Source organism: Hahella sp. NS-SX17 (assembly GCF_057367735.1).
The window spans coordinates 3,520,921-3,576,953 of sequence record NZ_CM170632.1 but is presented as its reverse complement, the minus strand read 5'-3'; the positions used below and the strand labels follow the sequence as shown (position 1 = coordinate 3,576,953).

The 56,033-nt window shown below is 53.1% G+C and carries 59 protein-coding genes (2 of these 59 only partly in view); 33 read left to right on the top strand and 26 right to left on the bottom strand.

From position 1 onward, the window contains the following. Together AC2IBB_RS15955 and AC2IBB_RS15950 are read right to left on the bottom strand one after the other, a co-directional pair. A protein-coding gene (locus tag AC2IBB_RS15955) for a TonB-dependent receptor (RefSeq protein WP_486333823.1) crosses the window boundary here: on the bottom strand, positions 1-970 show its start. Its footprint begins 1,280 nt before the window's first position; only the first 970 of its 2,250 coding nucleotides appear in the window; the start codon lies at positions 968-970; its stop codon lies beyond the left edge, outside the window. A gap of 201 nt (positions 971-1,171) precedes the next feature. After that, positions 1,172-1,369 carry a DUF551 domain-containing protein gene (locus AC2IBB_RS15950; RefSeq protein ID WP_486333822.1) on the bottom strand — a complete coding sequence of 66 codons (198 nt, stop codon included), beginning with the start codon at positions 1,367-1,369 and terminating at the stop codon, positions 1,172-1,174. 116 nt (positions 1,370-1,485) lie between these two features. Between AC2IBB_RS15950 and AC2IBB_RS15945 the strand changes: the two genes are divergently transcribed. Continuing rightward, positions 1,486-2,277, top strand: a complete 792-nt coding sequence (locus AC2IBB_RS15945; RefSeq protein ID WP_486333821.1) for a substrate-binding periplasmic protein — start codon at positions 1,486-1,488, stop codon at positions 2,275-2,277. Here the strand turns inward: AC2IBB_RS15945 and AC2IBB_RS15940 are convergent. The 3 genes from AC2IBB_RS15940 to AC2IBB_RS15930 form a co-directional block, all read right to left on the bottom strand. Beyond that, entirely contained in the window at positions 2,234-2,980 is a 747-nt protein-coding gene (locus AC2IBB_RS15940; RefSeq protein ID WP_486333820.1) for an Nmad2 family putative nucleotide modification protein, read from the bottom strand. The genes AC2IBB_RS15945 and AC2IBB_RS15940 overlap by 44 nt on opposite strands. A 178-nt stretch (positions 2,981-3,158) precedes the next feature. Then, entirely contained in the window at positions 3,159-3,539 is a 381-nt protein-coding gene (locus tag AC2IBB_RS15935; protein WP_486333819.1) for a hypothetical protein, read from the bottom strand. Positions 3,540-3,618: 79 nt separating this feature from the next. Beyond that, positions 3,619-4,044 carry a hypothetical protein gene (locus AC2IBB_RS15930; RefSeq protein WP_486333818.1) on the bottom strand — a complete coding sequence of 142 codons (426 nt, stop codon included), beginning with the start codon at positions 4,042-4,044 and terminating at the stop codon, positions 3,619-3,621. A gap of 185 nt (positions 4,045-4,229) precedes the next feature. Between AC2IBB_RS15930 and AC2IBB_RS15925 the strand changes: the two genes are divergently transcribed. Then, positions 4,230-4,364: a hypothetical protein gene (locus AC2IBB_RS15925; protein ID WP_486333817.1), complete on the top strand. Its 135-nt coding sequence runs from the start codon at positions 4,230-4,232 to the stop codon at positions 4,362-4,364. A 117-nt stretch (positions 4,365-4,481) separates the two neighbouring features. Here AC2IBB_RS15925 and AC2IBB_RS15920 read toward each other — a convergent pair whose 3' ends face one another. From AC2IBB_RS15920 to AC2IBB_RS15900, 5 genes are all read right to left on the bottom strand, one after another. Next, positions 4,482-5,051 carry a hypothetical protein gene (locus AC2IBB_RS15920; RefSeq protein WP_486333816.1) on the bottom strand — a complete coding sequence of 190 codons (570 nt, stop codon included), beginning with the start codon at positions 5,049-5,051 and terminating at the stop codon, positions 4,482-4,484. A gap of 430 nt (positions 5,052-5,481) precedes the next feature. Next, positions 5,482-6,300: a GIY-YIG nuclease family protein gene (locus tag AC2IBB_RS15915; RefSeq protein ID WP_486333815.1), complete on the bottom strand. Its 819-nt coding sequence runs from the start codon at positions 6,298-6,300 to the stop codon at positions 5,482-5,484. A gap of 244 nt (positions 6,301-6,544) precedes the next feature. Beyond that, on the bottom strand, positions 6,545-6,871 hold the full coding sequence (locus AC2IBB_RS15910) for a hypothetical protein (RefSeq protein WP_486333814.1): 327 nt from the start codon (positions 6,869-6,871) through the stop codon (positions 6,545-6,547). Between the two features lie 226 nt (positions 6,872-7,097). After that, positions 7,098-7,685 (bottom strand): imm11 family protein, encoded by a 588-nt coding sequence (locus AC2IBB_RS15905; protein ID WP_486333813.1) that lies wholly within the window; start codon positions 7,683-7,685, stop codon positions 7,098-7,100. A 93-nt stretch (positions 7,686-7,778) separates the two neighbouring features. After that, positions 7,779-8,288 carry a MarR family winged helix-turn-helix transcriptional regulator gene (locus tag AC2IBB_RS15900; RefSeq protein WP_486333812.1) on the bottom strand — a complete coding sequence of 170 codons (510 nt, stop codon included), beginning with the start codon at positions 8,286-8,288 and terminating at the stop codon, positions 7,779-7,781. Between the two features lie 109 nt (positions 8,289-8,397). Between AC2IBB_RS15900 and AC2IBB_RS15895 the strand changes: the two genes are divergently transcribed. The 3 genes from AC2IBB_RS15895 to AC2IBB_RS15885 all read left to right on the top strand — a co-directional run bounded on the left by AC2IBB_RS15895 (position 8,398) and on the right by AC2IBB_RS15885 (position 11,629). Beyond that, a complete protein-coding gene (locus AC2IBB_RS15895) occupies positions 8,398-9,015 on the top strand; it encodes a nitroreductase family protein (protein ID WP_486333811.1) in 618 nt (205 codons plus the stop codon). Positions 9,016-9,284: 269 nt separating this feature from the next. Further along, positions 9,285-10,682, top strand: coding sequence for a PAS domain S-box protein (locus AC2IBB_RS15890; protein WP_486333810.1), 1,398 nt, complete (start codon positions 9,285-9,287; stop codon positions 10,680-10,682). Then, positions 10,568-11,629, top strand: a complete 1,062-nt coding sequence (locus AC2IBB_RS15885; protein WP_486333966.1) for a response regulator — start codon at positions 10,568-10,570, stop codon at positions 11,627-11,629. Before AC2IBB_RS15890 ends, AC2IBB_RS15885 begins: the two co-directional genes overlap by 115 nt. On the opposite strand, the gene AC2IBB_RS15880 is transcribed toward AC2IBB_RS15885, so the two are convergent. The 3 genes from AC2IBB_RS15880 to AC2IBB_RS15870 form a co-directional block, all read right to left on the bottom strand. Further along, the gene (locus AC2IBB_RS15880; RefSeq protein WP_486333809.1) at positions 11,574-12,323 is read right to left on the bottom strand and encodes an amino acid ABC transporter substrate-binding protein; all 750 of its coding nucleotides are present in this window, start codon (positions 12,321-12,323) and stop codon (positions 11,574-11,576) included. The two genes, AC2IBB_RS15885 and AC2IBB_RS15880, sit on opposite strands and share 56 nt — an antisense overlap. A gap of 52 nt (positions 12,324-12,375) precedes the next feature. Next, on the bottom strand, positions 12,376-12,519 hold the full coding sequence (locus tag AC2IBB_RS15875; RefSeq protein ID WP_486333808.1) for a hypothetical protein: 144 nt from the start codon (positions 12,517-12,519) through the stop codon (positions 12,376-12,378). 277 nt (positions 12,520-12,796) lie between these two features. Next, on the bottom strand, positions 12,797-13,468 hold the full coding sequence (locus tag AC2IBB_RS15870) for an OmpW/AlkL family protein (protein WP_486333807.1): 672 nt from the start codon (positions 13,466-13,468) through the stop codon (positions 12,797-12,799). A gap of 254 nt (positions 13,469-13,722) precedes the next feature. Here AC2IBB_RS15870 and AC2IBB_RS15865 point away from each other — a divergent pair, with 254 nt between their 5' ends. Both AC2IBB_RS15865 and AC2IBB_RS15860 read left to right on the top strand, forming a co-directional pair. Beyond that, positions 13,723-14,964, top strand: coding sequence for a sensor histidine kinase (locus AC2IBB_RS15865; protein WP_486333806.1), 1,242 nt, complete (start codon positions 13,723-13,725; stop codon positions 14,962-14,964). An 11-nt stretch (positions 14,965-14,975) separates the two neighbouring features. Beyond that, positions 14,976-16,802 (top strand): DUF3369 domain-containing protein, encoded by a 1,827-nt coding sequence (locus tag AC2IBB_RS15860; protein ID WP_486333805.1) that lies wholly within the window; start codon positions 14,976-14,978, stop codon positions 16,800-16,802. A gap of 111 nt (positions 16,803-16,913) precedes the next feature. Here AC2IBB_RS15860 and AC2IBB_RS15855 read toward each other — a convergent pair whose 3' ends face one another. The 4 genes from AC2IBB_RS15855 to AC2IBB_RS15840 form a co-directional block, all read right to left on the bottom strand. Then, the gene (locus tag AC2IBB_RS15855; RefSeq protein WP_486333804.1) at positions 16,914-18,365 is read right to left on the bottom strand and encodes an OmpA family protein; all 1,452 of its coding nucleotides are present in this window, start codon (positions 18,363-18,365) and stop codon (positions 16,914-16,916) included. 359 nt (positions 18,366-18,724) lie between these two features. Continuing rightward, complete coding sequence (locus AC2IBB_RS15850) at positions 18,725-19,111, bottom strand: VOC family protein (RefSeq protein WP_486333803.1); 387 nt, start codon at positions 19,109-19,111, stop codon at positions 18,725-18,727. Between the two features lie 36 nt (positions 19,112-19,147). After that, positions 19,148-20,227: a zinc-binding metallopeptidase family protein gene (locus tag AC2IBB_RS15845; RefSeq protein ID WP_486333802.1), complete on the bottom strand. Its 1,080-nt coding sequence runs from the start codon at positions 20,225-20,227 to the stop codon at positions 19,148-19,150. Between the two features lie 156 nt (positions 20,228-20,383). After that, positions 20,384-20,713 carry a transcriptional regulator KorA gene (locus AC2IBB_RS15840; RefSeq protein ID WP_486333801.1) on the bottom strand — a complete coding sequence of 110 codons (330 nt, stop codon included), beginning with the start codon at positions 20,711-20,713 and terminating at the stop codon, positions 20,384-20,386. Between the two features lie 362 nt (positions 20,714-21,075). On the opposite strand from AC2IBB_RS15840, the gene AC2IBB_RS15835 reads away from it, so the two are divergent. From AC2IBB_RS15835 to AC2IBB_RS15795, 9 genes are all read left to right on the top strand, one after another. Beyond that, positions 21,076-21,492 (top strand): hypothetical protein, encoded by a 417-nt coding sequence (locus AC2IBB_RS15835; RefSeq protein ID WP_486333800.1) that lies wholly within the window; start codon positions 21,076-21,078, stop codon positions 21,490-21,492. 251 nt (positions 21,493-21,743) lie between these two features. Beyond that, entirely contained in the window at positions 21,744-23,402 is a 1,659-nt protein-coding gene (locus AC2IBB_RS15830; RefSeq protein WP_486333799.1) for an AMP-binding protein, read from the top strand. After that, the gene (locus AC2IBB_RS15825; protein WP_486333798.1) at positions 23,399-24,481 is read left to right on the top strand and encodes a cytochrome P450; all 1,083 of its coding nucleotides are present in this window, start codon (positions 23,399-23,401) and stop codon (positions 24,479-24,481) included. Before AC2IBB_RS15830 ends, AC2IBB_RS15825 begins: the two co-directional genes overlap by 4 nt. Continuing rightward, the gene (locus AC2IBB_RS15820) at positions 24,471-25,574 is read left to right on the top strand and encodes a hypothetical protein (RefSeq protein ID WP_486333797.1); all 1,104 of its coding nucleotides are present in this window, start codon (positions 24,471-24,473) and stop codon (positions 25,572-25,574) included. Before AC2IBB_RS15825 ends, AC2IBB_RS15820 begins: the two co-directional genes overlap by 11 nt. Beyond that, positions 25,571-25,822, top strand: coding sequence for an acyl carrier protein (locus tag AC2IBB_RS15815; RefSeq protein ID WP_486333796.1), 252 nt, complete (start codon positions 25,571-25,573; stop codon positions 25,820-25,822). Before AC2IBB_RS15820 ends, AC2IBB_RS15815 begins: the two co-directional genes overlap by 4 nt. Beyond that, a complete protein-coding gene (locus AC2IBB_RS15810; protein ID WP_486333795.1) occupies positions 25,819-27,504 on the top strand; it encodes a carbamoyltransferase family protein in 1,686 nt (561 codons plus the stop codon). Before AC2IBB_RS15815 ends, AC2IBB_RS15810 begins: the two co-directional genes overlap by 4 nt. A gap of 11 nt (positions 27,505-27,515) precedes the next feature. Then, positions 27,516-29,078: an MBOAT family O-acyltransferase gene (locus AC2IBB_RS15805; protein ID WP_486333794.1), complete on the top strand. Its 1,563-nt coding sequence runs from the start codon at positions 27,516-27,518 to the stop codon at positions 29,076-29,078. 78 nt (positions 29,079-29,156) lie between these two features. Continuing rightward, positions 29,157-30,011, top strand: a complete 855-nt coding sequence (locus AC2IBB_RS15800) for a hypothetical protein (protein WP_486333793.1) — start codon at positions 29,157-29,159, stop codon at positions 30,009-30,011. A gap of 101 nt (positions 30,012-30,112) precedes the next feature. Next, positions 30,113-30,940 carry a substrate-binding periplasmic protein gene (locus AC2IBB_RS15795; RefSeq protein ID WP_486333792.1) on the top strand — a complete coding sequence of 276 codons (828 nt, stop codon included), beginning with the start codon at positions 30,113-30,115 and terminating at the stop codon, positions 30,938-30,940. Between the two features lie 5 nt (positions 30,941-30,945). Here AC2IBB_RS15795 and AC2IBB_RS15790 read toward each other — a convergent pair whose 3' ends face one another. Next, positions 30,946-31,461, bottom strand: a complete 516-nt coding sequence (locus tag AC2IBB_RS15790; protein ID WP_486333791.1) for a hypothetical protein — start codon at positions 31,459-31,461, stop codon at positions 30,946-30,948. A 242-nt stretch (positions 31,462-31,703) separates the two neighbouring features. Between AC2IBB_RS15790 and AC2IBB_RS15785 the strand changes: the two genes are divergently transcribed. The 4 genes from AC2IBB_RS15785 (at position 31,704) to AC2IBB_RS15770 (ending at position 34,991) form a co-directional block, all read left to right on the top strand. Then, positions 31,704-32,027 carry a topoisomerase DNA-binding C4 zinc finger domain-containing protein gene (locus AC2IBB_RS15785; RefSeq protein ID WP_486333790.1) on the top strand — a complete coding sequence of 108 codons (324 nt, stop codon included), beginning with the start codon at positions 31,704-31,706 and terminating at the stop codon, positions 32,025-32,027. Between the two features lie 279 nt (positions 32,028-32,306). Then, positions 32,307-32,933 carry a hypothetical protein gene (locus AC2IBB_RS15780; RefSeq protein ID WP_486333789.1) on the top strand — a complete coding sequence of 209 codons (627 nt, stop codon included), beginning with the start codon at positions 32,307-32,309 and terminating at the stop codon, positions 32,931-32,933. 261 nt (positions 32,934-33,194) lie between these two features. Next, positions 33,195-33,764 (top strand): hypothetical protein, encoded by a 570-nt coding sequence (locus AC2IBB_RS15775; RefSeq protein ID WP_486333788.1) that lies wholly within the window; start codon positions 33,195-33,197, stop codon positions 33,762-33,764. A gap of 753 nt (positions 33,765-34,517) precedes the next feature. After that, positions 34,518-34,991, top strand: coding sequence for a hypothetical protein (locus tag AC2IBB_RS15770; protein WP_486333787.1), 474 nt, complete (start codon positions 34,518-34,520; stop codon positions 34,989-34,991). Positions 34,992-35,023: 32 nt separating this feature from the next. On the opposite strand, the gene AC2IBB_RS15765 is transcribed toward AC2IBB_RS15770, so the two are convergent. Beyond that, a complete protein-coding gene (locus tag AC2IBB_RS15765; RefSeq protein WP_486333786.1) occupies positions 35,024-36,430 on the bottom strand; it encodes a heavy metal sensor histidine kinase in 1,407 nt (468 codons plus the stop codon). Next, complete coding sequence (locus AC2IBB_RS15760) at positions 36,417-37,103, bottom strand: heavy metal response regulator transcription factor (RefSeq protein WP_486333785.1); 687 nt, start codon at positions 37,101-37,103, stop codon at positions 36,417-36,419. The genes AC2IBB_RS15765 and AC2IBB_RS15760 overlap by 14 nt, the downstream gene beginning before the upstream one ends. A gap of 339 nt (positions 37,104-37,442) precedes the next feature. Between AC2IBB_RS15760 and AC2IBB_RS15755 the strand changes: the two genes are divergently transcribed. Beyond that, the gene (locus AC2IBB_RS15755; RefSeq protein ID WP_486333784.1) at positions 37,443-37,670 is read left to right on the top strand and encodes a hypothetical protein; all 228 of its coding nucleotides are present in this window, start codon (positions 37,443-37,445) and stop codon (positions 37,668-37,670) included. Between the two features lie 136 nt (positions 37,671-37,806). Here AC2IBB_RS15755 and AC2IBB_RS15750 read toward each other — a convergent pair whose 3' ends face one another. The 4 genes from AC2IBB_RS15750 to AC2IBB_RS15735 form a co-directional block, all read right to left on the bottom strand. Further along, positions 37,807-39,441 (bottom strand): hypothetical protein, encoded by a 1,635-nt coding sequence (locus AC2IBB_RS15750; protein ID WP_486333783.1) that lies wholly within the window; start codon positions 39,439-39,441, stop codon positions 37,807-37,809. Next, positions 39,428-40,564, bottom strand: a complete 1,137-nt coding sequence (locus AC2IBB_RS15745; RefSeq protein ID WP_486333782.1) for a caspase family protein — start codon at positions 40,562-40,564, stop codon at positions 39,428-39,430. Before AC2IBB_RS15745 ends, AC2IBB_RS15750 begins: the two co-directional genes overlap by 14 nt. Positions 40,565-40,569: 5 nt before the next feature. Then, positions 40,570-42,111 carry a hypothetical protein gene (locus AC2IBB_RS15740; protein ID WP_486333781.1) on the bottom strand — a complete coding sequence of 514 codons (1,542 nt, stop codon included), beginning with the start codon at positions 42,109-42,111 and terminating at the stop codon, positions 40,570-40,572. Between the two features lie 249 nt (positions 42,112-42,360). Continuing rightward, positions 42,361-43,404 (bottom strand): MBL fold metallo-hydrolase, encoded by a 1,044-nt coding sequence (locus tag AC2IBB_RS15735; RefSeq protein WP_486333780.1) that lies wholly within the window; start codon positions 43,402-43,404, stop codon positions 42,361-42,363. Between the two features lie 109 nt (positions 43,405-43,513). Between AC2IBB_RS15735 and AC2IBB_RS15730 the strand changes: the two genes are divergently transcribed. From AC2IBB_RS15730 to AC2IBB_RS15680, 11 genes are all read left to right on the top strand, one after another. Next, positions 43,514-44,446 (top strand): LysR family transcriptional regulator, encoded by a 933-nt coding sequence (locus AC2IBB_RS15730; RefSeq protein ID WP_486333779.1) that lies wholly within the window; start codon positions 43,514-43,516, stop codon positions 44,444-44,446. 252 nt (positions 44,447-44,698) lie between these two features. Further along, positions 44,699-45,670 (top strand): EamA family transporter, encoded by a 972-nt coding sequence (locus AC2IBB_RS15725; protein ID WP_486333778.1) that lies wholly within the window; start codon positions 44,699-44,701, stop codon positions 45,668-45,670. A gap of 114 nt (positions 45,671-45,784) precedes the next feature. Further along, positions 45,785-47,062 (top strand): radical SAM/SPASM domain-containing protein, encoded by a 1,278-nt coding sequence (locus AC2IBB_RS15720; RefSeq protein ID WP_486333777.1) that lies wholly within the window; start codon positions 45,785-45,787, stop codon positions 47,060-47,062. Positions 47,063-47,075: 13 nt separating this feature from the next. Further along, on the top strand, positions 47,076-48,017 hold the full coding sequence (locus AC2IBB_RS15715) for an agmatinase family protein (RefSeq protein WP_486333776.1): 942 nt from the start codon (positions 47,076-47,078) through the stop codon (positions 48,015-48,017). 204 nt (positions 48,018-48,221) lie between these two features. Next, positions 48,222-48,986: a substrate-binding periplasmic protein gene (locus AC2IBB_RS15710; protein ID WP_486333775.1), complete on the top strand. Its 765-nt coding sequence runs from the start codon at positions 48,222-48,224 to the stop codon at positions 48,984-48,986. A 176-nt stretch (positions 48,987-49,162) separates the two neighbouring features. After that, complete coding sequence (gene hxsD / locus AC2IBB_RS15705) at positions 49,163-49,438, top strand: His-Xaa-Ser system protein HxsD (protein WP_486333774.1); 276 nt, start codon at positions 49,163-49,165, stop codon at positions 49,436-49,438. Continuing rightward, positions 49,435-50,832 (top strand): His-Xaa-Ser system radical SAM maturase HxsB, encoded by a 1,398-nt coding sequence (gene hxsB, locus AC2IBB_RS15700; protein ID WP_486333773.1) that lies wholly within the window; start codon positions 49,435-49,437, stop codon positions 50,830-50,832. Before hxsD ends, hxsB begins: the two co-directional genes overlap by 4 nt. Further along, on the top strand, positions 50,825-51,943 hold the full coding sequence (gene hxsC, locus AC2IBB_RS15695) for a His-Xaa-Ser system radical SAM maturase HxsC (RefSeq protein WP_486333772.1): 1,119 nt from the start codon (positions 50,825-50,827) through the stop codon (positions 51,941-51,943). The genes hxsB and hxsC overlap by 8 nt, the downstream gene beginning before the upstream one ends. Further along, the gene (locus tag AC2IBB_RS15690) at positions 51,880-52,566 is read left to right on the top strand and encodes a peptidoglycan-binding protein (protein ID WP_486333771.1); all 687 of its coding nucleotides are present in this window, start codon (positions 51,880-51,882) and stop codon (positions 52,564-52,566) included. Before hxsC ends, AC2IBB_RS15690 begins: the two co-directional genes overlap by 64 nt. After that, positions 52,563-52,922, top strand: coding sequence for a TIGR03982 family His-Xaa-Ser system protein (locus tag AC2IBB_RS15685; protein ID WP_486333770.1), 360 nt, complete (start codon positions 52,563-52,565; stop codon positions 52,920-52,922). The genes AC2IBB_RS15690 and AC2IBB_RS15685 overlap by 4 nt, the downstream gene beginning before the upstream one ends. A 5-nt stretch (positions 52,923-52,927) precedes the next feature. Next, entirely contained in the window at positions 52,928-54,172 is a 1,245-nt protein-coding gene (locus tag AC2IBB_RS15680) for a His-Xaa-Ser system-associated MauG-like protein (protein WP_486333769.1), read from the top strand. Positions 54,173-54,269: 97 nt separating this feature from the next. Here AC2IBB_RS15680 and AC2IBB_RS15675 read toward each other — a convergent pair whose 3' ends face one another. Both AC2IBB_RS15675 and AC2IBB_RS15670 read right to left on the bottom strand, forming a co-directional pair. Beyond that, positions 54,270-54,677: a GFA family protein gene (locus tag AC2IBB_RS15675; protein ID WP_486333768.1), complete on the bottom strand. Its 408-nt coding sequence runs from the start codon at positions 54,675-54,677 to the stop codon at positions 54,270-54,272. 53 nt (positions 54,678-54,730) lie between these two features. Then, positions 54,731-55,531, bottom strand: coding sequence for a hypothetical protein (locus AC2IBB_RS15670; RefSeq protein ID WP_486333767.1), 801 nt, complete (start codon positions 55,529-55,531; stop codon positions 54,731-54,733). A gap of 465 nt (positions 55,532-55,996) precedes the next feature. On the opposite strand from AC2IBB_RS15670, the gene bfr reads away from it, so the two are divergent. Further along, positions 55,997-56,033, top strand: partial view of a bacterioferritin gene (gene bfr / locus AC2IBB_RS15665; RefSeq protein WP_486333766.1) — the start only. Its footprint extends 428 nt past the window's final position; 37 of the gene's 465 nt are visible here — the first part of the coding sequence; its start codon is at positions 55,997-55,999; the stop codon falls past the right edge of the window.

Sequence of the window (56,033 nt, the reverse complement as noted above, 5' to 3'; positions counted from 1 at the left end):
CGCCCAGGCGCTGGCTGCTGACGTTATAGCTGGCGCCGTCGATATCCACCTCGCCGTTATAAACAGGCTCGCCGTCAGCATTGCGCAGATAGGTTTCCGGGTTAAGGTTGTCTTCGTTGCGGTCGAGATACGCCAGCGTCACTCTGGCCTGCAGGCGTTCATTGATGTCATAGCCCAGCTTGAACTTGGTGACGCTTTCGCCGATATCGCTGCGCCCGGCGGAGTTGTATAAGTATCCGCCCGCTGGATAGTCGTGCGCGCCTTCTACAGGGTCGCCCACTGGCGCGCCGCCACTGCCGGAGACGATGCCGAAGCTTTGTGGATGTCCTTCATTCTGCAACCAGTCCGTCGCCAGGAAATAACTCCAGGGACCCTGTCTGTCGCCAAAGGAGGCGTGGGTTTTGTAGCCGAAATAAGTATCGTCGGTTCCGTAGGCGCTGAAGTCCTGCAGGAATACGCCTGCGCTTACCTGCGCCTCGCGCTGCTCCGGCATGCGACCGTGCATGATCACCGCACCGCCCATGGCGTTGCCGCTGTACTCCGCTGAATAGGGCCCATAGATCACTTCGATCCACTCAATCTCTTCAGGCTGCATCAGGCCCCATCGTGGCGCGAAGTTGAAGCTGGAGCCGAGGAAGTTACTGAGCATAATGCCATCCCCCATTACTACCGCGCGGGCAGTCTGGGTGGTGTGCGTCTCACGGAAGGACAATGTGGCGTTGCGGTCGCCGATATAACGTTTGCGCACGATCAGGTTAGGCTCGTATTTAAGCGCATCGGATACCTCTGGACTATTGATGTTCTCCAGTTTCTCCGCCATCACTTCCGTTTGTAAAGCCGTCGGCTCCTTCACTAAAGCGGGGCGCTCGCCCAACACTTCCACGGGCTGCAGCACTGTGGCCTCTTCCGCCACCACTCCCAATGGCGCCAGAAGGCCCGCTACAGCGCCAATCGCGCGGTTCAGCCGCATATTGTCCCCTTACTATTAATGTTAGAAAAAGGGCATAGTAATGAAGCCTTTACGGGAGATGGATGCGGCAAAATGTCGCAGGGATTTTTGAGCTAGGCCGGTTGGGTGAACAGGATTAAACCAGCACAAAGGCGTCCGTTTTCAAAACTTATGGCGTATGGCGACATCATAAGCTCTGCGAATTCAGGTAGGACGACTCCGTCACCAATAGTCGGGGATGGGCATCCAGCGAGTGATGCGAACGCCTTCGGGCATGTTGAACCATTCACCGTCGTAGGCGTACAAATCGGTGATGCCGCCGTTACCCCTTCCCGGCCACCACCCTTGATAAACAGCGATCACCACCTCCAGGTCCGGCGGCATTTCGTCTTCACATTTTCTCCATAGGGAATCGCTCATGGCGGCCTCTTAGTTTATCGCAATTGAAAAGCGGCTCTTTTAACAAAAACCTGCGGATTAATCGAGCATCCATGGGATCGTAACTATACTGACACTAATGGTCGGGAGGAGAATCAATGCGTTATGGTCTGTGGCTCTGGTTTGCGCTGTTTTCGCAGGGGGTGCTCGCGCAGACCTTGATCATCGGCATGGAGGACGCCAACAACAAGCCCTTTGAATATGTGGCGGAATCCGGGGAGCTGACCGGCTTTCATACGGAGGTCGTCAAGCAGGTGACGGCCAGTCTGGGATGGAAAGTCGAATTCGTGCGTCTGCCCTGGACCCGCGTCATCAAGATGCTGGAAAGCGGTGAAGTGAACGCCGTGACCTACATGGCGAAGTCCATTGAGCGCGAGAAGTTCGCGCTTTATCTGCCCGACAATCTTCTGCACATTTCACAGAGCACTATCTACATCAAAAAATCCCGCGCCAATGAAATTCTCTACGATCCGCCGCTGGAAAATTTCGTCACCCGCTGGCGCGTCGCCGTGCCCACCGGGTATCACATCAATGACGAGGCGATGGCGTTAATCCGCAACAATTACCCGCTGCAACAACGCACCGTCACCATGGCGCAGCTCTTCCTTATGCTGGTCAATGACCGCTACGACGCCATACTGGGCGGCTCCAACGCCATGCTGCGCAGTAAAACCGCCATCGAAAACCTGGAAGACGTCGTACAACCGCTGCAAGGCGCCCTATTCCCCTCCGAACCCATGTTCATCGGATTCAGCCGCCAAAGCGGCTCTAAACTCGCCTACGAATTCGCCAACGCCTACCGACAATTCCGCCAGCAACCGGAATATCGGGAGATCGCCCAACGCTTCAACGTGATTGAGTGGCTGCCCGGGGAGAGGGATTTTGATTAGGGGGTGAGCAACTCTTTTTAGGCGCTTTTTGCACAGGTTTGGGAGCGCAGCTGTTGCATGTTTTTTCATCGGCGTCGAATGTGTGGGGGAGATGAATGAGACCTTTTTTGTGCTTCTTAATAAAGTCAATAAAGTCGCCTGCTTTTTGACCTTCCGTTAGGTTTCCATAGACTGACGAACCTTTGGGGACAGAAGGCCGAAGGTGGTCTGGGATCACCAGCGGCTCGCAACCGAAGTAATAAAACGTCTCCGCAATCAACACATTCTCACCAGAGATATCTTCCTTCTGACACCCCATATGAGGCTTATCCTGCTTTATATCCCAGTGGCTAGGATTCTTTACCTGCCGATAGTGTGTGTAATCTTTTGGGTCGCCTGACGGCAGTAATTCGTAAATATTATCCCCAGCTCGCTGCATCGCGCTCTTAGCCGACATATCTGGAATCTTATTCTGGAAGCGAGAGTCTTTATAATAGTCCCCGATGGATAGCCTCTCCGACACTTCCATCAAATAAACCAGTCGCTCGCAACCTACTGCATCGCGATTTAAAGCAACGGATGAAAAGCCAGCAATCCACGTTCCCTTCTCAACGTTATCGTTCATTCGTATATAGGGTTTGCAGGTCGCCAATGTCAGCGTCCTGCCAAATGGATTGGGCGCAAAACCTGAATCGTGGGTCATTTTGTAGCTATACAAACGCATAAAACCTCCCTCAGCCAGTATTACCACCCTGTTTAAAACTAGGCTAGAAAGAGGAATTGGCAAGGGCTGCAAGCCCGGAAAGTTGTTATGTTTGGTTGGCTTTTGCTACAGGAAGAAACTGACTGCGTATTGGCGTATTTTGGGGTGATGAGAAGGGACGCCAGGCGGTTATCGGAACCTAGTCGCCCCCTCCTCCACCGCCGCCATCAGACCCCATATCGAACATACCGCCATCCTGACGCGAACTAATGGCCAAGTCGAATCCCTGTTCGTTATTATCATCGCGATTGGGGTTACGCGCATTACGGGCGCTGTTCAAGAAGCTTTTGAACGGCCATGGAATCAGTCGGTGCGGTATGGCTTCAGGCGAGTACTGGTTTACCAGATAGAGCGCCATCAAGGAGCCGAAAAGTGGGATCATGAATATGATAAAAAACTGTAGCGCCTTTTGGCCCCGTTCCAGGGTGTCATCGTTTTTCACCGCCACAATGGCTATTACCGCCAGCCACAGACTCGCGGCCACCATCAAACCGATCACTGTCATCAATACTATTGCCATAACTCTCCCTCAGTTCGGTGTACGCCGGATTTTTCGTGCGTCTTCGAATAACGAAATAAATCAGCGATATAGCAACGCTCTAATCACCATATAGGTATTTCTTTCTGAATGCCACCCAGCTTTGCAACGCTTCTTCGCCTGCGCTTTCTTCGTATTGGGATAACTCCGCCTTCAGCGCCAGATTTCCCGTCTCTTCCAGATAGCCCAATGTCGCCTGATAACCGGCGCCGAACAGGTTTTCAATATCAAAACCACACCCCGTGTCCATATTGATATGCTTCGCCTCCCACATCATCTCCACATCGCTGGCATCGCCGACGTGGAAGAGCAAGAAAGCGCAGTGATAGAGGTTTTCAAAGAACTCCAACTCTGCATCGTCCCTGCGATAAACCATTTCCAATGCGAAGATTTCCCTTAGCAGTGGGTGGTGATGCTTCGCTTCTTCTGGAGTAATGTCGTTTAGAATGCGTTCTCGGTATTCGGGGTTGTTTAGGTCGTTTTGCACGCTTTTGTTCACTCTCGTCACTGTGTCGACGAATCATTAGATAGGTATAACCTTATAATTTCAAAGCTATTCCGGCTAAAATAGTGGCGTTTCAGTGATTCTAGACAACTATTTAGAGACGGGAGAAAAAACAAGGCGTCTGGACAAATCCTTACTATCTGAACGACACCCGCGATAGTCCTGCTTTGGAAAAAGATGAAACCGACCTCCTCCCTTTCTTGCACAACCTGGAGCTTGAATTTGTTGAGACGGTGGTGAGTTTTGGGAAGGAGCAAGTCGTTGAGCCGGGTTGGGTGGATTTTGTTTTTGTTAAGGGCTGATGCCATAGTGGAAAATACAGCAAGCAATGGCATATGTGGCATACCGAGGTGGATTATGATGGCGGCAGAGCTGTAGGAGATCGCCTAAAGGTGGTTGTTGTGGTCTGCTGCTAGATACTATTTAACCACCTTAAACGGATTTTTCTTTTTTCTTTTTTTGCCAGGCTTGTTAAACACCTTCCAAGCAAGAACCCCATCAAACCTCCAAACAGGGAGTAAGTTTAAGATTATAATTTTTACATTAACGGTAACCATAAACCAACAGAATGCGAACAATAGCCAATTAGCTTTGTTAAGCCCTACAGCTATTAATATCGATGACACAACAAATAATATGAACTGAAATAAAACTCCTCCCCACGCCAGAAAATATCTTCTTCTATCATTCTCTGAATTAAATCCATTACATGTGCAGGAACCATGTATAATACCAATACGCAACTCCAATACATTCAATCCCAAAAACTTAGCCACGACGGCATGACCTATTTCGTGAAAAATAATCAACGACAGATAAAAAAAGAAAATTGCAATTGTGTACTCAGCATTCTCAAAAAACAAAGAAAGGGGAAGCAACAATACCGCCATCACCAAGCTAGCATGTATTTTTACGTCTACCCCATTAATATTTATTATATTAAAATATTTGAAAAGCAAAAAACGTAAAACATTATCGGATATAATCATAAATTATTCGTACCGCGTTACAATTTGGCAATATCATTAACCTTAGCTGACAAGTTGGGAAATTCATTTTCAGTTGACTTTCATAAATTTTCTCATACTAAAAAGGCACAAAAATTATTTTCGAAGCTGGCAAATCAATACTATATTTTCTATCGCCATATAAATTAGGAACACATTTACACGAATTTTCTTAAGTATTCAAAACTCGCCACTGACAAGAACCAACTTTTTTCTTTCTACTGAATACAAATTATAGCAGTCCCACTCATATTTCCTCAGCCAGCGGCCAGCGTTTCCAGTCTTACTCTCTGGAAGGCCCTTCGACAGGCTCAGGGCGAACGGGTGGAGAAGAAATCCCTATTTCTAGGAAACGTCGTTAAGCCACTCTACTTTTTCGCTCTCAGTTGACTCTAACGCCCTAACCTTCTGACTAATTCGAGTTGTAGCCATGTGTGCGGGACAGCAAGACTTCCTTCCAATGAGTTTCGCGCGTAATAACTTCATTTTTATTGGCGTGCACATCCGCCACTTCAAGAATTGAAAAACGGAAGGCTTCAGCACTTTTGGCGCCAAGGTTGTTCAATAGCGCTCGGAGTTCTACGTTGTTGCCATGCCCCGAAGACGAGTACTGCGACCAGCGGCTCCATATGCCGCCTTCTCCATATGCACTACCAACATAGAGTTTCCCCGACATCGTGTCTGATATCACATAAACCCCTGAGACTGAGGAGAGCGCGCCTTTCCAAGATGGGATGTTCTGACGAATAACACAATCTAATTCCCGCTTAGACAAATTCACTGATTTAAAACCTGGAAACTCCGATAAGGTGAGTCGCTCTGATTTGAGTTCCGATACCAAGAGATCTTCACTCCACCGTTCAGCCAACAAATATGTCGCCCGAAAATTTCGGCTAAATTTAATCACCAAGCGGCCGGAGAGCTCAGCACAGTCTCGCACTTGCGCTAATTCATAATAGAAACAGTTGTTTTCTTTCTTGAACTCAACCCCTGTTTGTTCGTATAGACCGCTAAAAAGCCAGTTGTCCGTGCCATGAATGTTAATAAGAGAGACTACAAACCGGCGCTCAAAATTACGTTTCGTTTGCCATCGCTGCCAATCCTCAAAATCTCCCGCAAGAAAGACATCAAGGGGATGCTCTACTCCATTCCACACGGCCATGTGTAACTTGCAATCGGCTGGCGACAATGTGGGACTAAGCAATTGTAATAAATCAAATAGTTTGAACATGCTTCCGCCCCTCGTCAGCGCTACATCGCCATAAACTTCGATAACATGTTTAGTTGTATGCAAAAAGATAGCACAGCCTCCAAAGTCTGCTTCATGCAGCGACAGTGCGGCTCAAGCGCTTCTTGCTCATACGCCCTGGAAAGCCCTTCGACAGGCTCAGGGCGAACGGGGGTGGAGATGGTTTATTGGGGTGGTTCTTTTTGGCGGTGTTGGGTTGGTCGTCTAGCTGAGTAGGCTTCGGTGGCTATGCGGTGATGATGAACATTGTTATTGCAATCAAATATACGAGGGCCACGCCTTTGAATGAAGTTTTTCTGAATAGGTATGTCAGGCATAGTGCGGTGAGTATTGGAAAAAACCAGTACACCAGCAGAATGTATTCAATGAAATACAAGGCGATGGTTTCCGCATAGGGTTCCAGGAAGCTAAGGCGATCAAACGCCCTTGACGCACTTCTGGCCAGAATGAAGAAGCCGTAACCCAGGAGGAGTAGTCGGATGATTGCAACTGCGACGTTGCCTGCGGCTTGGTCCCATTGTTTGAGTTTGGCGATGGCTTGTTTTATTTCCAATGTTTGGTCCTGCTTCGCTTAGCTTTAGCGCACTGGGTTTTACCTTGGCGCTCTGGGAGGCCCTTCGACAGGCTCAGGGCGAACGGGGGACATAGTATAGCGGGTGTTGTGTTGTGCGAACGGGGGACGTGGTATAGCGGGTGTTGGTGTTGGTGTTGGTGTTGTGAGTGATCATGTGGTGTGGTCTGTGGCAGCAGTGAAGGACACTGGTTTTGATGGTCGCAAATCACTTTTCCCCCGCAAAGCCGTCCCAGTTTTCAGGGGTTATTATTTTCATTCCGGTAAATCCACTGGACGCCAGTGCGGCGGCTAGAGGGTCTTCCAGGACAATCACTCGTTCGTAGTAGTAAAGCCTGTAAATGGCGCCGTAGGTCTCTGAGTTTAGTACCAGGGTGTCGACGTCGTTGATGAACACGACTTCTCCGTCTTCCATTTCGATCTCAAGTTCGCTTTTTTCGAAGTCGATGCAGTTGGCCATTCCTATGATATTGCAGGCGAAGTAATCGTGGTTGGGTTCTGCGCCGGCTTTTTTCAGTACTGTGGCGGGGTAGTAATCGATATTGTCCACGCCCAGGTTGTCCAGAAAGTCTTTCAATGTTTTTGACATAATCGGGCATCCGGCGTCGGAGACGGCGAAGTCCGTGAGTTTTCCCTTGTGTCGCCTTTCACAGATAAATTCCAGGCGAGAAAGATCATGATTATTGGGGTTGATGGGTTTTCCCGTCTCCCAGATCATCCCATAACAGGTGCAATTATCCGTGCCGGTGATGGCTGGAGAGCGTTCAAGGTCAGGGAATAGTAGTTTTTTAGTCATATGGGTCTTTGCTAGCCTTTCAGATAGTCATTCTGTGAGCTCAGGTTTTCCTTTCTTATACAGTTCTCATACAGTCGAACGGCAAGCGCTCCACTACCCTTCCCCCTCCAATAATCTTAGTAGCCTCGCCATGCATTCATCCAGTTGTTGGCGTTCTTCCGGGTTCAGGGGTTGCAGGATGTTGTGTTCGTTTTGTACGTGGGCGTCGACGGCGCGGTCGATGAGTTCGAGGCCTTTGGGAGTGAGTTGGACGAGTTTGCTGCGGGCGTCTTCTTTGTTGGCGGTGCGTTCGATGAGGCCGCTGGCTTCCAGGCGTTGCAGGCGGTGGGTCATGGCGCCGGAGGTGATCATGAGGGTTGAGAACAGGGCTGTGGGGGCCAGGCAGTAGGGTTTGCCGGAGCGTCGCAGGGTGGCGAGGACGTCGAATTCCCAGCCGGTCATGTCGAATTGACTGAAGGTGGCGTCCAGTCTGCGTTGCATGAGGGCGGCGCAGCGTTTCAGGCGGCCGATGGCGCCCATGGGGGTGACGTCCAGGTCGGGGCGTTCTGCGTTCCATTGTTCCAGAATTTTATCTACGGCGTCGGGCGGGCGTTTTTCAGTCATCAGAGGCTCCCTTTATTTTATCTTGATATCAAGATTTATCTGTGCAAAACTGATTTTATCTTGAATTGAAGATAAATGCATTGCCTAGCCGTAAATCAAGGAACCTGATATGTACGAGACCGTAAAAGACCTTATCGAAAACCGCGTATCCACTGGCCGTTATGACACAGAGAAATCCCTGTCTGAAGAGCAGATCACCGAGTTGGTGAGACTGGCCACCCGCGCGCCCTCCGCTTACAACTTTCAGAACTGGAAGTTCATCGCGGTGCGTTCGCCCGAAGCGAAGGTCCGTTTGCAGGCGGTTTCTTATGGACAAAAACAAGTGGTGGACGCGCCGGTGACCTTTATCATCTGCGGCACACTGGCTGCGCATGAAGGTCTCGCTGACGCGTTACAGCCATCCGTCGCCGCAGGCTTCCTGCCCCAGGCTTTGAGTGACGGCTGGGTTGCGCAGGCCAGTTCTTCTCATGACAACAACCCCATGCTGCAACGGGACGAAGCCTTCCGCTCCGCGTCTCTCGCCGCCATGACACTGATGTTCGCCGCGCAAGGCCTGGGGTTGTCCACCGGCGCCATGAGTGGTTTCGACCCGCAGGCGCTGGCGCAGGAGTTTGGGCTGTCGGAGCGGGAAGTGCCGGTCATGCTGGTGACGGCGGGCTACCCCGCTGAAGGCAACTGGCCGCAAAAAGTGCGTCGCCCTGTGGAAGAAGTGATGGCGATGGTTTAACCGGAGATGGCGGGGATGCTGTTCCGCTGGCTCTTCTTCTCCGCGATTACCGCCCTCTGAGTTTGTAATCGCCCGGCCCCCGCCTATATTTATTAGCATAGCAATGATATCGGCATGGTAATAATCACATGCATGAAGGCGGCAGCGCGCCGCGGAAGACAGGGCCTGACCTGTGCAGGCCCTGTTGTTGCAGCAATATAGAAGGAAGCTATTTGTCTGCCTGACCAATGTAAAAACGGACGGCTTGGCGTTCATTTAAGGGAGCCAAAGTGAGCAGGACATCCCACCAAAAGTCTGGGGGGAACGGCTTCAAGTCGAAACTCGACAGCCGGGTGCAAGCCATCGTAGAAGCGGTGGCGGATGGCATCATCACCATCGACAGCCACGGCGTTATTGAGACCTTCAACCCCGCCGCAGAGCGTATTTTCGGCTACCTCGAAGAGGAAGTGGTCGGCTGCAACGTGCATATGCTGATGCCCTCTCCTTTCCGCGAACATCACGACGATTATCTCGCCAACTACCTGCAAACCGGCAATGCGCAAGTCATCGGCGTGGGCCGTGAGGTGCTGGGTCTACGCAAGGACGGCAGCCTGTTCCCCCTTGACCTGGCGGTGACGGAAATGCAGGTGGAAGGACGCCGCATGTTCACCGGCGTGGTGCGCGACATCAGTGAGCGCAAAGCCTCCGAACTCGCCCTGCAGGACCGGGAAGCCCGCGTCCGCGCCATTGTGGACACCGTCGTCGACGGTATTATCACGATTGACGGCGCCGGTCTGATCGAGACCTTCAACCCCGCCGCGGAGCGTATTTTCGGCTACGCCGCCAGCGACGTGATCGGCGTCAATGTGAACATCCTGATGCCAGAGCCTTACCACAGCGAACACGACGGTTATATCGCCAAGTTCGTGCACACCGGAGAGGCCAAGGTAATCGGCATTGGCCGCGAAGTAACCGGTCGCCGCAGCGACGGCTCCACCTTTCCTATGGATCTTGCAGTCAGCGAGATGACGGTGGATGGACGCCGCATGTTCACCGGCGTCGTACGCGACATCAGTGAACGGAAAAAGCTGGAGCGGCAAAAAGATGAGTTCATCGCCACCATCAGCCATGAATTGCGCACCCCCCTGACTGCTATCGGCGGGGCTTTGGGCCTGGTGCTCGGCAAACACAGCGGCGAGTTGCCGGACGTTGTGAGCAAAATGCTGAAAGTGGCCTACCGCAACTGCGACCGGCTGACTCTGTTGATCAACGATATTCTGGAAATCGAAAAACTGGAATCCGGCTCGCTTAAATTTGAGCTGGAGGACCTCGACCTGTCGATGCTGGTGCAACGCAGTCTGGAAGATAACAAAGAGTTCGCCGGCAAATATCAGGTGGAGCTTCGCTTTTCCAACCCTCCGCCCAGCGCCTGTGTGTATGTCGATGAACGACGCATCCACCAGGTCATGTCCAACCTGATTTCCAATGCGGTGAAATACTCACCGCGGGGCGGGCATGTGGATGTGGCCGTCTCCTCAGACTGCGCGTTCATGTCAAGGATCACGGCAAAGGCATACCTGAAGAGTTCCGCACCCGCATCTTTGAGCGCTTCTCGCAAGCGGACAGCTCAGATACCCGCGAACAAGGAGGGACCGGGCTCGGGCTCAGCATCGCCAAAGCCATCGTAGAACACCACGGCGGCGAAATCGGCTTCTTGTCCAAAGCCAATAAGGGCACAGAGTTCTACTTTGATCTCCCGGTTCGAAAGTCGCCAAAGCAACACAAGGCGTCGCTCCACCCTTGCGCATTGATTTGCGAAAAAGAAAAAGACTTGGCTGACCTGTTAGCAAAGACTGTGCGTTCTGAAGGGCTATGCTGCGATATCGCATCTGACGCAACAGGCGCCTTACTGTCCCTGGCGGAAAAACAGTATTGCCTGTTGGTGGTCGACAGCAGGATGGCTGACGACGGCGGTTTCACTTTTTTAAGAACCCTGCGCCGTGTTCCCAACGCCGCCCAGCTGCCGCTGGTGGCGATTGCGGAGGAAAATTACAACCCGGAAGCGGATTCCAGACTGGAAGAGGACGGGCACATCCCTCTGGCCTGGTTGAGCCGCTCCCATCCGAAGCTAAGCCAGTTTCGAACCATTATTCATCAGGTGTTGTTGAAGCAAAATCGGCCCTGCATCCTGCATGTGGAGGATAACGCGGATCTGGTGCAAGTCGCCCGTTCCGTACTGGAAGAAATCGCGGACATTCATCAGGCCGGCTCGTTGGAGCAAGCCCGGCGCATGCTGCAGGAGAAGCAGTACGATCTGGCGATTCTGGACCTGGAGTTGCCGGACGGCTCCGGCTCCAGCCTGCTGAATGAGATCAATCCGGAAGAAACGCCCGTGATTATTTTTTCCTCCTACCCCCCTTCGCCACAGGTGTCCGACAAAGTCCAGGCCACGCTGATCAAAGCTGTGGCGGATAACGCCAAGCTCCGAATGACCGTGCGCAACCTGTTGAACATGCAGAATCAGGCCAGCGAGTCCGCCGCGGAAAACGAGGCGCCCTCTGACTCAGGCGCTAACCGGCTTACTGGTTCAGCCCGTAACGCTGCAGCAGGTGACGCCAATCCGGGTGATCGTTGAGCTTTTCCCACTGAGATTCCATATAGTCCCTCACCCCCTTTAAATTCCGGGTCACCAGCATCTTGCGCTGATATTCCTGATGGGGTTGCCTGGAGACGTAAAGTTGAGCGCCCACCTGCTCATTCGCCATCAGGTAAAACAGTTCCTCGCGGGGAATCATGGTGACCTCAATTCGGCGCAACAGCAGCTTCCCAAAGTTGCTGGAGAAAGATGAGGCGTCCTCCCGCTGAATACGCCCGTCCGCCACCAGCTCATCGATGCCGACATAACGATGGCCCAACACGCCGCCGAAACTTTTACCGATCAGGGACTCTGGCCCTGTGTACTCAACTGGACGCAGTTTGAGAGAGACAATGTCGTTACGCCCCATGACTACGCCGCGAGTCCAGTCATAGCGCGTCTCGTCGCCATCGCCGAACCAGGACGGATTCACCCAGGCCACCACCGCCTTATCGCCGCGCTCCAGATAACTGTCAATGCGCTTCCTTGGCAGGCTTTGGGGTTCAAAGCGCCACTTGCCGCCGCTATTTCTGGTGAGTTCAGCGCACAGGATGCTGGTCAGATCATAGCCATCGCTATGCAGGCCATAGGGCGGCGAAGTGTAGTAGGTCCATACCTGCACGACGGTTTCTGCGCGGCTCGGCGCATGCATCAACAAGCTAATCAACAACGTCAGTCCGATTATTCTCCACATTGCATGTTCATCCTTGGAGTCCGCTTCTGATCAACGTCACTTTTTTGCAGTCTTATGGCTTCAAGCCGTATTTATTCAACAAAGTCCGCCATTCCGCATCCTCATGCAGCGCCGGCAGTTGCGCGTTGATGAAATCCCGCACCGTCGCCAGAATCTGGCGCTCATAAAGAAATGCGCATGCCAGCCCCCAGATCAATTGCGCCCGATCGACATATGTGAGGTTTGGGCTGTAAGTATAGATCAGTGCTGAGAGGACGAACGGCGACGCCCCGCCGACATGGAGCCAGGATGTCGCGTCTGGACCTTACAGATCCCGTGGAGAAAACAAAAAAGACGCATGCGCAAGACAGGGTCGCATGCGGGAATGAAGCGTGGTGAAACAGGCCTGCTTTAGTCCCTGAAGGCAGTCCGGAAAACGCATTGGCGGTTGGCTCCGCACACTTGGCTGCGGAGCTGTTTACAAGACGCTGGAGTTAGAATTTGTAGCCAACGCCCACCATGTACACCAGCGGATCGATGTCCACGTCGGTTTTGATCTGCGCGCCGGAATCCAGATCGATGGTGGCGGTGGTGTCGATGTCGATTTTCCAGACCGCCGCATTGATCACCAGGTTATCCGTCAATTGATAATCAACGCCCAACTGGAACGCCGCGCCAAAGGAATTGTCCAGCTTGATCTCGCCGTCGCCCATGGCGCCTTTGAAATCCGATGTCAGCTCTTCGTCAAAGAACAAGGTGTAGTTCACGCCTACGCCCACATAAGGCTGGAAGGCGGAGCCGGCTTCCATTGGATAGTACTGTACGCTCACAGTCGGAGGTAAATGGCTGACCTCCGCCGTTTTCAGGTCGTCTCCCAGACCATGGGCGGTCACATCATGGGAAAACGGCGTCGCCGCCAGCACTTCCAGGCCGATATGCTCGCGCAGCATATAGGTGAAGGTCAGGCCCAGCTGTGTATCGCTGTCCACTGACACACTTGTGCCGTCCACGGAAGTCCCATTCACGCGCAAGGTTGAGCTGTCATCCTGGGGGTCCACCATCGCGGCGCCGACGCGCAGCACCATCTCTCCCGGCTGATGCGCCATCGCGGAGCCCGCGCAGGTCAGCAGTCCCAGAGCCAACATAGATTTACTTAGCTTATGCATAACTTACCCCTACTCTTCACATTCAACTGCAAAATTAAGAATCGATGACGGGGCGGGAGTCTATGCCTTTGCTGGCGAATAATTATGATTTGGATCAAGTGATTAGGGGTGACAGGACGCCGCCCGGGTCAGCCTTGACCCAGATCAACCGAAATACCCTTTCTGCAACGCCAAGCAGATACTCCGTTATCTTGCGATAGCGCGGGAGCGTGCTATAGGTTGTTTAACAGGTTAAGGGAAGAAAGGATGCGGACATGGAATCCATCATCGACTTTTTCACCGGCAAAGGGTACATGCCGCATGGGCACTGCTACCTGTGGAAACCCGGCATACTCTGGCTGAACATCAGCTCCGACGCGTTGATCGCGCTGGCGTACATGACCATTCCAGTGACGTTGCTCTACTTCATCCGTAAACGTCAGGATGTGCCCTTCAATTGGATGTTCCTGTCTTTCGGCATTTTTATTCTGGCCTGCGGAGCCACCCACGCCATGAATATCTGGGTCACCTGGATGCCCGCGTACTGGTTGATCGGCATTGTCAAAGCCGTGACGGCGATCGCTTCCGTGATCACCGCCGTCCTGCTGGTGAAACTGATTCCCGCCGCCCTCGCCATACCCAGCCAGGCCCAGCTTTCCCGGATCAACCAGGAGCTACAGCGCTCCAATGAAGAGCTTATGACGGCCAATCGCAGGCTTGAGGAGACGCAGCATCAACTGATGCAAAGGGAAAAGATGGCGGCCCTCGGCCGTCTGGTCGCAGGGGTCGCCCATGAAATCAACACGCCCATCGGCGTTATCGTCACCGCCTCCACCCTGCTCGCTGAAGAAACCGACCGTTTGCAAAAAGCCTACGCCGACGAGGCATTATCGGAAGAGGAACTGAATGATTACATTGACGCCGCCCGCAACTCCTCACAACTGATCGCCTCCAATGCGGATCGCGCCGCCAATCTGATTCAGTCTTTCAAGCAAGTCGCCGTCGACCAGTCCGCCGGCGAAGAACGGCGCTTCAATCTTTCTCAATACCTGCATGAAATTGTCACCAGCCTGTCGCCAGCGCTGAAGAAGGCCTCCTCCAGCGTCAGCATCAATGGCCCCAGAGAACTGGAGATTTACAGCCATCCTGGCGCGTTGTCCCAGATTTTGACTAACCTTATATTGAACTCGCTCACTCATGGTTTCGCCGGAGGCGCGGGCGTCGTGGATATTCGTTTTGACGTGGTGGACGATCAGGTTGAGCTATTGGTCTGCGACAACGGCGTGGGGATTCCCGAGTCCATGCGAGACAAGGTCTTTGAACCGTTTTTCACCAGCAAACGTAATGAAGGAGGTAGCGGCCTGGGTCTGCATATTCTTCACAATCTGGTGACCAACGTGTTGAACGGCAAAGTAAGAATAGCCGATACCGACGCCGGAAGCGGCGTCGCCTTCGCCATTGAATTCCCCAGGGATGGCGGCGGCAAGCGTCGAGACGAAGGTGACTTTACAGCCTGACAAAATACTGAATGACAAAATTAAAACTGCGCTCCAATCACTCTGACGACGCCGGCGGCTCCCACCCTGAACCACCGCCCTGTTGGCCCATCCTGATCGTCGACGACGATGAAGACTTACACTCCATCACTCGTCTGGCGCTGCGCAACGTCACGTTTCACAACCGCAGACTGCATCTGGTCAGCGCCTACAGTGCTGAAGAGGCCCGTCAGGTTTTACAGGAAAGCGAAGACGTCGCCGTCATCCTGCTGGATGTCGTCATGGAAAGCGACGACGCCGGCCTTGAGTTGACCCGCTACATCCGGGAAGAACTGGGCGACCGCAATGTCCGCATCATTCTGCGCACTGGGCAACCCGGCCAGGCGCCGGAACGGGAAGTCATTCTCCAATACGATATCAATGATTATAAAAACAAGACCGAGCTTGACGCGCAGAAGCTGTACACCTCAGTGATCAGCGCCTTGCGCTCCTACGAGAGCCTTCGCGCCCTGGAAACGCACCATCACGGCCTGCGTCAGATTATCGAAGCGCCGGATTACCTGCGCCCGGGAACTTCACTGCCAGATTTCGCGGAAGACGTCCTGTCGCAGCTACTGCGCATCACCCGCTTCGAAGGCGCTGGCGTCATGCTGACTCTGGCGCCGCAGGAAGCCGGATCGGGACAGGCATTCGCCGTCTTGTGCGACTCACAGGGGAACGACTCGAACGCGGTCGAGTCTCAGGCGACGGTGGACGCCTCCGCCCAGGAGACGATAATGAAAGCCTTCCATAGCCGCGAGAGTCAGTTCACCGACAGCGAAACGGCGCTTTATATCGGCCGCTACGACGAACCTGGACTGACCGCCTATCTGGACGGCCACACCCCCGACGGTCTGCCTCGCAACCTGCTGGAGGTATTTTGCGCCAAGGCCGCCGTCAGCCTGCACAATATGCGGCTGCACAATCAATTGGCGGAAGCCAACGCCACGCTGGAAGAAAAAGTGTCCGCCCGCACGCAGGAGCTGGAGCGCACCCATCTGCAGCTGATGCAAAGTGAAAAGCTGGCGTCCATCGGACAGCTGGCGGCGGGCGTCGCCCATGAGATCAATAATCCCATAGGCTTCGTCAGCTCCAATCTGGGCTCGCTGGAAAACTATGTCAACGATCTAATGAGCATCATCCGGGCGGCGGAAACCGTGCAAAGGAATAGCACGGAAGCGACGCAGTGGAGTGATTTCAATACGGTGATCGACGACCTTGAGCTGGACTACCTGCGCCAGGACATCCCCGACGTCATCGCTGAAACCCGCAATGGCCTTGAACGGGTGCGCAAGATCGTACAGGACCTGCGCGACTTCACCCGCGCCGGTGAAGGCGAAGAGTGGCGTATGTCCCCCATCGAAGACCAATTGGAGAGCGCACTGGCCATCGCCTGGAATGAAATCAAATACAAAGCGGAAGTCATCAAGGAATACGGCCGCGTGGGTGAAATCGAGTGCCTGCCCGGCCAGTTGAATCAGGTTCTGCTGAATCTGCTGGTCAACGCCGCCCAGGCCATTGAGGAGTCAGGCAGGATATGGCTGCGCACCGGCTTCTGGGAGCAAGGCGTGTGGGTGGAAGTGCAGGACAACGGCGCAGGCATTCCAGAAGAAACCCGCAAACGGATATTCGATCCTTTCTTCACCACCAAGCCGGTCGGCAAAGGCACTGGGCTGGGGCTGGCTATCTCTCACAGCATCATTGAACGCCATGGCGGCCGCATCGAAGTAGAGAGCATTAAAGGCCAGGGCGCCCGCTTTCGGCTCTGGCTGTTGAGCAAGCGTCCTCCCGGGGAGGCGGACGCTACGCAAAGGGGTTAATAATCCGGCAAACACATAGCTTGTTTGTCTGTAACCACAGGGCCTGCACAGGCCAGGCCCTGTCTCCCGCGAGGCGCGCCAGCTCAGGGTGCGCATCGCTCCCTGGAGGGATCAATAGACCTGTTCTACGCCGCCTTCATTGACGATCAATACTTCCACCCGGCGGTTATCGGCGCGTCCTTCCGTCGTGTCATTGGTGGAAACCGGACGTTGCTCGCCGTACCCCATCGCAGTGACCTTATTGGATGGAATGCGTCCAATCTCTTTCAGCATTTTGGCGACTTCCTCCGCCCGCTGCTGCGACAGCCCCTGATTCAGCTCTGTGGAGCCGCGGTTATCGGTATGGCCGGATACAACAACACGGGCGTTGGGGAACTCTTTCACCGCTTCGATGATTTTATTCACCAGAGCGAAGTTTTCTCCCTGAATTTCACTTTTGCCGGAGGGGAAGTTAAAGCCATGCGCGCGAATCAACACATTGTCTTTCTGTCTGTACACGTCCGCTTCCCTGTCCGTAAACAGAGACTGCACCACGGCGAATTTGGCGGTGATAGCCTGCTTGCGCTTGTCTTCCCGCTCCTGTTGCGCCATCAGCTCACTTTTTTCCGACGCCGCCCGCATCTCCCGGGTCTTGGCGTTTTCCAGCGCCAGTAACGCGGAGTCGCGGTCCGTCATCAGGCCTTGAATGTCTGCATTGACCTGACGCACGACTTCTTTGTTGGGCTGATCGAAAGGCAGCTGTTGATTGATGGGCCTGGCGGCGTTCGCCATTTGCTGCTGGTACCACAGTACTTTATCTTCTTCGTCGTAATCGGACTCATCGAAGTACTTGACCGTATCTGCGATATACTCCGCCCGCATGACGTTCCAGAGCGATTTTTGCGCGTGTTTTTGCGCCCGCTCAGTATCGGTCCTGTCGGCGTCCAGCGTTTTCAGCGCCAGTTGGTACTCTTCCTGGGCCAGTTCCATGGTTTTCGGCGCCAAGTCATCGATATCGCGGCTTCTGGCGGACTCCAGCGCGTCCCGGGCCCGGTCCACGATGTTGCCCTTGAGCGCGTCCAGCTCCGCCTTCGAGTACAGGCGCGCGACTTCCGCGCGTCCGGCCTTGGCGTCTTCGACATTGCCTTTTTCAATCATGCCGGTGAGCTTGACGAGACCGTCTTCCGCTTTCATGAAGGTCTCGGGGATAACTCTGTCCGCATTGGCTGACAGTGCTTTTTGCCGGGCGTTGAGAACATCTTCGAGATTATAGGCGGCGACATCCGCATTGGTGCGGGCTTCGCTGATGGAGGCCAGTCCCTGTCTGGCGATGCCGGTGGCTTTGGCGTTATCGGCCTGGGCCCACTGCAGCGCGTCCTGATACGATTTCCTGGCCTGGCTGTAGCGCTGCGGCGACAATACGTTGAGATTCTGTGTTTTGCCCTGCTCAACCTGATTCCTTAATTCTTCCAGAGCGGGATATTGCTGGTAGGCGGCCTGCTCGGTGAGAGCGGTCTGCGAAGCGCAGCCAGTGAGCGTTACGGCGGTTATTACTGCTATGAGATAGGCGTCTACTCCTTTCATTCTGAAGTCTCCTTACGATGGTTGGATACTTACATCGTGTTGACTGATTCTTTTTACACCGTCAAACCAGTTATACGGTAAGTAGATACAACATAGATTTATTTTTGTTCGATTCTCCTGAACATCCTTGGAGGGTCACAGCACAGAGTAGTCAAGAATGTCAGGAACCGCCATTAATTGCGGCTCCGACGACTTAGTGAGTTGTACTTAGGGTGAAGCTGCGTCGTATTGCGCATCGCGCCATCCCCTGATAATCAAAGGCGTTTACCAGCCCTGAATGCGAGGCCGGATTTCCAGCAGATGGTTGGCGTCGTCCAGCACGTGATATTGCAGGAACTGGCCCAACGTGCTGGTCGCGCCTATTCTAGATCGCCATGAGCGCTGGCCAGCACCACTACGTAGCCGTCCGGATCGCGTAACCAGATTTCCCGCTGCTGGGCGCGTGGATTCACTTTAGGGCCATCCAGTATTTCCGCTTGCAGTTCCCTCGCCCGCGCCACGGCGTCATCAAACTCATCCACCTGAAACCATAACAGCACGCCATAACCATGGGGCGCGGCGTCCGGGTCGCCCAGATTGGGGTGATCATGGGCATGCCAGGCGTGCAGTTGCATGAACATGTCACCCTGTTTCACAAGCTGCTCATATTCCGCGCCGCCATGCCCGCTCTGGCAGTGAAGCAGCGTCTGATACCAGCGGCTGCTGGCGGCGACATCGCGGACGGCGATAAGCGTTTGTGATTTCATTTTGCACTCCTGACGCATCCATCAAATAGATATGGTTCAATCCTGTGTACGCGCTTCACGCACGGTCTGGTGCACAAATTCCAGCTTTTCCATCACCTTGGGACCCAGCACAAACGGGTAGGCGTGGGCATGCCCCATGCTCCGATTCAGACTGTTCAGAGCGAAGGTCAATGGCAGCCAGTGGTCGATCAGGGTAGAAAAAGCGGTTTGATTGTACGGATCATAATCATGACTCACGTCCATGTTGGCGTCGCTGCCGGCGCGGGGGTGAATCATCAGACCGAACTGATAGGCCGTCTCCAGCGTGTCGATCATGTGCAGATAATGCGCCCAGGTCTCCGCCCAGTCCTCCCAGGGATGACTGCTCGCGTAGGCGCTGACAAAAAGCGCAGTCCAGCCTTCTGGCGGACCGGATTGATAATGGCGTTCAAGAGAGTCGCTGTAGTTTTGGCTCTCATCGCCAAACAGACTGCGGAACGCCGGCAGACGCTCGCTACCCTGTATCAGTCTGTCCCAGTAATAATGTCCCGACTCATGGCGAAAGTGTCCCAGAATCGTGCGATAAGGCTCTCCCATTTGCTCCTTCATGCTAACCCTCACCGCCGGATCAGCCTCTGCAATGTTCAGAGTGATGACGCCTTGAGCGTGGCCGGTCAGCACTCTGCCGCGTTCGTTGAAACTGGGATCGGGGTCCGCCAGAAAATCAAACGCCAACCCTGCGTCGTCCTGGCTGCGGGGAACCAACGGCAGCCTCAGACGCAGCAAGGTAAACGCCAGACGGCGCTTTTCCGTTTCCAGCGCGCGCCATAAAGGAATATTTTCTGGAACGCTCAGGTCAGGAATGGTTCTGTTGAGTTGGCAGGCGATACACAAATCAGCGCCGTCTTCCGCACTCAGCATCCAGTTGCAAACAGCATGATTGGCGTAGTTAGAGCACATTTTGTATCGGCCGGCGGAATGATCCACCCGACGCCAGAGGGAGCCCTCTCCCTCCCGGACAAACGCCGTAAGCACCATTTCCCCCGGCGCAAACCCAAGCGTTGCGCCACAACGCGTGCAGACGACATTCTCAAAATAGATAAGATTTCCGCATGCCGGACAAGTGAATAGTTTCATAAATGACGAGGTTCCCTGCGACCTTTCATAAGTGAGTCAGCGAAAATTCCATAAACGCGCTGACAGCAGGCGCGCTTGCTCAGTATATCTATACCTCGCATGCCTGCGTATCCTGTCTTGTATGCCTGCGCAGTCGTTATGGCGTTGAGACGCAGCTCAGGGCGTCGCCGCCTCCAGTGTCTCATCCTCAGCAAAGCCCTCGGAATCAGCGGGCGAACGGTCCAATTCCTCCATCGCCCTCACCTGCGCCACGTTTTCAGGACTCACCAACACCTCTACACGCACCAGCCCCAACGCCTCCAGGCGCTTGGCGTAGTTGGCCAGCACATTTTTTTCGATCTGGCCAATGCGGGTATTCGATAGCCCCGTGCGCCGCACGATCAACTTCCTGCGGACGCCTTTGACCAACAAGTCGTGCGCGATAATACGATTGGAATCGGCCAGTTCCATGCCGGAGATGGCGATCAGGAATTGTTCTTCTGTCATTGGATCGATTACCACCTGAATCTAAGAAAAGAGTTTCGTCCCTATGGTTTGATGAGGCTTCACACCACCGCTTGCGTCGCAACGTCAGCAAACCTTATTAATTCAGGCGGACAAATAGCGTCCATCTATTGTCCGCCTTCTATGGGTCTGCAACGACAGGGCCGGACAGGCCCTGTCTCCCGCGGCTGGTCGCATCCATGCGCCTGATTATGAACACGCCAAAATCATTGCCAAGTTCATAGTATTCAGCATAACAGAGATATAAATGGGGATTATTGTTGTAGTTTAAAGTATTAAGATAAATCAATTGCGTTACCAGGTAACATATTGGAAAATGAGCAAAATTCAAGCGGACCTTCACAATGCGAAAGAAGTACGACATTCAAGCGCTGGATTACGAATACGCCCGACGCTGGATCGACAACAAGTTCCGAGACGCCGCTTTTCCCGGCGGGGACGCCGCCGCCTCCCCGGAGCGCCGCAAGCGCGCAGCCAAAGAACTGACCCAGGCCGCCAGCCGCAGTTCTCTTAACGCATGGTGTGAAAAGTGGATGACATCCCGAGAGTGGAACGCCATGAAAAACGCCATCCGCGCCGCCCGCCTGCGCCGGGAAAAGCGCAGAGGAACCGCCGTCCCCACCCGCGGCGTCGACCTCAGCGTCATGGCGCACCAGATCGTCAGCGCCCTCGCCAAAGCAGAAGGCGTGACCATCAGCGAGTTGCTGGAAATGAAGTTAAAAAAAGACTACGCGAAGTTAAAGAAGACCCTGAGAAGTTGAAGACGTCTCTCTAGCACCAAGACAAGCGCCCCTGCTCAGCAGGTCGTTTCAGATACCCGCCTCTGCATCTCGCCCGTCCGCCAAAACGATCCGAGCTAATTTGACACCTGGTGGCGTACGCCTATGGGCTGCTTCAATTGCTTTTTTTATACGGACCAAGTGGAAGAATCCCAAAAGGGGCGCTACGATTTATTTGCAGAAGTCATAAGAAGGCAGTCAAGTATAACAACAAACTTTTTCAAGGGACCTTCATGGACGATCAAACGCTTCATAGCAATCAAGAAAAATCCGTAGCGACTTTACTCGTCGAGGCGCTTAAGAGCAGCCCGCAAGAGTACATTCTGACCTATCTGAACAAAGGCGGAGAGCTTGGGGACACCCGCTATTCTCCCCGTCGGTTGCTCACCGAGAGCACCCAATATGCAGACCATCTGCGCGTTGCCATGAATGGCGCGCACACCGCATTGCTCTCCATGGAGCCCGGTTGTCATTTTGTCGTGGCGCTGCTGGGGTGCATATTCTCCGGCATAACGGCGATTCCCGTACCGGCGCCCCGTTCCACGAAAGAAATGGCCAGATTGCAGGCGATCCTGAGTGACAGCCATACGCGCCACATTATCTGCGACGCCAATACGCTGGCGTATTTTCAACAAGAAACGTCAGACGATGCACAGCTTCAATTAATCCATATTCCAGTTGATGCAAGCGAGGTCGAAAAACAGCCAGACACGCCCATACAGGAGCCAGCGATCTCGCCGTTTACCTCTCCCCATACGCCCGTCATCATCCAGTACACCTCCGGCTCGACCAAAGCGCCGAGAGGCGTCAAAGTCTCTGAGAAAAACATTCTCGCGAACCAGCGCATTTCTGCGGAAAAATGGCGCTTCGCCGCAGAAAAGAACATGTTGTCCTGGCTTCCTCACTACCATGATATGGGACTGTTCGGGAGCATCATTTATCCGCTTATGTCGGGTATGCAATGCATCCTGATGAGCCCTGTCGACTTCATCAAACAGCCATTGCGCTGGCTGGCCGCGATCAGCAAGTACCGCGCCGCAATCAGTGGCGGACCCGCCTTCGCTTACCAGTTGTGCCTGGACATCGCGCCCGATGACTTCCTCAACGGGCTGGATCTTTCGTGCTGGCAGGCGGCTTACTGCGGCGCAGACTATGTGCCGCATCAGCTACTTGAGAATGTCAGGAAGCGATTCAGCGTAGCCGGTTTACACCCTCGCTCCGTCCTTGCCTGTTACGGGCTCGCCGAAAGCACGTTGTACGTTGGCGGTGAAAAAGTCTGGGAAGACTTACCGGAGATATTCGCCCAGCGCAGCAATGCGCTCACTACGTGCGAGGGCTGCTATCTCGGTCGCGCATTTGATCACATAAGAATACTCTCGAGCGAAGGCGGGAAGGAGAATGCGCCCGGAGAAACCGGCAAGATTTATATCAGCAGCGATAGCGTCACGGAAGGCTATGTCAACGCTGAATTGCCCGCATTCGAGGAAAACGGAAGATCTTGGCTGGATACGGGGGACATTGGTTTCATCAAGGATAACTACCTGTTTATCACCGGTCGTGAAAAAGACATGGTGGTGGTTCACGGAAAAAACGTATTCACCAACGATTTGGCCATGAACGCAACGAGCATCATCAACACATTGAACCCCAATGCCTGTGTGCTCTACAAACGGGAGCCGGATCACAGGTTGACGATGTTGATAGAAACCAAGAACAAAACCGCTGAATTCGATCAAGAGAAAGTCGCCCTGATCAAGCAGCAGGTGTTTGATGAGTTTGGCGTCAGCCTCCTGGATGTCTCCATTCTCCCTCGAGGCTCAATGCCACGGACGTCAAGCGGCAAAGTACAGGCCGACCTGGTTCGACGCAGTTACTCGGAACAGGCGGTATGAGGAATGCGGCAGTCCAAAGTCAGGAATTGGCCCTCAAGCTCTTAAGCCATAAAAAACTGGCTGCGTTTTCCATCCAGGATTATGTGGAAAAACTGAACAAAGAGAGCGGAGAGGACTTTTCCTACCTTCTCAGGGTCGTACGCGCCATGCTGTCCTTCATAGATGGCGCGTCGCACCTTGCTTTGAAGAAGGTGGCGCTCGCATCTTTGCAGCAAGGACTGACCATCATGGATAAGCCCTGCCTGCTCGCCGCCACGAGAGAGCGGCTACAGCAGCTGAAACTCAAGTCGCAGGTGGACCTGATCAACGACCTGTGCGACCCCCTATTCATTGAGATGACGGGGGCCCTGTTTGGGCTTGATATCCCTGACCGAGCCGAGTTCCTTGCTCTGATTGATAAAACCGCCGCCATTACAGAACCTTTATTGCCGATAAGGCGTCTGAAAGAAGTACAAAGCGCTTTCCTTGGATTACGCGACATGATTGGCGGGCAATGGCGCACCCTCAAGCCCGGAATACTGTTCGCCATGCAGCAACACGGCGACGCGCTGGACCAGGAAGAACTGCTAATTTTAATGTCGACGCTGGTGATTGCGTCGCGGACCACCACAGAGACGCTGGCTGGCGTTATGCTCGAAAACAGCAGAGAAAACTCTTTCCGCCATGATCTGATGGGCGATCCTCAATGGGTTGAAGATCACATAGAGGGGATGATCAGACTATGCGCCTCCACGGAATACCTGACCCGCGTCGCCAAAGAGCCAGTCCAGTTCAGCGGCCTTTCCGTCGCAATGGCGGACCAGGTTTTCATTCATGTTCCCTCCGCGAACCGCGATCCCAGCTATTACCCCGATAATCAATTTTCTGGATTGGAGCGCAGCAGGCATTGTCGTCACATCGCCTTTGGCGGCGGCAGCCATCGCTGTCCTGGAGCGAATCTCGCCAAAGTGACGCTCAGCGCCGTTATTCCGATTATTTATTCCACGCTGGCGCGAATCGACATTGATCCAGAGGCAGTGCGGTACAAAAACTCCACTTTCGCCAAACGACCAGCGAGTATTCCCGCTTATGTTTGCTGATGAAGAGACGTTAGTTCGCAGAAGTAAGTTTGAAAACAAAAACGGCATCGTCATTCTTGACGGTTACCACGATGCTGCGAAAGTTTTATCAGACAAAGCTTTCCACGTTCCGGATCTGCCAGGCTTCCTGCGCAAGCTGGAAGCACACTCTACAGTGAACCTGCGTTATCTGAAGCTGTATGTCGACAACTCGCCTTTCTTTTTGGAAGGAGAAAAGCACAAGCTGTTAAGAGAAATCTGCCTTCGCCACCTGAGCGGCCAGGCGTTGAAAGAGCTGGATGAAATTATTTGCTTACAGACCGGCGTCATTTTAGAGAGCTTGCCAGATACCGCTTTCGACGCTGTCCAGCATATAGGCAAACCGGTTTTCACCCTGATTATCAAACCAATTCTGGGTCTGCGCCCCGCCGAGAGCGACAAGTTCGATCGTCTGGCCATGGTTCTACAACGTCTGATCGAGCCAATGTTGTCCCTGAATAACCTGTCGAAAATCAATAGTGAGTTGGAATGGCTGACCCGACAGATTCAGCAGCAACTTGAAGATGGCTCACCGCCGAACGGCATGTTGGCGAACCTCATGGCGGATAGTGAAACCTCGTTATCTCATGAAGAGAAAATCGCTCTTGTCATTACCCTGTACGCCGCAGTCGCGCCATTAGCGCAAACGCTGTGCAACATGATCGAAGTTCTGTACCGGAACGGAGCGCCCTCTCCCTCCGGGTACGCGCAGCTGCTGGAGCGCCTGCCTTACTTTCTTCATCAAGGCGCCGCCCCCCGTTTCATACACCGCGTTGCGGCGCAGCCGCGGAGAATCGGCGCAGTCGACATCCGCCCAGGCGATACGGTCATGATCGATATCGCAAGAGCCGCTCTGACAGAAATTGAGCCGCCGGACCAACGTTTGCGGCACTACAGTTTCGGACATGGCGCGCACTTCTGTATTGGCGCGCCATTATCCAAACGCATCATCGGCGAGTTCATTCCAAGGTTTTTACGTCAATTTCCCTATTTGCGAGTCGTCGAGAAGCAGTATGACGAGAACAATCATATCGCCAGATCACTAACGTCATTAATTGTGAGCCCAGATAAATGAAACTGGAAAAAAAATATATCGCAAGCTTCATCCTTGATCGCGTATCTGAACTGACCAAAACGTCCCGGGAACAACTTGCTGGCGAGACGCCATTGGCTTCCGTTGGCGTTGACTCCCTATACGCGGTATTGATCTGCGGACGCCTGGAAGACCATTTCGGGATTGAGATTGAACCGATTCTTATGTTCGAGTACCGCACCGCCAATGAAGTGGCGGACGCATTGCTAAAGATGGCTCAGCCTGTATGAGTCGCTACTACATCGGTCTGTCCACGTCAGGTCATGACCCTTCCTTTAGCGTCGTCGACCGGGACGGACAGGTCATCTTCGCGGAGGCGACTGAGCGGTTCCTGCAGGACAAAAGAGCCTGGGGCGTCATGCCGGATCATATCAGCCATATTGAAAGCGTCCTGAAGCCCTTGCTCGCCCGGGATGACAAAGCGGAGTTTGTCGTCGCTACTAGCTGGAAAGCAGCTAAAGAAGACTTGCCTGTGCAAATATCCGACGCCCTGCTGCCGGCCTCACTGGGCGAGTGGATTCGCCATCAGCAAGGCTATGTTCAAGCCAGAGCCGGCAATCACTGTAGAATGGCGCTGGGAGGGCGAGTGCTCGGCGACATCGGTCACTATGATCATCACAAGTGTCACGCCGCCAACGCATTATACTCATCGCCATTCACAGATGGGCTATGCCTGGTGCTGGATGGCGAGGGTGAAGTGGGCGCCGCCAGCTTATTTGAGCTAAACGACGGCGTACTGAAAAGAGCGTGGCGCTCATGGGGCCCCGGCAGTCTGGGCGCTCTCTACGGCTGGTTGACGGAGTTATGCGGTTTCAGCACACGCCATGGCGAAGAATGGAAAGTGATGGGGCTGGCGGCCTACGGGGAAGCGGACGAGCGCCTTGTCGCCGACATCAAGTCCATCATTCAGATCGAGTCAGGCCGGCTGCAATTATCTGAGGCAGACCAGATCAAGCGGGTCGTCTCATCCCTGCAGCGCCTGGCCAGAAAACCTGAAGACACCATTCTAAGTCAGGCTCGACTCGCCATGTCCGCGCAGCAGGCTTATACAGAGCTTGTCGACCAGGTTCTTGATGACATCAAATTACAGTTTCCCAACGCCGCCAACCTGTTACTGTCAGGCGGCTGTGCGCTCAATTCGCTCTATAATGGGCGCATCCGGCGGCGGCACGGGTTCGAGCAAGTTCATGCGCCGCCCGCTCCGGCGGATGACGGCAATTCGTTGGGGGCCGCGATTCTCGCCTGGGCTGAGGACAATAACGCGCGCCGCTTACCCAGTGGGCGCGCCTCGCCTTACCTTGGTTCAACCATCGCCTCATCGGACATCGAAGCAATTTCGCGTTACTCCGGGCTGACCGTCACGACGCTCCCTGATGACCATGCGAAGCTGATCGCCAATGAGCTCGCTGCAGGAAAAGTCATCGGCGTAGCGCGGGGGAGAGCGGAGTTCGGTCCTCGCGCATTAGGAAATCGGTCGATTCTGGCTGATCCCAGAAGCGCTGAAATGAAAGACAGGATTAACGCCATCATCAAGGGTAGAGAGTCCTTTCGTCCGTTCGCGCCAGCTATCCCCGAAGAGCTCATTCAGGACTGGTTCGACGATGCGCACCCGTCCCCTTACATGTCATTCGCGCTGCACTGGAAGAAGGAAAAGCGCGCTATCGCGCCCGCCGTCGTACACAATGATGGAAGCGGGCGCCTGCAAAGCGTCTCTTCCACCCTGTCCCCCTGGTTTCATCGCTTGTTGCACGCCTTTGCAGAAATAACCGGAACGCCTGTGCTCTTAAACACCAGTTTCAATGTGATGGGCAAGCCGATTATCCATTCGGCCCACGACGCTATCGCCGTGCTCATGTCCACAGGCTTGGACGCGGTTCTCCTGGACGCTCATTACATCCAGAAAAAGGGGTAGATCCGGCAGAGATGAAAATCTCCTACCTTACTTTTTACCTCCTGGTGTTTCCGGCGATCCTCTGCCTCTTCTCCTTGTGCAGAAAAATTGCCCCCGCCTACGCCCGTTTGAGCGTCGCTGTTGCGTCAATGCTGTTTCTCGCCATCGCGGACTGGGTATCGTTTGTCATCCTGCTCACCGTTGTTCTGCTCAACTTCAATCTGATTCGAGGTATGGAGGCCAACCCTGAAAGGAAAAGGCGTTATAAGCTGGCCGGGGTAATGCTGAGTCTTACGCCCCTCTTCTTTTATAAAGTATTTGGCGGAACCGTAAACTTTGGCGGAGAGCTCGCCGAATCTCTTCTGCTCCCCCTGGGTCTGGCGTTCTATTCGCTGCAGCAAATTACTGCGATCGTGGATTCCGCCAGCGGGCAGGTGAAGCCGGTTCAGGTTGGCGATTACCTGTTCTTCTCCTTTTTCTTCGCCACCCTCGCCTCCGGCCCTATCATCACTTATAAGGACATGATGGGGCAGCTGCAGCCAGGGAACTCCCCCCCTGTCTCTCCGTACCACAAAGACCTGGGAGTAAGCCTGTTCATACTTGGTCTGGCCAAGAAAACACTGGTCGCTGACCCTATTGAAAGCATGTCTGGCGCATTGTTGCAGATCAGTCGCATCAATCCGGAAACCTATTTCTCCATATCAGAGCTTTTATACATTTTCTGGGGCGGGATGCTGAGCTTCTACTATGTATTCTCTGCGTACTCTGATATGGCCATCGGCATCGCCCTGCTTTTCGGCGTTCGTCTCCCTGTCAATTTTAACTCGCCTCTCAAAGCCAAAACACCGCAACAGTATGTTATGTCCTGGCACATGAGCTTCATGGCGTTTGTCAGACAGTATGTTTTTCAACCGGTTTTTCTTCGACTAAAAAACACCCGCATCAAAAACCTTAATACACGCTATCTTTTTGCCTGGGCAGGGGCGGTCTTTTGCTCTTTTGGCGTGGTTGGAGTTTGGCACGCTCCAGATATCGTCACTGTGGCGATCAGTCTGGGCGTCGCACTTACTATTGTGTGCGTTGAGTCGTCAACGTTCTTGTTTAAAAAGCGAAAGGCGCCGTCATCCTACTCTCCAAACGTGCTCTCAAGAGTAGTTCTACTCACTTTTATTTGTCTTTGCGCAATCAAGTTCACCCATCCTGATTTTGAAATAGTTCGATCCATAACCAATACGTTTACCCATAATCCGACCCTTTTCGTATCAGACAGACTTGCTTTTCTCTCAGGCTACTTTCACGGTGAGTGGATCGAGTACTACAGCTTTTTCCCAACGCTCACAACGGTTAATCGATATGAAATCACGCAACCGACGTTATCGCCGGACCTAAGCACGCTGCATATCCTGATCGTCACCGTGATGACCTTCTATTTCCCTAACTCCATGCAAATATTCGGTTTGCTGGAAAACAATAGTGCGAACGACGGCAAAGCGCGCTGGAATAATCGCATGCGCGCCGCCATTGCTACAGGAGTCTTGTTGTGCCTGTCTCTCTCCTTCGCCAATAACGGCTCCAGCTTCAGCTATGGCGGGTAACCAGTGACCCGCTACATGAAATGCATCCTCTGTGTCGCCGTCCTCTTTTACGCTGTAGTCATACCGGTGAATATTTTTATGGACCCGCTGGGTCTGGGATGGGTGACGACGGTCGCGGACGAGCCTGCCATCTATGACGAAATCAATACGCGGCTGATTTTCGAAGACATACAAACCGCGCTGGCCAAAACCTCAGCCACCAAAGTGCTGATAGGATCTTCCCGAGTAATGAGAGGCTTTGACACCTGCTCACTTAACACCGTACTCAACATAGGCGTCAGCAGCATTACCTCCGCACAGACTGAATACCTAATCGATTATGCGGTAAGTCTGAATAAGTTTGACGCTGTTCTGGTCGAGGCTCTTCCTTACACTCCGCCCGAACAATTACTGACCACGCAAAAGGATCTGATCGCTAAATTGATCAGCCTGAGAACGTTTTTCATTTCTTTTCAGGCGCTGCGGGATAAGTTCAGATCAAGCCCTCCGGCCAAGTTTGATTGCGGCCAGCCAGGCTCGATTGACACTTTCTTTACCGAAGTGAGCATGTTTGACAAAAGGGTGTATCGTCAATATCGCAATATCTCGCAGTATGCTTACAGCATCGCTTTGACAATCAAACGGATACAAAAGAAAGCAAGCGCAAAAACCAACGTTATTCTTTTTATCCCTCCCGTCCACCCTGACCTTCTGAGCCCCAAGGATGTAGACCAACTCATGACGGATATAGAGCGCACGTTAGGGGAGCAAAACCGCCTGGTGTCCTACTCGGAGGTATATGACCGGGAATTCTTGAATAAGCCCAAGCTATGGCAGGACGCCAACCACTTCAGCCCCGAATTGGGCGCCAGCTATCTTCAATATCTTGTCCAAGTCAGCAAATTGGTGGAAAAGCATCCTATGCGCAATCATGACGCTATAAAAATTAACTAGACTAATTCTTACGTAAACAATCCAGAGCCTCATACATAGGCCCTGTCGTTGCAGATAAATAGAGAAGCTGTTTGTCTGCCTGATTAAAAGTAAGCGCCAACATGAACACTCTGATTTTGCAGCCTGCCTCGAAGCAACGCGTTCCGTTAAGACTGCGCGCACTATGCTCGCTTATTTTGGCGCTCTCCCTAGGCTGCATTTGCGCCACCGCCCAGGCTGGGGAAACGATTTCCATCGCCACCGGCGAATACATTCCCTGGACGTCTCAGGAGGACCCTCATGGCGGCTTTGTCAGTCATATCATTACAGAAGCGTTTAAGCGCCAGGGCGTCGACGTCACCTTCGAATATTTCCTTTGGGCACGCAGTTATGAGCAGGCGCGGCAGGGCCGGCATCACGCCGCGTCCTATTGGACATGCAGTGAAAAGCGGGAAAAAGACTTCTACTGTAGCGATCCTCTGGCGGAGGAAGACATTGTTTTCTTTCATCTAAAGTCCACGCCACTGGACAAATGGGACTCTCTCGACGATCTGCGGCCGTACAGTATCGGCGCCACGATTGGTTATACCTATACCAAAGAATTCTGGATGGCGGCGGAGTCGGGCATGTTGCGAGTCAGCACCGTCCCGGAGGATGAACAGAACTTCAATATGTTGGCGCTGAACCGCATTGACCTGTGTCTGATGGGTCCGGTCGCTGGCATGACGCTGCTACGACAGAAGTTCCCGAAAGCGATCAGAGAATCCATAACGTACAACCCCAAACCTCTCGCGACGTCACGTATGAGCTTGCTGTTCCCGAAGATCCACAAAGACTCCGTACGTCTGATGCAGATATTTAACGAAGGACTCAAGCAGGTCCGCGCAGAGGGACTCTATGACCGTTACATGTCGGACCTGCTGGCTGGAAAATATGATCCGAAAAACTAAGCGGATCAGCCCTGTCTGTAGCGGATATCCCTGTAAAATTCATGGGAGTCAGCATCGATCTCATCCCCCGCCGCAAACAGCGTTTCCTGTTCTCGGTCCGTCAGCGGGATATCTACATAAGCGCCTGATGAGGGCTGATATCGAGTCGTACAAATCATCCACTCCTGGCTCTGGTTTTTCAGAAATCCCCGCCCGGGATGGACGCCGCACAGCCAGCGCTGGCAATCACTACAGGCGTTAAAATACTCGCTGTTGTCATTCAAGGCGAAAAACACCATGTTTTCCAGCGCCTCGCCATAGGCCATCGCCAGATAAGCCGCGCGGTTTTCCGCACACCCGCCAGTTCCCCAGTCTGTCGTATTCAATTCCGCCATGTTGTAGCCGACATAGCAGCGGCCAGTAGCCGTGGATACGGCGTAACACATTGTGAAACCGCTTTTATTGGTGTTCGCCTCCCGCAGACGACGCTTATACATACGCTGGGCGATCGCTTCGATGATTTGCTTGTGGGTTTTGGCCATGGGACACACTCCTTGCAGTGAGAAAGGTTGCTCCTTCGGCGTCAACGAAACAGCATGAGCCGATTATCATTATAGGCGTGAATGAATAAGCGAAGCCTTCAAGAAAAGATCATATTTTGTACATCTCATTATCCATACCGTAATAACTACGGCTCCCCTGGCCGACGCCGCCCAGCCCCGCGTCGATGGGCTATACTTCCCCAAAACAAAAACAATCCGGAAAGATAAAAGCAGGAAGCAACATGGACACTTCATTAGCGCTTGAGCTGGTGCTCGAATTCTGGTTTTTAGCCCCGTTGGCGGCCCTTATCGCCCTAGTGCAAACCTCTTGGTTCAACAGCGCCATGCAACGCATAACCCAGCAAGAGGAAACGCAGACCTCCACGCCACTTCCCGTCATGCGCATCGCCGACGCCAACGAACACAAGCCCGCAAACAGAATCAGAATCTGCCCCCAATGCGGCGCACAGATGGTCAGCCGCCGAATCAAAAAAGGCCCCAGCGCCGGCCGCGAGTTCTTCAGCTGCAGCGCTTATCCGAAATGCACTGCCGTGCGGGCGGCCTAGAAAAAGCTCAGTCACAGGCAAAATGAGCGCCTCTGAAGCGCTCCACGGGCTGTTCAACCTGTTGCAACTAAGGTCTACGCCTTGCTTCGACCGGGGCATATTCATCAGGTGCTTCCCGGAGTCGCCGTCGCCTCAGCAATATTACATTTGAGGTCAAAAAATCCTTGAGGGGAAAATTATATTTCTACCGCTTACCAGGTCAGAAGTACTCAGCGAATACTAATAATTATATTAAGCATCAAAAAACAATATCAGCTTAACCCATTGAGGAAGATTAAAATGGCCAGATTCATCAAAAGCACCAGTCAGTTAACTCCCAGCGTTATATGGAACACACTAAGCCCATGGGAGGATTGTCCATGGATCATACTTGGCAATCTTTATGTCTCAGCAAGCTTTACAGGAGATTGCTCCTGGGAAAGCATCGCGCATTATTTACATAAGAAAGGTCAGAATAACTTCAGTGTATTAACAGGCAGACATGGCGATCAATTGGGCCAATTGGTGGTAAATAACAGGTTTGTTAATAGAAACCCTTTAAGTCAGAATGACAGTTCAATTAACCCTCAAGGCGATAAGGATACACGAGACAGGCTTAAAGTAAGCAACCCTAATATTAACATTAAGGTTATAGATGTTGGCAATGGTCATCATAATACCGTTAATCTGTTAACCACCGAAATTAAGAAACAGTTATCAGAAAACCGCATTGTTATTCTGGCGTGGTGTTACTCCATTTACGCACAAAAAGAAGGCTGGAGCGCCTCGGTTAAAAGCGGTCCTTTCAAACCATTCCACGGGGCGGACCGAGTCCCCATAAATTTCACGGCAAAAGACTGGGCGTGGGTTAACACATACGGAAAGTCCGCCGCGTCGCTAGCGGCAGAGAACGTTGCAAGGGCGTAACCGAGCCAGTTCTCTCCAGCCCTACTTTCTCGTGTAGGGCTGGACGCAGCCTTTCCAGAACGAGAGCGACATGCCAGAGCGTCAATACAGATCATGTCCATCCTCCGCTGCGCTGATTGGTAAAATTCCGCCTTTATCACTTCCGACTCAGCGTCTATACCTGCTCAGTGAAAATAGTTTATTTTATTGGGATGCATTTATTTGTCTATTGCTGGCTAGACGCTTGAATGCGCCTCCGCAATAACAAGTCTAAGGAGTAAATTGAAGGATGATTGGATTTCACATAATTATGCCCCACCTTACCAGGCAAATAGAAACCGCAACCTGTCTGCTCGAATTAAAGGGGAGCGTATATTGACTGACAGTTCCCATGAGCTGCTCCTCAGCCCAAACCCACTATGGCATTACTATTGGGTATTTTGGATGTTGGTGCTATTTTCCGTGTTGCTCATTCAGCTGCCACTGGCCTACGTCGCTTTGGTCAGGCCTTTCGACAAGAAGTTTGAAATGAAAAACATCATTCTTGAGAGAGGCATTTTCTATGGCAGCTTTGTTGTCCGCCTGACCAATTACGTTCACGGGATTGTATTTGAGCCTTATCGCGGCAAGCTTTCCAACCCGATCGCCAAGAGGCTCATTGATGGCAAGTTTGAATATCAGGACAGGCTGTACGAAAAGAGAATTAATATGCGATCCTCCGCCAATTCCCTTCAAATAGCTCTGAGCTATATTCTGATCGCCAGCACCATCGTGATGATCGTCGGCGTGATTCCCCTGATCATTCATAATTTCATACTCTACCCGGAGTTTGCGGCCGCGCGGGGTGGATAAAGCTCCACAACCCTCAAGACTTCCTTCGATACTCTGTGTTTAACAGGTCTCGCATGAGTAAGTAACATGGCAATGATATTTTAATATCCAGACGCGTGAATGCGGCGGCAGGCTTCGGGAGACAGAGCCTGACCTGTGCAGGCCCTGTCGTTGCAGACAAATAGACGGGAACTATTTGTCTACCTGACTTATATAAATCCGCGCTGGTTGTGAGACGCCAAAAGCTGCCGCACATTTTGACAGGAGCACACATATTGGCTAACGCCCCGACTGAGCTGCTCATCAGCCCAAACCCACTATGGCATTACTATTGGGTATTTTGGGGGCTGATTTTATTTTCAGTATTGTTAATCCGCCTATTTCACGCTCGTCAGGCCCTTCGATAAGAAGTTTGAGATTAAGTATTACACGCTGGAAAAAGGAATTTTCTATGTCAGCTTTTTACTGCGGCTTTTCAATTATGTCGCGGGGATATTGGTGCAGCCCTATAAAGATCGGCCTCTGAAAGGACTCGCACAGCGATTTGTCAATGGACGTCTCAGCTATCAGGAACGTGTCTACAAAAAGACGGTTAACTTTCGCGCCCATGCCTCCGGGTTTCAAATCGCGCTGTGCTATATCATGCTGGTCAGCACCGTCATATTGTTTGTAGGAACAATCCCCTTGCTCATACATGACTTTATTCTCTACCCTGAGTTTGCCTCAGCCCGAAACAATTAACCGCTTAGCCATTTTGAGTCGCGAAAGTCGCCCATGCCCCCTCCTTCAATGCTCTTTTTAAGCCCTAACGTCTATTGGCATTACGGGCTGCTTATCTGGGCGCTGGTCATGTTCTCAATTCTGCTTATTCAGTTGCCTGTGGCTTATTTCTCCATCGTCAGGCCTTTCGATAAGAAGTTTGAGATTCAGGAGTTCACGCTGGAGAAAGGCATCTTCTATGTCAGTTTCCTGATTCGACTATTCAACTATGTGTCGGGCATTTTGCTGCAGCCTTACAAAGGCAGGCCTCTTAAAGGGCTTGCCAAAAGGTTTGTGGATGGGCGGTTCAATTACCAGAAAAGCGTTTACAGAAAGACCATTAACTTTCGCGCTCACGCTTCAAGGTTTCAAATCTGTCTCTGTTATATCCTGGTTGTCAGCACCGTCATTATGTTTGGCGGGCTGATTCCGTTGCTTATCCATAACTTTATTCTCTACCCGGAGTTTGCGGCCGCGCGAGGTGGATAAGGCTTCTCTTATCCACCTCCACCCAGTCCCGCCTATTTGCCCGGCATTTTTATCACAAATTGCGTGTGGTTTTGCTCTGAGTTGGCGGCGATGCAGCCGCCGTGGGCTTCTACGATGGATTTGACGATGGCCAGTCCCAGGCCCGCGCCTTCGTCGGTGCGGCAACGGGAGTCGTCGACGCGGTAAAAGCGGTCGAACACCCGGGACAGGTGTTCCGGTGGGATACCAGGGCCGGGGTTGGCGACGCTGACCACGGCGAAGCCTGGGGCGTCGCAAAGGGATACGGATACGGTTCCGCCTTCGGGAGTGTGACGTATGGCGTTGGACAGCAGGTTGCTGACGGCGCGACGCAGCATCATGCGGTCTCCCCGCACTTTGCGGCAGCGTCCTTTGAGGGTCAGTGAGACGCCCTGAGCTTCCGCCCAGGCTTCGAAATAGTCAAACAGATCCTGCACTTCCTGGCGTAAGCTGACTTTTTCCGGCGACAGACGGCCCAGGCCGCTCTCGGTTCGCGCCAACAACAGCATGTCGTCGATCATTTTGGAAATGCGTTCGAACTCCTCCAGACCGGAATAAAGCACCTCTCGATACTCCTCCACGCCCCGCCCTTTGCTCAAGGCCACCTGAGTTTGCGTCATCAGGTTGGTGACGGGGGTGCGCAATTCATGGGCGATATCCGCCGCGAAATTGGACAGACGCTGATAGGAGGTTTCCACACGTTGCATCATGTCATTGAAAGAGGCCGCCAGCTCTACCAGCTCGATCGGCGCGGCATCCAGCTCCAAACGCACGTGCAACCGATCCGAAGACACCCCGCGAATGCGATTACTGACCCTTCTCAGCGGCGCAAGCCCCCTGCCCACGCCTATCCACACGCCACAAATGCCCACCAGCGCCGCCAGCAACGTGGAGGCCCATAAAGTATGGCGATAGCTTTTCATGAATTTTCGATGGGCGCTGATCTCAAGCGCCAGCGTCACCAGATAGTAGGATGACGGCGCGGCTTCCGGCGCGCTCAGCTTCAGCCGAACGCCCCGATAAAGATTCTGGCCGTCACGCCACATGCGCAAATTATCCGCCGTAATGACAGTGAGCACTTCCAGGTCGCCGGGAGAGCCCCTGCCCCGGAACTCAGGAGAGGCGTAGATGACATCATTGGTAGGTCTGCTCAGCTTACAGATAACGCCCAGACGACCCGGTAGAGCGCGATCCAGCTTGCGTTGCAGCACGCCCAGATCTTCCTCCGGCCAGTGCTGAAACAGAATGTCCTCCACCACCGCCGCCGCTTCCTTGAGCACGGCGCTGTCCTGCTCCATGAAATGCCGGTCGATGGTGCGCTCAATCAGCCAGCCGAACACCAGAAAGACGGCAAGAATGGCAATGCCCACCAGCGCCGTAATGCGAACTGCGAGGGGCAATGGCCGTTTAGTGGAGCTCATTGCGCACATCCAGCCGATAGCCCATGCCCCGTACGGTCTGGATCAGTTTAGTATCATGGCCGTCATCCACTTTCATGCGCAGGCGTCGCACCGCCACATCAATGACGTTGGTGTCGCTGTCGAAGTTCATATCCCACACCTGAGAAGCGATCAGCGACCGCGGCAACACTTCCCCCTGGCGCCGCACGAACAGCTCCAGCAGGGTGAATTCTTTCGTGGTCAGCTGAATATCCGCATCGCCGCGACGGGCGCTGCGGCGGGAAATATCCAGGGTCAGATCACCCACGCTCAGTTTATTTCCGCTTAAAGGCGCCAGGCCTCGTCGCAGTATATTGCGCACGCGCGCCAGCAGTTCAGAGAAGGCGAACGGCTTCACCAGATAATCATCGGCGCCGGACTCAAGCCCCTGCACCCGGTCCGACACGCTGTCGCGAGCGGTCAGAAACAGCACCGGGGTGGCGTTGCCCGCTTCCCGCAAGGAGGCGAGCAGACGCCAGCCGTCCAGATCCGGCAACATGATATCCATCACGATCAGATCAAACTGCTCCGTCATAGCCAGATGTCGGCCATCCAGACCATTGGCGGCGGTATCGACGACAAAGCCGGCTTCCGTCAGACCTTTCCGCAGATATTCCCTGGTTTTCGCTTCATCTTCCACGACCAGCAGTTTCATGTTGCGCCTCCGGGCTGCATGGGGTTGTCGCATAAGGACATGTGAGGGGAATCGAGCCGCGCGTGCGGGCGCGGCGGCGCAAAGATAACCCGTAGCGCCGTGCGTAAAGATGACGCCCGCATTACGACCCTGTAATCCATGCGTCATGCCTCAGTCAGCGCTGACGCGACATAGTGTCGCCATCCTTTTCGAAATACCGGCGCAGCCGGCCTGTTGCGAGGGAGTCGCCAGCAGCGGAAACCAAAAGGATTCGGATTAAGCCGGGCCAAACCCGTAGCGAAAAATACTGTCCGTAAAGGTTTAACGAGAGATACACCCTGTAACTGGAGAAATGAAACGATGAAAACCAAAGCAATGATTTTAGCGACGTTGATGGCGACCAGCTACGCCATGACTACAAACGCCAGCGAACAAGGCGGCGGCTATCTGTGGGAGAAGAAAGCGGAGCAGAAAGAGCAATCCGCCGCCAAATCCGGCAACTCCACCGCCAGCCAGATGGGCCACACGGCGGTACAGCACAAGCGCTGGTTATTTGACGACGCGCCCAGCAACGACACGCAGTCTTAATACCTTTTTCAACACCCTTAGCATTACGAACGATCAGACATCACACAACGGTTTCACCTGAGATGTCCACTCAGTCGGGGGCTTCCCGCCCCCTTTTTTTCCGCGCAGACAGCTGTCTGTCTTAAACCCTATACCATTAGCCACCTGACGGCGCTGCAACGGTCGCCAGCTTTTCGGTCAAGTCCTGCAACGCCTCCGCCGCCACCACAAGCGGTACATGCAGCCCTGACATCATCAGCCTGAATTCCTCCAGCGTGAAGTCGTCTCCTTCCTCAAGTTGCTCTTTGATCAGCTGCAACATAGGCAACAGAGAGATTTGCAGACTGCTCAGATTGAGTCCCTCCAGCCCTTCGCGAACCGCGCTTTTATGCGCTCGCATGATTGCTTTCCACGGGTTATTACACGCAAGTTCTTTAATCGCCGCCAGCACATCCTCTTCTGATTTGGCGGTCGTTTCCGGCGACGCCCAAGGCGGACTCGCCAAGGTGGGGAAATTATAGTTTTTAGTAAAAATATTTAGACTTTCCAATGCTTTGGAAGAGATATTTAAAGTCAGCTCCAATATTCGGGGCGACAGCACGGAGCCTCCGGAGCGCGACACAATACGGCCTCCCACCTCCTCTTCCAGCCGCCAGGCCAGCCAAGGCCCCTGTCCGACCTGCCTGGCGGCGACTTCTCGCAGGATGGGATGAGCCGCAAACACTTGCGGCTGCTCCAGTAAGACACGCCAGCTGGCGCTGAGCATGGGGGGAAAGCTTACCCCTGATGAAGAGGGGTATGGCGACGCCCCTCTCAGAGCCTCCAGCGCAATGATCAACGCCTGAATATCCGGATTATCCACCCCGATCATGCCGGCGGTGTTGTGTATCACCGTCTCCAGCAAATCCTGATTGGGGCGCTGACTTAAAAGCAGCAAGTGAGCGGCGAACAAACCAAAAAGCGGATTAAAGAACTTATCCTGCAATAACGCATTCATTTCATCCCGGGTAATCGCCTGCCTTCCTTGCAGCAACGCGTAGCGAGCAATCTCGGTGAGCCTTAGATAACGTCGCAGTTCGTAATGCGGCAAACCCATTCCCGACGGGGTCATCAACATGGCCCTTTCGCTGAAGTCCTGATAACCAAAAGGGTCCTCGTCAGAAAGGTGAAAATAGACCTGACTGCGCCAGCCCGTCACAACATAAAAAGGAGTCAAAACCGTTTCGCCGTTCTCATCCTGATACCCCAGCAGATAGTACCCGTCCTTCAGCTTAAGATTGACCGCGATCAGCCCCAGGTCCGGCAGATAGATTTCATGGCGTCGAAAGTCAGGGAGCTGGTTTCCCATAGCGTCCCGCAGCTGCAATCGATCCATACCCGAAGGCAGGCGGTCGGCATTGCGGACGCCGTCTGGAGACGCATCCTGACGCAAACACAGCAGTAGCCCGGCATCCAGTCCCAGCCCCACATCCTCCGGTTCACTTTCGACCAGATCAAACAGCGCCGCCTGTTGCCGTTTGCTGCAATCGCCGCTCTCCTGCACAGGCGCAGGATTCGCGAAGTCGACAGCGTTCAGGGGCACCGTCAGCGCACTCGCCTCCGGCTCCACCAGAAACACCGATTCCGTGCGGCCTCCGCCAGCCAGCGCCCGCGCCTTATACAAACCAGGCGCCAGGTCCACCTGTAATGCGCCAAAACCACTGGCGATCAACTGAAAGGCGCTGTCCACCACTTCTATCTCGCCCTGGCCATCGGCGATATTGACGGTAACGGATGCTTTAAAGTTCGACATCGTCACCTCCGGTTTCAAATTTCTGCTGAATCGATGCGCCGCCGGTCGCCATCAGCAATGACACCGGCAGCGGCAACTCAAACTCTCCGTCGACGACAGTGATCGCCACATCCTCTCCGCCACTGTCTCCATTCTGAAAACTTCGTTTCACAATTACCTGATTCCCGGCAAGGGTGAGTTCAGCGAGCACCTCAAATTGACTGTTGACGATTCTGACTTTCTCGCCCTCGCTCCAGGTTTTTACTTTGAAGCGCTGCGACTTCAATTTACCGGCCATACGCTGGAAGTAGATTTCGCCATTGGACGGAATCACCACCTCCGGCGGGTCCGCCGGACGCCCTTCGCACAGGATGCGCCATTGGCTTTCCAGATAGTTTTTCACCGCCTGGGAAGGCACCACTGTCTTCCCCCACTCCGCATGCTCCAGCGCATCCAGGAATGCGTGGGTCAGTAGTCCGTGCACTTCGCCATTACGGGCGACGATGGCCCGCTCCTGCGCCTTACCGCCTCGCGGCGCGCCATAGAGTTCAAACAATTTTGGCTCGACGCTGGCGCCGACATTGACAGGCTGTGGCAAAGGCGGCGGCATGGGCCGTTGCAGCAATTTGGCGTCGCGGCAGCAGTCCATGATCAGTACGATCTCGGAGAACAGCCCCTGATCTTTGGTCCATTGGGCGAAATAGGTGCCATAGATATTCCAGTTTTCTATCGGGCTACTATTGCCGACGAATAACGCGGCGTGGGCTTCACGGCGGTATTTCTGACAAAAACCGTGCCCGGAGAAATACAGATAGAGACGGCTGTCGCGATAGAGGTAGCCACTGCGATCCGGCTTACTGACCAGCCTCAGGAATTTCTTGAAAAAATCCTGGAACAGCGGCGGCAGCGCAGTGTCGTCATCGTCGTCGGCATTGGCGTTCTCTGACAGGTCCGATGGGGTTATTCCGGTTTCGTCGGAGACGATATCAATCACATGCGCTGCGGGCACGCCGCCGCCAGTGGGCGAGGTCAGCCAGCTGCGCATCAGTTCAACATCACGAACCGGACCCTGCAGGTCAGGCAGGCGCTCAGGGTCAGCGTAACGACTGATGCCGACCAGGATAGCGTAATCGTCGTTGGCCATAGTGTTCAGAATCCATGTTGAAGAATATGCGCCACGCTCGCCATAGTGCTGTCGTCGGCGTCATCAAAGTCTCCATGCTTACGGCCGTCGCTATTCCGGCCCTCCCCTGCGGCGCTGGGCGACCACACCAGGCTGTTGGGGTATTTGGCGTAGAACTCGCGACAGGCCTGGATGTTGGGGAACCTATCCGCGTTGTAGACGTCGCTTTCGCTCAGATAACGCTGCATGCCGACCAGCGGCTCGTCCGGTTCGTTTTCCAGCATGCCGGAGACGAAGTACAGCAATGAGCTGCGATACAGAATGGGAACCAGAATATCCCCCACCTCCCGCTCGTCGCACATGGCGAACTGACGGAAATGGCTGATCCTGCCGCCATGCTCCGCAACCGTCGCCGCCATCAGCGCATGGGTGGCGGCCGGCGCTTCGAACAGGACGTCAAACTGTTGATTGGGCAGCAGACGGGCCGCGCTTCTCAGCAGGTGACAGATATAAATCGCGCCGGTGCTGTGCCCGACCAAGGTGATTCTGGGCGGCGTCTGCGCGCCCTCCAGTTCTTCCTTCAGGGCTGATAGAAAGGCATGACCGCCATATTCATTGCCTTCGGTAAAGGCGTCGGCGGTGTCTTTCTTCATTCTGTCCCACCAGACCGAGCGGCCGATTTTGTCGATATACAGTTCACGCAACGCCTCCTCCACCAGGGTGACGTAGGGACCGTGCGCCCGACCGGCGCGAAAACGCCGAATAACGCGCAAAACTATTGCGGCGACCACTTTGGCGACTTTCCACCAGGCGATAGCGCCAAACCCTTTGGTGGTGTCGGTGGGCTTAGGCTCAAACAGCCGATCCGCCGCTTCCTTGCTGATCTTCGAATTGGAGGCGGCCTTCGTCCCTTCGCTTCTGGTGGCCGGCTGCAGACTGTTGCGAGGGTGAAGCCCGTTGTAGACTTCCGTCACCGCCTCTTTAAAGATGGGGTCTCCCTCAATGCTGTCGGTGATATCCGCAAGCAGCTCATCGACATCCAGCCCTGCGCTGCGGGTCGTAGCGGCGATAGCGGCGCCGGAGAGGTTCTCAGAGATATGCAATGCCTCCGGGGGCGTCTCTCTGCGCCCGGCGAACCAGTCGTCGAACTCCTGCTGCAATTTAACTTCGTTGAGCCCTGCGCCACCCGCGCCTTTTACGCCTACCCCCGAGGGAAGCTTCTTCAGCACCCACTCAGAGGCCTTTTTCAGGAACTCCTTGAAGATTTTTTCGTTGGCGATTTCCTTCAGGTTATTCATGGGCGCTTCGAAAAAGCCGGACTCCCAGACGAAGAAGACTGGATAAGCGCCGGCTTTATCGGCGTATAAGGGATACAACCGCTGCTCCGCGGTTTCCCGGGCGCTTTTTTCGCTGACCAGCCCACCGTGAAAGTGGATGACGATTCCCGCCGCCGGGTTCTGTTGCAGCGTCTGCCGTACGATATGACGCACGTCCGCCGCCGAGGTACTGGAGGCGGGCTGCAAGCGCCCGTCCGCCAGGTGGATGATATGGTTTTTAGCATCGAACATGCGCACCTCCTTCCAGCTGCCCCTGCCATGACATGTTCTCTGAAGCCGCCTAACGGCGAAGGTTCATCCCACATCGGCGGCTGAAATTCCCTTCGCGTCCATCGCTACAGCCCGTAAATACGTCAGGCGCCCAGGAAAGGCGTTAGTTTCAGTATAGTTGAAGAAGTCATTCTGTGAGGAGCAAAGAGACAAGACGCGCAAGACAGGACCTGAATGGCTCAGGCCCTGTCGTTCAACTACTGACAGGAATTACTTCACCTGCGCGCTATAGTTCACTGGAATCCACTCAAACGCGCCGCCGTCCCGTTGCACATGACCAACGCCAGGGAAAGGAATGTGCGCGGCGCCAACCAGATATCCGCCATCCACCGCATCGTTGAAAGCGGCGAGTCGCTGGCGGGCGGCCTTTGGCGAGTTGACGTCGAAATCGATCGTGATTTCCGGTCTGGCGAACTGGATGTCGCGGATATGCAGCAGATCCCCCAGAAAGCGGATGCGCTGGCCTTGGCTTTCCACCTCATACACCGTGTGCCCTGGCGTATGGCCATGGGCGGCGACGGTTCTCACGCCGGGGAACAGCTCGCCATCACTGTTGAACGTTTTGACTTTATTGGCCGTCAGATAGGGTCTGACGGATTGTTCCGCCCAATCGAAGCCGCGTTTCAGCGTCTCATTCACCTTGGCCTTGTTGTCCGGGTTCAGCCAGAAATCGACGTCGTGTTGATTCACATAAACCGTTGCGTTAGGAAACACCATTTTGCCGCTGCGAGTCAGACCGGAGGAATGATCGCCGTGAATATGGGTCAGCAGCACTGCGTCGATCTGCTCAGGTTGATATCCCGCCGCCTTCAGGTTTTCCACCAAGTGACCGCCTTTGTCGCCAAAGATATCCCCTGCGCCGGTATCCACGATGGCGACATGCTCGCCCGTGTCGACGATGAAGGTGTTAATGGAGGTTTCCACCTGCGGCCCCAGATAATGGCGCGCCAGCAACCGCGTCACTTCCTCCTGCGTGGTGTTGTTCATCAGTTTGGTAAAGTCGACCATCACCGAACCATCGGAAACCGCGGTGATCTTGAAGTCGCCCAGCTTAAAGCCGTAATGACCGGGATTACTTTGCGCCGCAACGACATTTTTACTGGATGCGCTATCAGCGGCGGACTCTGACTCTGCGTGCGCGAATGGCGCGGTCATAGATCCTGCTGCAGCCAATAAAGCGGCGCTGAGAAACAGGGTGCGCGCCAGGGGTGTTTTTTGGGCTGTCTGTAACGGGCGGGAAGATGAGATTTGCATAGTATTTCCTTTAGATATTTCTACTCTGGCTCGACGCTGCGGTCATTGCCTTTGGTTGGACGCAATGATTCAATAGACCGCATCATCATTCAAATCGATCATTTTGATAATGAACATCACCGAAAGAGATTTTAGGGGCGTTGACCTTAATCTATTGGTCACCTTGCTGGTTTTATTGCGCGAGCGCAGCGTCACCCGCGCGGCTGAAAAACTGCACCTGGGACAGCCTGCGGTCAGCGGAGCGCTGTCGCGACTGCGAGAGCTGTTCGACGATCCGATTCTGGTGCGCACCGCGCAGGGCATGTCCCCGACGGTGAAAGCGCTGCAGTTGGAGGCGGAGTTGCTGCCGGCGCTGGGGAAAATTCATTCCGCCCTGTTCGAGCCCTCAACCTTCGATCCCGCTATCAGCGAGGGCGTCTTCACCGTAGGCATGTCAGACTGGGTGGAAGTCTGGCTGGGACCGCGTCTGATCGCCAAGCTGCATCAGCTGGCGCCCTCGATCCGACTCGCCATCAAATCCGTTGATCCGTTTCAGGGCCCCGCCATGCTGGAGCAGAATGGCATGGACTTGGGGGTTTCCTGTTTTATCGACGGCGGGCCTGCCTGGATGCTGCGCAAACGCCTGTGCTCCATGGGCTTTCTCTGCGTTTACGACCCCGCTCAGATCTCCATCACAGAGCATCTGACGCTGGAGCAATATGTCAGCCACCCTCATTTGATGGTAACTTACAAAGGCGCGCTTGAAAGCAATGTGGACGTCGCGCTGGCGGAAATGGGAATGCGGCGCACCGTTCAGTTTGCGCTACCCCGTTTCTCCACCCTGCCCTCGATCCTTAAACGGATACCCGCTCTCGCCACCGTGCCTAAGGTGGTCGCCAGTTGCATGTGCGCCGCCTCGGGACTGCGCGCCACAGCGCCGCCGCTGGCGTTGAAGGAAACCAGCGTGGATTTGGTATGGCGCGCCACCCGCGATAAAGACCCGGCTCTGCGCTGGCTGATGACGGTGATAGAGGAGTGTCTGCAGGAGGCCATGGCGCTCTGAAAAAACTCTAACTAAGATCCTAAGCGTTTGTTTTAAGGGCGAGTTTGCCTGTTGCCAGCGAGCAGAAAACAGGCGTAGTATGAATTTGTCCCCCCATGTCATTCGCCTTGTCCCGCCACGAAATCATCGCCTGACAAGGTCGCTGCAACGTTGTCGATAGGCGTCGGCGCGTGCGCGTTATGCATGGCGGGATGGCTCCAGGAGCCCGTATATCGCTGCCAGAAACATGGATTGCAACGGAAGGAACTCGATATGTGGCGAAACCACCCTTTTGCTTTCGGCATTACCGCGATCACCATCGCGGCGATTCTGTTCGGCGTCGCCGGCGCTCTCGCCAAAGTGTTGTTCCATGCGGATATTTCGCCGCTGGATTTAACCGCGGTGCGCTCTCTGGTCGCCTGCGCCGTTTTCTCTCTGGCCATACTAATCACTCAGCCAGGCGCTTTCCGCATCACCAAGTCGGCGCTTCCTTTGCTCATCGCCACCGGCCTCGCTTTCACCGCAGTGAACATCACTTTCTACTACGCCATCAGTATGATCAGCGTGGCGGCGGCCATCACCCTTGAGTACACCGCGCCGTTTTTTGTGCTTCTGATCAGCGTCGCCTTCGCCTCACGCCGGGTTGACGCCCGCGATGCGGGCATCGTTGCCTTGAGCGTGGCTGGCTGCTTCCTGCTCACCGGCGGCGAGGCGGAATTGTTCTCGGTTAATGCGGGGGTGTTGGTGGGGCTGGCCTGCGGCCTGGCCTTCGCCATCTTCAATATGCTCGGCAACGCCTGTAAGCGGCGCGGCGTCGGCGCCACCACCGTCACCCTTTACGCATTTCTGGTCAGCTCCGTGTTATGGCTGGCGACGTTACCGGCGTTAACCGTTCACGAAATTAACTACTCCGGGGACGTCGTCCTCTACATCGCATTTATTGCGGTTATCGCCACCATCATTCCGTATTGGCTGTTGATGTACGGATTACGCCACGTAGACGCCCTGCCCGCCACGATCATCGGCATGTTCGATCCGCTGGTGGCGGGACTGGCCGCTTATGTGTTGGTGGGCGAGCGCCTGACAGCGGTCAATATGATCGGCATTGGCGTCATCATCATCGCCGTCTGTCTGATTACGATAAAAGAGAAAAACGCCCAGTCTTCGTCGCAGAAAAATACAACGAAAAAGACGCAGAACGAATCTTCAGGGGCTTTGCAAGAGCCCACTCAGAACGCTTACTAAACCCAGACGCGCCGTCGGTTAAGGGCTGACGGCGGAAAAACGAGAAGAAAAAAGAGAAGGATGCGCCTCATGGAATAGCTGTCACGCTAAATGGATCAAAAAAGGAATTTAGTTATGGATAATAATCACGCAACGCTGCTGAACGTACATCTGATCGACGCCGCCGAAGAGCGGAGCGATAACCTTCCGAGTCTGCGTCTCTCCCCCGACGTGGACCGCAAATCCCTCCCCCATATTCAGGCCGCGCAGAGTCGGTTGGAGAATTTGTGGGCGGTGGGTACGGATTACTGCGAAGAAACCATTCGCCGGGCGCGGGCGGAAAACCGTCTGTTGCACCTGGATATTGATATGACCGGCGAATGCAAATTGAAGTGTTTCTATTGTGACCGCACGCCTGATCGCTACAGCGATGTGCCTGACCGGACGGAGTTAAGCACCCAGGAACGCAAGGACATCATTCTGCAGGCGCGCCGTCTCGGCGCCACAACGGTAGAGTTTCCCGGCGCCGGCGAACCCATGATCGACCCCGGCTTCTGGGAGATCGTCGAATACATTCATAGTCTGGGCATGACCACCGTGCTGTTCTCCAGCGGCTATCACCTGGACGCCGCCGGAGCGGATCGTCTGTATGAGCTGGGCGCATCCGTTTTCCTCAAGTACAACAATATCGACACGGCTGTGCAGGACCGTATGGTGGGCGTGCGCGGTTATGGCGACAAAGCCCGCAGCGCCATGGGGTTGCTGCTGGAGCGGGGCTTTAACAAGTCGATACCCACCCGCCTCGCTATTGATGTGGTGACGACGCCCAAGTTTCATGATCTGGACGATGTGGCGGATCTGTTTCGCTGGTGCCGGGATAATAACGTGCACAGTTACATCATGACGCTGATCCCGGAAGGGATGGCGGATCACAAGTCGTTGTTGCTGGAGAAAGAGCGCGCCAATGACCTGATTGAGATGATGCGCAAGATCGATGAAGAGGAATACGGACTGGTCTACTCCCCCAGTCGTCCCATGGGGGGCGGTTATCGCTGCCGACAGGTGAACTGCGGCCTGTTTGTGAATCTGTTTGGCGAAGTGTACGACTGCAACGGCTTGTCCCGTCTGGTCGGCCATCTGCGGCAGGACACCCTGGAGAACGTATGGAACTCCGCCTACGCGGAAAAAATCCGCACGCCGGATCAGAACGGTTTCTGTCTGGTGCGGGAACGTCAATGGCAGGGCCGAGATCTGTCCGCCATGAATCGCAAAGTTGAAGAATACGAGCGCTGGCGCGCCAAGCATGGCGACGACGCCGTCGTAGAAAGAGCCAAACAAGCCGTCGGCATTGACCATGTGGAGTTGACCCGCAAGGGCGCCATGGTGAAAACGCCTACGACGCAACCGGTGTGATGAGGAAGCCGCCATGTATGAGAAAGTGGTGAACGATAAGTCGCTGAAGTGGGTGTCTGAAGCCTGGGTGAAGGACGTGGAGGACGCCGCCGGCGGAGGCTCAGGTTCGGATTTGATTACCTTTATGGAGATTCCTTTCGATTTCGCGGTGAGCCATCGACCAGGAACCCGGTTTGGGCCCGCCGCTATTCTGGAGGCGCTGAACGGTTTCAGCCTTTATTGCACGGACAAACGCGCGGACCTCTCTTCCCTGCGTTTCCGCCGTGGCGCGCCGATTCCCGTCACCAATGATATTCACCAGACCTATTCCCGCATCGAAGAAGCCGTCACTGCGCTGCCGCCCTCTACCATGCCGGTATTTCTGGGCGGCGATCACTCCGTCACTGATCCGATTATGCGAGGTCTGCTTAAACGCTCCGGGGGACAACGTTTCGGCCTGATTGTGTTTGACGCCCATTTCGACTCCCGCCCGCCGGTGAAAGGCCAGGAGCATTCTGGGCATTGGATGTATACGGTGCAGGAGGTTTACAGCCACGCCAACAGCGTGCAACTGGGGGTCAATGCGCCGATTTATTCAAGGGAATACATGGAGCGGGCGGAACAGGCCGGCGTCATGGTGCGCACCCCTTATGAGATCCGCCGGGACGGCTGGCGCCACACCCTGGAGGAGGCCATCGCCCACGCCTCTCGCGACACTGACGGCGTTTACCTGTCCGTGGACATCGACTGCCTCGACCGCGCCTTCGCCCAGGGCACCAGCGTTCCCAACGGCTGCGGCCTGTTGGCGTATGAAGTGGCCGACGCGCTGTATGAAATCGCCCGAAAAACAAAAACCATCGGGCTGGATATCGTAGAAGTCAGCCCGCCTCTGGACAACGCCTCCAACACCGCGGAAGTCGCCGCCCACTTCGTCATGAACTACCTCGCCGGCTTGACCGAAAGACGACGCGACTAACCAATTTAACCCTTCGTCCCCGACCAGGCCCTTCCGCACTCGCCTGCCGGGGGCGTTTTTTTGCGCCCGCGCCTTCTGCCCATGTCTATTTCCGCGAGGGCCCGGCTCCCTCCGAACATGCTCAGGCAGCCGCTGCTATACTCCATCTAAACCTTGTTTACCGACTTCGCCAGCGCTTGTCAGAAAGTGCAACGTGAGTAGCCAATGCCGATGATGGGACCTCTCTCACGCCTGAGCGGATTTTGCGCCTGGGCATTCCTGCTGGCTGCTGGCCTGTGGCGGCCAGCGTTCGCAGACACTCAAACCATTCGCATCTGCACACCGGTCTGGGAGGGCTACACCAACCCGGATGGCACGGGACTGTATCATGAATTATGGAAGCTCATTTACGAGGACAACGGCGTCTCGGTGGAAGTGAGCTACATGCCGCCAAAGCGGTGTCAGGCCAACGTGCAAACCGCGAAACTCAACTTCGACGCCTTTCCCGGTGCCTACAAAGGCATGCGGGATATTTACCTTCCCCGCTGGCACATCTATGTGGGCAGCCTTTCCGTCGCTCACCTCAAGGGCAAAATAAACCAGTGGGTCGGCCAGGAACAATTGAGAGGCCAACGGGTCTCCTGGGAACCCAACTCCGGCTTCGACAATAGCGGCATCCTGACCGTACCCGTCAAAGTCCATGAATTCGTCGACATAGACGCAGCCCTGAAAATGCTCGACCTAAGACGCATCGACTACATCCTCGACTACGAAGTACGCCTCGTCGACGCCGTCATCGACACCCGCCTCGCCCACCGCGTCATCATCCAGAAAGACGTCATCCCGGGCGCAAAATTCTATCTCGGATTCAGATACGACGACGAAGGACGAAAGTTCGCGGAGATATGGGACAGGGAGATGGACCGCCTGATGGAAAGCGGGGAGTTAAAGGAGTTGTTTGGCAGGTTTAATGATCCTACGTTTGAGTAAATAATTCTCTTTCATACCACTTCGAAGCAGCGCGATTTGTGCTCTAAGATGTTGCTACATGCGTTCAAATTGCTGAGTAAACGCTCTCCCTCAACCTCATGACAGCCGTGTACTTATCAAAAAGAAGGCCGGCTCTGTTCTATACTTGTTAAAAAGTATGCAGGAGCTCTCTCAATATGGATGTCACATCACTTGATAAGTCCAGCTATTCCGAATGGGTTATTAGAAACTCTCTGTATTGGTTGACTGCCGTGTCAACTTGGAAGCTCGAAGAAACCGCTACACACTGGGAAATAACCCTAGGCAAACCTGGCAGTGAGACCGAACAGGAATTAAGCCGCCTTCTTAACGACTACGTGCTGCGCGAGCGTCTGATGGCGCAAACAGACACCATCCGTCAATCGATCGCCACCTCTGTACTCTGTGATATTCAGAGACGGCTTGTAAAGTGAAACTCCTACCCTTCAACTTTGATCGATTGGAAAGCGGCGATTATTTTCTCAGCAATATGGCTGGCTTTCACAGTTTCCTGGCCCCAAAGGAACTACATGAGCTAATTGATTTTTCGAACTCATCACCTTCATCTACCAATAAGCACCTACAAAGCAGCTTGTTTATCGCCCCCGAGGAAAGTGCGGACGCATCAGTTGCTGCAATGGCGTCAGCCCTCGCCCGAAAGCTTCAACTTGAACTTCAGTTCAAACCAACCTTTATGATCGTCCCCACACTACGATGTGATCACACATGTCGCTATTGCCAAGTAAGCCGTGCTCCAAAAAATGGAGTCAACTACGACTTAGCTATTAATGCCATTCCGAATATCATAGGGGCTATTAAAAAACTCTCCAGCCCCCCATATAAATTAGAGATTCAAGGTGGTGAGCCTTTAATTAGGTTTGACCTTATCAACAGACTCTATAGTGAAGCTGAAGAGCAACTCGGCGAAGACACCTTTGAGTTTGTTATTGCAACCAGTCTTTCCCTGCTTGATGAGGTCATCTTATCTTGGGCGAAGTATCGAAACGTTTATTTTTCTACCTCATTGGACGGCGACGCTATCATCCACAATGCGAACCGCATTCTGCACAGTGATAACTCCTTTCAACGTGTAAAGTGGGGAGTCGCTCAAATACAAGCTGAGTTAGGCGCAGACAGAGTCGCGACTGTCACAACAGTGACCAGAGAGTTACTCAAAGATCCAGAAGCTCTGGTGGCAGCTCATCTTGAAATGGGACTTTATGACCTATTCGTTAGGCCAATCAGTCCGTACGGATTCGCAAATACCAATTCTGCTCCATCCTATTCGATACCAGAATACATGGAGTTTTACCGTCATCTGTTTAAGTGCATAAAATCTCACTCTATCGAGGGCGAAGCCTTAATTGAGCATTCTGCAGCGATCCATATAAAACGCATTCTTAACCCGGGATTCAGTCTATATGCAGACTTAAAATCGCCAAGTGGACTAATTTTAAACTGCCTACTATTTAACTACGATGGCAAAGTCTATGGCAGCGATGAAGCGAGAATGCTCCAGCGTGTTCTTGGTGGTGTCGATTTATCCTGTGGTGACATCAACGCCATAAAGCTAAAAGATAATACGCTATATACAAATATTCTCGGCAACTCCTTAAATCTACTTCATCCAGGGTGTGAACAGTGCGCCTATCAACCCTTTTGCGGGTCCGACCCATGCCAGTCAATAAGTGTTCAAGGTGAGCCCATAGGCGACAAGTCATTTTCTTTATTCTGCAAATATCACAAATCCATGTTCCGCTTTCTACTTAACGAATTCCATAATGACGCCGCTAGTTATAAGTTACTTAAGGAATGGAGTCATGGTTAAAGCTCTCCGCCAAGATATGTTTATTTTGTCCAAAGAAGCAGGTTCATCAGCGACATACGTAATCCTCCGTAAAGCGCCGCCGACGAGTTCAAGCTTGTTTCTAGAACAAGTTTTAATCTCGCCTTCAGAGAGTTCATTTTCTAACTGGGATCACTCCTTCATATCCGGATATATTATTGATCCAGAGCTTTATATATCTGTTAATGATGGCGATATTGGTTTATTTACCGGCAGAGGGTTTCTGCGAGTTGCATTAACCAGTCGAGCAAACCACAATACTTTACTTGTGACAGAACGTTGCGATAATTTCTGTAAGTTCTGTTCACAACCTCCCAAGAATAGGAATGATGACTGGCTTCTTGTTCAAGCTGCTATGGCGCTTGCTGCATTCAACACTTCATCGCAGGTAGGCATAAGTGGAGGAGAACCTTTAATATATCGAAACAGCTTTATACGATTTTTGAAATTTATTGCAGAGCACAGCCCTAAAACACCTCTCCACATACTAAGCAACGGAAGGGCCTTTTCCGATTTAGATTTCACACTCGACGTCGCTTATCAGTGTCAAGAGAAACTGCACAGTTTTGGCATACCTCTTTACTCGGCAGTAGGCGAAAGTCACGATTATCTGGTGGGAATTAAGGGCGCATTTCGGGAAACAATTAAGGGATTAATCAATGCTGGAAACAGCGGCATTCCTATAGAGCTCAGAATAATCCCAACCAAATACAACTTAAATGACCTAGAAGCGACTGTCCTGCTGGTTTCCAGATGCCTTTCCAACCTATCTCAGATATCAATAATGAACTTAGAGCCCACAGGATGGGCAAAGCAAAATTGGCATGATCTATATGTTGAGCCCGTCCATTACATCAGAGAGTTAGCCAGCGCAATTGATACGGCTGAAAGAGCTCACATACCAATTTGCTTATACAACTACCCTCTCTGCCATCTACCAACCGAGCTACATCACTATGCAGTCAAATCAATTTCAGATTGGAAAAATTATTACCCTGAAGAATGTGAAGGCTGCAGGCTAAGAAATCAATGCGGGGGCTATTTCGTATCCTCACGTGGCGTTTTTCATCAGAGCGCAAGGAAAGTACCATGAAAAAGAAATGGAGTTTAGCGGCGCTTTTGCCAGGTTTTCTAACATTAAACACATCTGGAGCATCTAATTATCCATCAGATGACTCAAAGCCGGGAACAGGTGAAATTGGCCTAAAAGGGATAGTGATTGCTCCATTAAATGTAGAAACACCGCTATATATTGCTGGGCATCGCAGTCACAGCAGCCATAGCTCACATCGTTCATCTTCTGGATCATCTGGGCATAGCAGCCACAGCTCACATAGCTCCCATAGGTCGTCAGCCGGCTCAGGCAGCCGTAGTTATAGCCCGCCCCCGTCAGAATCTACTTCTCCCTCCTCACCTCCCCCACCCCAAACTTCTCCTTCATATAATTCTGATCCTTTAGGTCAACCGAGCACACCCAGCTACACCACCCCCAGCCAAGCCGAGCTAAAGAAACAGCAGCAAATAGAGCGAGAAACATTGATTAAAAGGGTCCAGCTATCTCTTAACATTTTGGGTTACTACGTTGGCTCTATCGATGGAATTCTTGGGCCCCGGACACGAAGTGCGATAGTACGTTACCGATGGGATAAAGGCCTGAATCGTGTAGAGACTATTGATTCAGAGCTGTTGAACTCACTGGGAATCGCAGCGCCATGAAGGGGATCGTATTCAGATATATCGTCGGAACTTTTTGCTTGGTGTGGCTAGTCAAAAATGCTCTGGCTCCTGTTAGCGCTTATATTTATTTTCATAGTGATTACATGAGGCTAGCTTCTGCTTGCGCTAATGCTATGGATGAAGGCTGGTTTGCGGAACAGGAAAACTCTCCTGAACTGAACAAAACTACAAAGGTCCATCTACTTAGCTGCCATGAATATGATAAGACCCGCAAAATAATGCTTATTATGGGCCTCAACGAGAATGTTCTATCTTATCTTGGCTTAAAGGCACTGGAAATTAACCAGCGTTCAACAGATGAGCTGGTAGAACAGCATCGTTTCAGAGAGAGATAAACACATTGTCTAGTCGTATTTTCATCATATTTCTTCTTGTTTTCATCACATTCAATGCTCTAGCTTTGTCTTTAGACCAACAACTTAGACTTATTATTAACGAGTATGATTTAAAGCCAGAGACTTGCAGTATCAATAAAGACCTGATCAATGAACGACTGACGCCCATTGGAGAGATAGTATTCAATACACCTGTTCTAAGCGGAAATAAGGATACATCCTGTTCTACTTGTCATATAGAAAATAAACATCTTACTGATGGGCTCTCTATCTCTATCGGCGTAGGAGGCGATGGAGAGGGGCAACTACGAATGAGTAGCGGAGGTATAATTGTCCCTCGAAATTCCTTCACTTTATTCGGCCGGGCCTCCTCGCTCTACCAGACATTCTTCTGGGATGGGAAAGTCCAAGAGGTTAACGGAAAGATCTACTCGCCGATAGGTGAAGGATACGCTCTAGGTTTTGGTTCCACCCTTGCCGTCGCAGCGGTAATGCCAATTCTCGCTAGAGATGAATTCCTCGGCTTGCAGTCATTAACCCAGTCCAACCCAAATCTGAATCAGATTAACGAGGCCTACTACGGAGAAAAGCTAAGTGCCGCCAATAATGTTCTGAGACAAATTGTCTCGGCTCCGAAGGACGAAAACAGTAAAAAGTTGGCGCAAGCACTGTTAGAAGCAGGAGTTAAAGAACCCGACATACAGACTATAGGCAACTCCCTTGCTAGCTTTATCGCCAAAAGAGTTCGGCAATGCCAGCCGACTCATTGGGACAAATATATTTCTGGTGATTCAAGTGCATTAACTGATAAACAAAAACAAGGCGCTGTTATCTTTTACGGAAAAGGTCGTTGTGCAGGATGCCATAGTGGGAGCCTATTTACCGACTTTAAATTTCACTCAATAGGCGCCCCGCAAGGTGAGTTTGGTCCATACATACATCGTCAGGATATTGGACGCGCAAGCGTCACTTATCGCCTTGAAGATCGCTTTAGATTCCGGACTCCTCCTCTCGTTCATGTTACAAAAACAGCTCCCTACGGGCACAACGGAGAATTTAAGACAATAGGGGAGATCGTTCTCTTTCACATTAATCCAATTCCATACTTTGCTGAAAACGGATGGACTTCCAAGCGCGAATTACTACAGTACGGAAAAATTCTATCCACACGATCCGAAATGCTTGGTTTTATAGATATTTCAACAAAAGAGGAAATGGACGATCTTCTTCAATTTCTCTTGGCTCTGTAGGTATTACTGCTCATACAAAAGCCCCTTCCTTTTCCTTCTAAAGAAGTTTTAATGCAGCTACATACCTCAGCGTAATTATGCTTGGCATGTATGTTCTTCACTTTAGAGTTCTCGCCACCCTCGGCGCCTTCTCCAACTCGGCATCCCACTCAGCCCTACTCTCGACAAAGATATGCGCATTCGGTCTTATCGTGACTTTGCTATCCAGGCTACCAGCGGGGACGGCCAGGAGTTGGCCGTTCATTTGGATATTCGGCAATGCTGAACCGCAGTGTGAGCAAAAGCTCTTACAGTGCCGGGTTCCAGGCAGTGTGAAAGTTTTGACCTGCTCTTCACCGCTCAGCCACACCAATTGCGCCTTGGTAGAGAACAAGTTTGAGGCATGCGCCGACCCGGTGTCTTTGCGGCAATGCGCGCAGTGGCAGAGATAAAAGCTTTCAAAATCGCCTTCTATTTCAAAACGTATTTCACCGCATAGGCAGGAGCCGTGGTGTCTCGCGCTCATTTCCAATTCCATCCAATAATCATTTGATCTTTACAACCTTACGGTCAGGCGCCCTATTCTTTGGACGCCCCACCCTCTCCAACATACTGCAATTCCTTCATCTTGAGAACGCGGGTGAATTCGTCGAGGCTGTCTTGTTCGTCTTTTGTGAGAGTGACGCCGCTGCGTTGGGCTTCTCTGATTGCGGAGATCCTGTCGCCGAGGTAATTGATATCCCTTTTCAACTCATTACGCGAGGGGCTGCGGTTTTCGAAGGCTTTGGTGACTTCCACCAGCCCCGCCATGAGCGAACAGCTGTCGTGGTAGGCTTGCAGGTCCAGAACCGCGAGTGAAATGGGGTAGTCGGCGACGGTATTTTTCATTCCCGCTTCCAGGACGGCTTTGTGTTTGGAGCGGGCAACATCAATGGAGCGTAATATCGTCGTTCCAAGGGCGTCGGCATAAACCTCTTTGTTCACCAATGATTGAATGCCGGAGGTAGCGGTGGCGGCGGCCGCCAGATTGCCGGCGGTTTTGGCGTGGGAGAGCACTGAGGCGGTTCCTGAGAACAGCATGGCCGCGGAACCTGTTCCCACGTTCCAGGCGTTGGCGTTCGAAATAATGCCCGCCTTATGCAGCGTGCACTTTCGATCAGACAAGGCGATTGCCTGAGACATTACTTGGTTGCGGTAGGTTTTGTTGCTGCTTTTCAGGTCTAACTGAGATAAATCGATCATCCCTTCTTCCGTAATATAAGGGTGATCGGCGGAATGCTTCGCCGGCAGAATTAACGCTCCCGGCAAGTAATTTTTGGCTATAGCCTCACATCCTGACAATATGATCGCGACTGCGATTAACGTAACTTGACGCACCATCCTTCTCACTCCTGTTGTCTGACACCTTCTGTCACCTATCCCTACACACTCCGTAATTCGCAGGATCGCCATCCGAAGTAACCAAGCCTAATCATTTCCTGCTTATTAACATAGCGATGATATTGGCATGTTGATAAGCAGGCGCAGGGATGCCCCGCGCGGCGCGCCAGCCACGGCAGACAAATAGAACGAAGCTATTTTGTCTGCATGATTAATAAATCAAAAAGTAGCTCACTCTCCTTCACGCAGCCAACCAGTCGAACTCTCCCTGCGCATCAGACTCCGCAAAAAAGAAACCAAACACGAATGAGAATCGAATATTCCACGCTTTTTGTTTATATATCAAATGGTTACATTTTATACATCACAATAAGTAGCCTATAATGATCAGGCAATGTTCAAACAGACATTTCACGCGGTGGCGCATGTTCGCTCCCGCGGAACAACGGGAGGGAGGCAACAACGATGAAAAGCGATCCGAAAGTCATCACTCACCTAAACA

Excerpts from the sequence above, each read along its gene's own strand:
- AC2IBB_RS15950 (WP_486333822.1), bottom strand. The coding sequence starts at position 1,369 with ATGAGCGATTCCCTATGGAGAAAATGTGAAGACGAAATGCCGCCGGAC.
- AC2IBB_RS15945 (WP_486333821.1), top strand. The coding sequence starts at position 1,486 with ATGCGTTATGGTCTGTGGCTCTGGTTTGCGCTGTTTTCGCAGGGGGTG.
- AC2IBB_RS15940 (WP_486333820.1), bottom strand. The coding sequence starts at position 2,980 with ATGCGTTTGTATAGCTACAAAATGACCCACGATTCAGGTTTTGCGCCC.
- AC2IBB_RS15935 (WP_486333819.1), bottom strand. The coding sequence starts at position 3,539 with ATGGCAATAGTATTGATGACAGTGATCGGTTTGATGGTGGCCGCGAGT.
- AC2IBB_RS15920 (WP_486333816.1), bottom strand. The coding sequence starts at position 5,051 with ATGATTATATCCGATAATGTTTTACGTTTTTTGCTTTTCAAATATTTT.
- AC2IBB_RS15915 (WP_486333815.1), bottom strand. The coding sequence starts at position 6,300 with ATGTTCAAACTATTTGATTTATTACAATTGCTTAGTCCCACATTGTCG.
- AC2IBB_RS15905 (WP_486333813.1), bottom strand. The coding sequence starts at position 7,685 with ATGACTAAAAAACTACTATTCCCTGACCTTGAACGCTCTCCAGCCATC.
- AC2IBB_RS15900 (WP_486333812.1), bottom strand. The coding sequence starts at position 8,288 with ATGACTGAAAAACGCCCGCCCGACGCCGTAGATAAAATTCTGGAACAA.
- AC2IBB_RS15895 (WP_486333811.1), top strand. The coding sequence starts at position 8,398 with ATGTACGAGACCGTAAAAGACCTTATCGAAAACCGCGTATCCACTGGC.
- AC2IBB_RS15880 (WP_486333809.1), bottom strand. The coding sequence starts at position 12,323 with ATGTGGAGAATAATCGGACTGACGTTGTTGATTAGCTTGTTGATGCAT.
- AC2IBB_RS15870 (WP_486333807.1), bottom strand. The coding sequence starts at position 13,468 with ATGCATAAGCTAAGTAAATCTATGTTGGCTCTGGGACTGCTGACCTGC.
- AC2IBB_RS15865 (WP_486333806.1), top strand. The coding sequence starts at position 13,723 with ATGGAATCCATCATCGACTTTTTCACCGGCAAAGGGTACATGCCGCAT.
- AC2IBB_RS15860 (WP_486333805.1), top strand. The coding sequence starts at position 14,976 with ATGACAAAATTAAAACTGCGCTCCAATCACTCTGACGACGCCGGCGGC.
- AC2IBB_RS15855 (WP_486333804.1), bottom strand. The coding sequence starts at position 18,365 with ATGAAAGGAGTAGACGCCTATCTCATAGCAGTAATAACCGCCGTAACG.
- AC2IBB_RS15850 (WP_486333803.1), bottom strand. The coding sequence starts at position 19,111 with ATGAAATCACAAACGCTTATCGCCGTCCGCGATGTCGCCGCCAGCAGC.
- AC2IBB_RS15845 (WP_486333802.1), bottom strand. The coding sequence starts at position 20,227 with ATGAAACTATTCACTTGTCCGGCATGCGGAAATCTTATCTATTTTGAG.
- AC2IBB_RS15840 (WP_486333801.1), bottom strand. The coding sequence starts at position 20,713 with ATGACAGAAGAACAATTCCTGATCGCCATCTCCGGCATGGAACTGGCC.
- AC2IBB_RS15835 (WP_486333800.1), top strand. The coding sequence starts at position 21,076 with ATGCGAAAGAAGTACGACATTCAAGCGCTGGATTACGAATACGCCCGA.
- AC2IBB_RS15830 (WP_486333799.1), top strand. The coding sequence starts at position 21,744 with ATGGACGATCAAACGCTTCATAGCAATCAAGAAAAATCCGTAGCGACT.
- AC2IBB_RS15825 (WP_486333798.1), top strand. The coding sequence starts at position 23,399 with ATGAGGAATGCGGCAGTCCAAAGTCAGGAATTGGCCCTCAAGCTCTTA.
- AC2IBB_RS15820 (WP_486333797.1), top strand. The coding sequence starts at position 24,471 with ATGTTTGCTGATGAAGAGACGTTAGTTCGCAGAAGTAAGTTTGAAAAC.
- AC2IBB_RS15815 (WP_486333796.1), top strand. The coding sequence starts at position 25,571 with ATGAAACTGGAAAAAAAATATATCGCAAGCTTCATCCTTGATCGCGTA.
- AC2IBB_RS15810 (WP_486333795.1), top strand. The coding sequence starts at position 25,819 with ATGAGTCGCTACTACATCGGTCTGTCCACGTCAGGTCATGACCCTTCC.
- AC2IBB_RS15805 (WP_486333794.1), top strand. The coding sequence starts at position 27,516 with ATGAAAATCTCCTACCTTACTTTTTACCTCCTGGTGTTTCCGGCGATC.
- AC2IBB_RS15800 (WP_486333793.1), top strand. The coding sequence starts at position 29,157 with ATGGACCCGCTGGGTCTGGGATGGGTGACGACGGTCGCGGACGAGCCT.
- AC2IBB_RS15795 (WP_486333792.1), top strand. The coding sequence starts at position 30,113 with ATGAACACTCTGATTTTGCAGCCTGCCTCGAAGCAACGCGTTCCGTTA.
- AC2IBB_RS15790 (WP_486333791.1), bottom strand. The coding sequence starts at position 31,461 with ATGGCCAAAACCCACAAGCAAATCATCGAAGCGATCGCCCAGCGTATG.
- AC2IBB_RS15785 (WP_486333790.1), top strand. The coding sequence starts at position 31,704 with ATGGACACTTCATTAGCGCTTGAGCTGGTGCTCGAATTCTGGTTTTTA.
- AC2IBB_RS15780 (WP_486333789.1), top strand. The coding sequence starts at position 32,307 with ATGGCCAGATTCATCAAAAGCACCAGTCAGTTAACTCCCAGCGTTATA.
- AC2IBB_RS15770 (WP_486333787.1), top strand. The coding sequence starts at position 34,518 with ATGCCCCCTCCTTCAATGCTCTTTTTAAGCCCTAACGTCTATTGGCAT.
- AC2IBB_RS15765 (WP_486333786.1), bottom strand. The coding sequence starts at position 36,430 with ATGAGCTCCACTAAACGGCCATTGCCCCTCGCAGTTCGCATTACGGCG.
- AC2IBB_RS15760 (WP_486333785.1), bottom strand. The coding sequence starts at position 37,103 with ATGAAACTGCTGGTCGTGGAAGATGAAGCGAAAACCAGGGAATATCTG.
- AC2IBB_RS15755 (WP_486333784.1), top strand. The coding sequence starts at position 37,443 with ATGAAAACCAAAGCAATGATTTTAGCGACGTTGATGGCGACCAGCTAC.
- AC2IBB_RS15750 (WP_486333783.1), bottom strand. The coding sequence starts at position 39,441 with ATGTCGAACTTTAAAGCATCCGTTACCGTCAATATCGCCGATGGCCAG.
- AC2IBB_RS15745 (WP_486333782.1), bottom strand. The coding sequence starts at position 40,564 with ATGGCCAACGACGATTACGCTATCCTGGTCGGCATCAGTCGTTACGCT.
- AC2IBB_RS15740 (WP_486333781.1), bottom strand. The coding sequence starts at position 42,111 with ATGTTCGATGCTAAAAACCATATCATCCACCTGGCGGACGGGCGCTTG.
- AC2IBB_RS15735 (WP_486333780.1), bottom strand. The coding sequence starts at position 43,404 with ATGCAAATCTCATCTTCCCGCCCGTTACAGACAGCCCAAAAAACACCC.
- AC2IBB_RS15730 (WP_486333779.1), top strand. The coding sequence starts at position 43,514 with ATGAACATCACCGAAAGAGATTTTAGGGGCGTTGACCTTAATCTATTG.
- AC2IBB_RS15725 (WP_486333778.1), top strand. The coding sequence starts at position 44,699 with ATGTGGCGAAACCACCCTTTTGCTTTCGGCATTACCGCGATCACCATC.
- AC2IBB_RS15720 (WP_486333777.1), top strand. The coding sequence starts at position 45,785 with ATGGATAATAATCACGCAACGCTGCTGAACGTACATCTGATCGACGCC.
- AC2IBB_RS15715 (WP_486333776.1), top strand. The coding sequence starts at position 47,076 with ATGTATGAGAAAGTGGTGAACGATAAGTCGCTGAAGTGGGTGTCTGAA.
- AC2IBB_RS15710 (WP_486333775.1), top strand. The coding sequence starts at position 48,222 with ATGCCGATGATGGGACCTCTCTCACGCCTGAGCGGATTTTGCGCCTGG.
- hxsD (WP_486333774.1), top strand. The coding sequence starts at position 49,163 with ATGGATGTCACATCACTTGATAAGTCCAGCTATTCCGAATGGGTTATT.
- hxsC (WP_486333772.1), top strand. The coding sequence starts at position 50,825 with ATGGTTAAAGCTCTCCGCCAAGATATGTTTATTTTGTCCAAAGAAGCA.
- AC2IBB_RS15690 (WP_486333771.1), top strand. The coding sequence starts at position 51,880 with ATGCGGGGGCTATTTCGTATCCTCACGTGGCGTTTTTCATCAGAGCGC.
- AC2IBB_RS15685 (WP_486333770.1), top strand. The coding sequence starts at position 52,563 with ATGAAGGGGATCGTATTCAGATATATCGTCGGAACTTTTTGCTTGGTG.
- AC2IBB_RS15675 (WP_486333768.1), bottom strand. The coding sequence starts at position 54,677 with ATGAGCGCGAGACACCACGGCTCCTGCCTATGCGGTGAAATACGTTTT.
- AC2IBB_RS15670 (WP_486333767.1), bottom strand. The coding sequence starts at position 55,531 with ATGGTGCGTCAAGTTACGTTAATCGCAGTCGCGATCATATTGTCAGGA.